The organism is Pseudomonas sp. NPDC087639 (assembly GCF_044743385.1).
GTDB lineage: Bacteria > Pseudomonadota > Gammaproteobacteria > Pseudomonadales > Pseudomonadaceae > Aquipseudomonas.
In genome coordinates this window covers 22,306-78,130 of record NZ_JBIUWI010000018.1, presented here as the reverse complement: position 1 = coordinate 78,130, position 55,825 = coordinate 22,306, and the positions used below count along the sequence as shown (strand labels likewise).

Below are 55,825 nucleotides of genomic sequence, written 5' to 3'. Positions count from 1 at the left end.
GGCCATGACCGAGAAACAGGGCGGCACCGACGTGCGCGCCAACACCACCAAGGCCTATCCGGTCGGCGCCAGCGGTCCGGGCCAGGCTTATGAACTGGTCGGGCACAAGTGGTTCTGTTCGGCGCCGATGTGCGATGCGTTTCTCACGCTGGCGCAGACCGACAAGGGCCTGACCTGTTTCCTGCTGCCTCGCCATCGCCCGGACGACACGCGCAATCAGTTCTACATCCAACGCCTGAAAAACAAACTCGGCAACCAGTCCAACGCCTCCAGCGAAGTGGAATTTCGCGGGGCGCTGGCGTGGATGGTCGGCGAAGAGGGGCGTGGCGTGCCGACCATCATCGAGATGGTGGCGATGACCCGTTTCGATTGCATGGTCGGCTCCAGTTCGCTGATGCGTCAGGCGCTGACCCAGGCCAGCCACCACTGCGCGCACCGCAAGGTCGGCGGCAAGTTGCTCAGCGAACAACCGTTGATGCAGAACGTGCTGGCCGATCTGGCGCTGGAAAGCGAAGCCGCGCTGGCCCTGAGCCTGCGCATGGGCAAGGCGCTGGATCATTTGGACGATCGCCACGAAGCGCAGTTCGCCCGGTTGGTGACGGCGGTAGGCAAATACTGGATCTGCAAACGCGCGCCGGCAATGATCAATGAAGCGGCTGAATGCATGGGCGGCGCCGGGTATGTCGAGGACAGTATCCTGCCGCGTCTGTACCGTGAGGCGCCGGTCAACTCGACGTGGGAAGGCTCGGGCAACGTGCAGTGCCTTGACGTGTTGCGCGCGTTGTCGAAAGAGCCGGGTGTACTGGACGTGCTGTTCAGTGAACTGGGTGACGGCCATGGCGATAAACGCTTGGCCGCGCATATCCAGCAGTTGCAGGCGCAGTTCAAGGACACCAGTGATATTCAGTATCGGGCACGGCAATTGACCGAGGACATTGCCCTTGGCTTGCAGGCCAAACTGTTGCTGGAGGCGGGGAATTCAGCGGTGAGCGATGCGTTTATTGCCAGTCGGTTGAGTGGTAGCGGTCGTGTGTATGGTGCGTTGCCGCGTGGGCTTGATGTCGAAGCCATCGTTGCCCGCTCGACCCCGCAAAGCTTCTGACCCCATACAAGTCCCCTGTAGGAGCTGCCGAAGGCTGCGATCTTTTGATCTTGCTGTTTATAAGATCAAAAGATCGCAGCCTTCGGCAGCTCCTACAGGGATTCGCTTTGTCTGAAAGATTGCGCCAGAGCCACAACGCCACTGTTCCCGTCGCGCCACGATGCAGGCAAGATGAAGCTCTGCAAGTCAGAACACAGGAAGCTGATCGTGACCGAAGCGTTTATTGTCGTTCAAACCGCCGAACAAGCCGTGGATCGTCTGGCCGAGCTGCATGAGCAGGCCACCACTGCACTGAATTCCGCGCTCAAGCGGTACCTCAAGGATCGCGTCGAGCCCGACGCCGGGCAGCGTGCCCTGTTTCGTTATCCCGAACTGCGTCTGACCTACCACTGCCAGGGCGAAGTCCCGCAGACCACCCGCGCCTACGCCAAGGTGCAACTGCCGGGTACTTACAGCGTCACCGTCACCCATCCGAAAGCATTCCGCAAATACCTGCTGGAACAGCTGGTGCCGTTGATGCACGACTTCACCGTGACTGTTGAAGTCGGCGTCAGTCAGCAAAATATTCCGTACCCGTACGTGGTCGAGCAGGGCGATGAACTGGCCGGTTCCGGCGTCACTGCCGCCGTGCTGGCGCGCGTCTTCCCGAGTACCGACCTGTCCGCCGCCACCGATGGCATTGCCGACGGCCTCTACGATTGGGAAAACACCGATCCGCTGCCACTGGCGCTGTTCGATGCCGCGCGGGTCGACTTCTCGCTGCGTCGTCTGGTGCACTACACCGGCAGCGACTGGCGCCATGTGCAGCCGTGGATTCTGCTGACCAACTATCACCGTTACGTCGACCAGTTCATCGTTCATGGTCTGGAGCAATTGCGCAGCGATCCCCGTTTCGTGCGCATGGTGCTGCCGGGCAACGTGATCATCGAGAAGGGCATGGATCACGGCGAAGCGTCGGCGATTGCCGCCGGTGTGGTCTGGCACCGTTATCAGATGCCGGCCTATCACCTGATCGCCAGCGATGGCCACGGTGTGACGCTGGTGAACATCGGCGTCGGCCCGTCCAACGCCAAGAACATCACCGACCACTTGGCGGTGCTGCGTCCGCATTGCTGGCTGATGATCGGTCACTGCGGCGGCCTGCGTCAGTCGCAAACCATCGGCGACTACGTGCTGGCCCACGCCTATATGCGTCGCGACGGGATTCTCGACCGCGTGGTGCCGCCGAACATTCCTATCCCGGCACTGGCCGAAGTGCAGATGGCGCTGCAACAAGCGGCCGCCAACATCACCGGCGAGAAGGGCGACGACCTCAAAAAACGCCTGCGCACCGGCACCGTGCTGACTTACGACGACCGTAACTGGGAGCTGCGCTGGGCTCAGGAACGTCCGTTGATCAACCTGTCCCGCGCGGTGGCGGTGGACATGGAAAGTGGCACCATTGCAGCGCAAGGTTATCGCCTACGGGTGCCATACGGCACGTTGCTGTGCGTTTCGGACAAGCCGCTGCACAGCGAAATCAAGCTGCCGGGTTCGGCCAACGCGTTCTACGAGCGTGCGGTCAGCCAGCATTTGAAGATCGGCATCGAAGCGGTGGATCTGCTGCGCACCGAGCTCAACTCGCTGCACTCGCGCAAACTGCGCAGCTTCGACGAACCGCCGTTCCGCTGATTTGTTGATGGTCATTTAACGGTCAGGCTACTAGCATTGGCAGCCCTGACCGTTAGATGTTCTTTTCGCCATGTCCCGTCCCCCGCGTCCACCTTCCCGCCGCCCCGGCGCGAAGCCTCAGTCTTCTGCCCCGCGCCGTGTTGCCAAGGCGCCGCCGGCTGAGCCGAAACTGATCCTGTTCAACAAACCGTTCGATGTGCTGACGCAATTCAGCGACGGCGAAGGGCGGGCGACGCTCAAGGATTACATCGACGTGCCCGGTATTTATCCGGCCGGACGCCTGGATCGCGACAGTGAGGGTTTGTTGCTGCTGACCAACGACGGGCAGTTGCAGGCGCGGATTGCCGACCCCAAGCACAAATTGGCCAAGACCTATTGGGTGCAAGTCGAAGGCGAGCCGACGGCCGAGCAGTTGCAGTGTTTGCGTGACGGCGTCGAACTGAATGATGGCATGACCTTGCCCGCCGAAGCTCGGCAACTGGAGGAGCCTGAGTTGTGGCCGCGTAATCCGCCGGTACGCTTTCGCATGACCATACCTACAAGCTGGCTGGAATTGGTGATACGCGAGGGGCGCAACCGTCAGGTGAGACGCATGACGGCTGCGGTAGGCCTGCCGACGTTGCGGCTGGTGCGGGTCAGGATTGGTGACTGGACGATCGAAGGTCTAGATCAGGGCCAGTGGAAAGAAGTGCCGGCACGCTTATAAAGCGCCGGACTCGATCAGGCCGATCACCACACTCTTGATGATGAACGCGGCCACACCCAGGCCCAGCACGAAGAACAGAATGAGCGAGCCAAAGCGCCCGGCCTTGGATTTTTTCGCCAGATCCCAGACGATGAAACCCATGAAAATGATCAGGATGCTGACCAGGCCAGTCATCATCCATTCTTCAAGTAGTGCAGGATCCATCGGGGTTCTCCGGCGCGCATGGGGCTAAAAGGGCGCGGCGAGTATACGCCAAGGTCGAACGGCGGGGCATTGACCTGCGTCGGTGTGCCGCAGTCAATCGTCTGGAACCCTGTGGCGAGGGGATTTATCCCCGACGGGTTGCGAAGCGACCCCAAAAATATCCGCCTCGCTGCAAAATCTTGCCAGTGCTGCGCACTGGATCGGGGATAAATCCCCTCGCCACGAAAGCAATCAGCTACGCAAATGGGTCAGCGGCAATTCGGTGCTGTTGAGCACCTGATTCAGCACAAAACTCGAGCGCACACTGGTCACCCCATCAATCCGGGTCAGATGCCCCAGCAGCAATTTCTGATAGTGATCCATGTCCGGCACCACCACCTTCAACTGATAATCAGCGTCCACGCCGGTTACCAGACTGCACTCCAACACCTGCGGCAACGTACGAATCGCTGCTTCGAAATTTTCAAAACGCTCCGGCGTGTGACGGTCCATGCCAATCAGCACGTACGCGGTCAGGCTCAGCCCGAGCATCTTGCGATCCAGCAACGCCACCTGACGCGAGATGTAGCCGTCGTCTTCCAGTTGCTTGACCCGGCGCGAGCACGGCGAGGGTGACAGACCGATGCGCTCGGCCAGTTCCTGGTTGGAGATGCGGGCGTCGCGCTGCAATTCCGCCAAAATGCTCAGGTCGTAACGGTCGAGTTTGCTCATCAATCAGTCCTTGGTTGTAACTATTGCGGCGGATTATCTATCCAGGGTTAAAAATTGCGCAAGTGGTGTTTATTTAAGCAATCTTCGCAATCCTCTGTCGCGGCCTCAGGCCTATTCTTATCACCAGAATCACTGCTCGGTAACACAGTCCACAGCGGCCCGCCTATCAGGCCCGCCGCGGTCGCCACCCCCACCGGGGATGTGCCGGCCCCCGAGCTGCACACTGTCCAGAAGACGGCGTGAGGTGAGCCGACGTCAAAAGCGTCGAGCCAGGACGAAGTTCTCTAGAAGGGAGGCCGACGGGTCTCCCTTTTTTCTTGCCTGCGATTTTTGTGCAGCCCTCAATAAATAAGTTTCGTGACTGATAACCTGTTGCAGAACCCGGTGTGTACATTCCCGGTCTTAGTGACAAGTCCCCTCTTAATTTCAGGCCCTGAGCCGCAGCGAGGAAAAGCATGAAGTCGCGCATCTGGCGTCTGGCCGGTGTTGGTTTGCTGTGTGTGAGTGTCAGTGCGCAAGCGCTTGCCGATGAGCCGCAGAATCGCGGGCCGGACAATAATGGTCGCAGTCCGGAGCATCAGGGCAACAATCAGGGCCATGGCGGTAACAATCAGCCTCGGCCGCAGAACAATGAAATCATTCGTGGCGACAACAGCCGCCAGTTCGAGCACAACGGCCAGCAGCGCAACGATAATGGCCAGTGGCAGAACCGCGACCAGAACCGTCCAGCCTACAATCCCAACCCGGTTCGCCAGCCGCCGCCACCGCCACAGTTACCGGCCAACAGTCTGCCGATCCAGCCGCGTCCCGACGCCGTGCGCCAGACCCAGGAACCGCGTCAGGGCTACTACCGCGACGAGCGTCCACAGAACGGCTACAACAACCAGCATTGGCAGACCGGCAACCGGCCTGACGACAATCGCTGGCCAGGTCGTCCGGACGGGCATGGCAACGGTTGGGGGCCGGGGCCGCAATATCGGCCGGGGCATGTGATCGACCGTTTCCCGGATCGTGACTATCGCGTGCCGTATCGCGGGCAGGATTACTTCTTCTCTGGCGGCTATTGGTATCGCCCGCAAGGCCCGCGCTACATCGTCGTGCAGCCACCGCGCGGGATTCGTACCCAATACTTGCCGGATTACGCCCGTGAAGTGTGGGTAGGTGGCGCGTTGCTGTTCCTTGCCGCCGGTTCCTATTACGCCTATCAGGAAGCGACTCAGGACTACGTGGTGGTCGAGCCGCCGGTGCAACAACAGCCGCAGCCGCAATCACAGGGCTACGATGTCGAGGCTTATCCGGCCAACGGTCAGTCGCCGGAGCAGGTGCAACAGGACGGTTACCAGTGCTATCAGTACGCGGTGCAACAAAGCGGTTTCGATCCGCGCACCGCGACTTACCAGCCGGCGCCCGAAGTGGTCCAGGCCTACCGTCAGGCCCAGGGCAATTGCCTGAGCAGTCGCGGTTATCAGGTAAGTTACTGAATCCGGGTTTGCGCCCGTTCAGCCTTGACCACTTCCTGCGGGTCGGCGTGCACCAGCACTTCGGCCCGTGGGTAGGCTTTGTGAATGGCATCCGCCGCCTGATCGCTGATGCCGTGCGCTACTGACAGGGTCAATTCCCCCGGCAATTCCAGATGCAACTGCACGAACCAGTGGTTGCCGGAAATCCGCGTGCGCAAGTCATGTGCGCCCAGCACACCCGGTACGCTGCACGCCAGTTCGAGCATGTGCTGACTGACGTCCGGTGGCAGCTCCTCATCCATCAGCACCGAAAAGCTTTCCCGGGCGATCTGGATCGCGCTCCACAAAATGTAGGCGGCAATCCCCAGGCCGAACCACGCGTCCAATTGTTGCCAGCCGAATCCGGCCAGCACCAGCGCCACCAGAATGCTGCCGTTAAGCAGCAGATCAGAGCGGTAATGCAGCGAGTCGGCGCGTACAGCGTTGGAGCCGGTCTGCTTGACTACCCGGTGCTGCAAGATCAGCAAGGCCACCGTCAGCAGCAGGGAGAAAATGATCACGCCAATGCTGATCCACGGCGCACCGAGCGGTTCAGGTTGCTTGATCCGCTCATAGGCCTGAAACGCGATCAACACCGCACTCCCGCCGATGAACAAGGCCTGCGCCATGCCGGCCAGGGATTCCGCTTTGCCGTGGCCATAACGATGATCGTCATCCGCCGGGCGCAGCGCGTAATGCACCGCCAGTAGATTGAGCAACGAAGCAATCCCATCAAGCGCCGAGTCGGTAAGGCCGGCGAGCATGCTCACCGAACCGCTCAGCCACCAGGCGATGGCTTTGGCGATGATCAGCGTACAGGCCACCGCCACCGAGGCGCGGGTCGCCAACCGCAGCAGGCGGGCGTGTTCGGGGCTGGAGGTCATGAAGTTTTTGATTCCTTATGCGGCAGGTTGCAGGCCGAACATTGCCAGTTGTTGGGTGCTGCCCTTGTGCTGGATCAGGCGTGGATCATCCAGCGGCAGATTGCGGCCCAGCTCAGATTCGAGAATAGCCTGCAACTTCAGGTTATCGACCTGACCGTCCGGGCCGATGGCTTGCTTGAGCTTGGCCGGATCGACTTGCGCGGTGTGCCCCGGTTCGAAATAGATCGCGCCGGTGGCGAAGTCGACTGCAAATGCGATCAGACCGGGAATGACATAGAACAGCAGACCCACGGCATCGAGCACGGCAATCGCCGGGTCGATCTTGCCGTCGATCTGGCCGCGACGATCCGGGTAGAAAATCGAACCGCACGCGGTGATTTGGGTGAGCAGGGTGGCGACCAGTACACCGCCGATCAGGCGAAAGGGTAAACGCATGGGAAATATCTCCTGAGTCATCTGATAACGAAGCTTCGTCTTGTGAAGTTAAGACCCTGACGAACGCTTGGCAGTTCGCCGTTATACTCGCCGCTCTGTTTGGGAGCCAGCATGATTTCTTTGCCGATCGACGAAGTTTTACCCGCCTTGCGTGAAGCGTTGGCGACACGCCACGAAGCCGTGCTTGAAGCACCGCCCGGCGCCGGTAAAACTACCCGCGTGCCTTTGGCCTTGCTCAACGAAGCGTGGCTGAACGGGCAAACCATTCTGATGCTGGAGCCGCGCCGCCTCGCCGCGCGTGCGGCGGCTGAGCGACTGGCCAGCGAACTGGGCGAAAAGGTCGGTGAAACCGTTGGCTATCGCATTCGCCTCGACAGCAAGGTCGGCCCCAACACCCGTATCGAAGTGGTCACCGAAGGCATTCTCACCCGCCGTTTGCAGGACGACCCGGCGCTGGAAGGCGTGGGCCTGCTGATCTTCGATGAGTTTCACGAACGCAGCCTCGACGCCGATCTGGCGCTGGCCCTGAGTTTGAACGGTCGCGAGCTGTTTCGAGCTGAACAGCCGCTGAAGATTTTGCTGATGTCGGCAACGCTGGAAGGCGAACGCCTGGCCGGTTTGCTCGACGACGCACCGATCCTGCGCAGCGAAGGACGCATGTATCCAGTGACCATGCGCTGGGGCCGGCCGTTTCAGCCCGGCGAGTACATCGATCAGCGCGTGACCGCCACCATCCTTGAAGCCCTGCACGATGAAACCGGCAGCCTGTTGGTGTTCCTGCCGGGGCAGGCGGAAATCCGTCGCGTCCATCAACAATTGGCCGACGCCATCGGCGAGCGCAGCGACGTGCTGCTCTGCCCGTTGCACGGTGAACTCGATCTCAACGCCCAACGCGCCGCTATCGACCCGGCACCGGCCGGCCAGCGCAAAGTGGTGCTGGCCACCAATATCGCCGAGACCAGTTTGACCATCAACGGCGTGCGCGTGGTGATCGATGCCGGGCTCGCGCGGGTGCCGCGTTTCGATCCGGGCAGCGGCATGACCCGCCTCGACACTCAACGCATTTCCAAGGCCAGCGCCACGCAGCGCGCGGGGCGGGCAGGGCGACTGGAGCCGGGTGTGTGTTATCGGTTGTGGTCGCAGGATCAGCACGAGCAACTGGCCGCTTATGGCAGTGCGGAAATTCTGTCGGCAGATCTGGCCAGCCTGGCGCTGCAATTGGGGCGCTGGGGGGTGACGCCGGGCGAGCTGGTCTGGCTCGATGTTCCGCCAACGGCAGCTTATGCTCAGGCGCAGGAATTGTTGCAGCGACTCGGCGCACTGGAAGGTGAAGCGCTGACCTCCCATGGCCAGGCCATGGCCGAATTGCCAGCGCATCCGCGTATCGGCCATTTGTTGCTGCGCGGGCAGGCGTTGGGCCTGGCCAACATGGCCTGCGATGTCGCCGCGTTGCTCGGCGAGCGCGACATCTTGCGCGGCGCCGGGGCGGATTTGCACAGTCGTCTGGTGCTGTTGTCTGGCGAAGAACGCGCGGCACGCGGCGCTCAGGGCAGCGTGCAACGTGCTCGACAACTGGCGCGGCAGTATCGCGGTTACTTACGCGGCAAGGCGAGCGAGCCAGTCAGCGATCCGGATCACCCGCGCTGGCTCGGCGCATTACTGGCGCTGGCCTACCCGGATCGCGTCGCCCAACAACGTCGTGCCGGAGGCGCCGAATACCGACTGGCCAACGGTCGCGCCGCGCTGTTCGCCGAGGCCGACAGCCTGATGAAAGAACCGTGGATCGTCATCGCCGACCTCGGCAGCCGACAGGGTCAGCGGGAAGAACGAATTTATCTGGCGGCGGATTTTGATCCGGCGCTGTTTGATTCGGTGCTCGCCGAGCAGGTGCGCAACGTCGATCAACTGGATTGGGACGAGCGCGAAGGCGTGTTGCGCGCTGAACGTCAGCGCAAGGTAGGCGAACTGATCCTGAGTCGTGAACCGTTGACTGGCCTCCATGAAGCCGCGCGCAGCCAGGCGCTGGTCAATCTGGTGCGGCGCAAAGGCCTGGAGCTGCTGCCGTGGACGCCGGAACTGCGTCAGTGGCAGGCGCGTGTCGCGTTGTTGCGGCAGTTGGAGCTCAATACTCAGGACGAAAGCCAGTGGCCGGATGTCAGCGACGCGACACTGCTGAACACCCTCGAAGACTGGCTGATGCCATATCTGGGCAAGGTCTCGCGGCTCAGTCACTTCGCCAATCTGGATCTGTCGAGCATCGTGCGCAATCTACTGCCATGGCCGCTGCCGCAACGCCTCGATGAACTGGCGCCGCATCATCTGAGCGTGCCGTCGGGGTCGTCGATTCGTCTGGATTACAGCGAGTTTCCACCGATTCTAGCGGTGCGTTTACAAGAGTTGTTCGGCCTGGCCGAGACGCCACGAATCGCTGGCGGCCGGCAAGTGGTCAAGTTGCACTTGCTGTCCCCGGCGCGGCGGCCGGTGCAGGTCACACAGGATCTGGCCAACTTCTGGCGCAGCACCTATGCCGAAGTGAAGAAGGATTTGAAGGGGCGGTATCCAAAGCATTACTGGCCGGATGATCCGTTGGTGGCCGAGGCCACTGCACGGATCAAACCGCGAAAACCCTGAGCGCGCAGCGTTTTATTGAAGCGAAAACACCGTCCTGGTCCAACCCAGCAACGTGTACTTTTCATAGATCTGCACAGGGACGTCCACATACGGGCTCGTGATGAAATGCTCCGGAATCAGCGGGTTGGCCTCATCAATGACCAGGATGTTAGCCGGGTTGTAGAAGTCATAATCGACAACGCTTTTGTTGGTGGTGATCACTTTTTTTCGCGATGCCATGGCTTCAAAGAATCGGAAGCTCAAACCGGCCTGGCCAGGCTTGGAAATGTCCAGAATGATCCTGGAGCGTTTGACTAACTCACCAACGGATTCCAGCGACATTCTCTGCTCGAAAAAAGTGATACCGGGATGAGCACCCGGAATCGGTTTGCACTGCACCAGAAACTTGTAATCGGTAACGCCGAGCCGATCAAATTCCCGCGCCAGGCCTTCGAGCGCCGGCACGCGGTCCTTGCCGGCCATCACTACGAAAGCCGAGTATTCGCCCGGTTCACCGTCTGCAACGTAGTCTTCATAGATAAAGTTGTAGAGCTTTTTCAGGCCGTAACTCTCGGCATTCTGCGGGTCGAATGAAAACACCTCGTCATAATCAGCCAGTTCTTCCCGGGTCATCGGCCAGCGACTGAAACTGTCGTAAAGGTAGGCGATCTTGCGATCGGAAGCCTTGAGTCCAGCCGCCAATTGCTGTGGGTCGATTTGCGCCGGATTAATGATAAGGGCAGCGTCAAACCGCCCTGCCGCCCGAAGGGTCTTTTTCACATGCCGCCATTGGGCCCAGCGTTTCAGCGGACGTCGAATGATCTTCGGGGCTCGATCAAACCTGTCCGACATCGACGAGGTATCGATGAAGCACACGTTGTTATCGATCATCAAATGCTCAGCCAGTTTGCGTGCGTAGCCGCCGATGTCCTTGCATACAATTAAGATTTTCATGGGTCTTCCGTGCGTTTGATTCGAATGCCCGAGCATCGTTCGTGGCGTAGAGTTGTTGCTACGGCGCAACCGGCAGCAGGAACCGCGCAATGACCGGCAGGTGATCGGAAATCCGAAGCGTATCGTCCTGGCGCACCATCGCTTCAACCCGTTTGATCTTCGGGCTGTAGAACAGATAGTCGACCGTGCGATCCGGACCATTGAGACCGGGGTCATTGGGGTAGTGGGTCAGCCACTGCGCGCGGTCGATGCCGCTGGCCTCGTTGTTGGTCGGGATCATCGGGTACTTGTCCCACAACAGATGCAATTCGCTGTCGGCGGAGTAGGCCGTGCGCTGCTCGGCTGGCAAACGGCGATATTGACCGAGGGGCAACAGGTTGAAGTCACCACCGATCAGCCAAGGCAGGCCTTGGCTTTCATACTTGTCGAGCACCCTGGCCACCGCCGTCACTTGCGCCTGCAACGTCTCATCCGGTTGGCTGGCGCGCTCCAGATGCGTGTTGAACACGGTCAGTTGCCCGCCATCGCTCAGCGGCAGCTTCGTCGCGAGCAGGGCGTCTTTGGGCTGGAACTGGCGGCTGATGAAGTTGCTCGAAGCGACCGGTAATTGCAGGCGCTCGGCGTGTTCGATGCGATAACGGCTCAGCGTCGCCAGTTGCCGGCCAACGCTGCCGAAGATGTGCGGTTCAGGGACGAAATCAGCTTTCCAGTCAAAGGCGCTGGCGCTACACGGGTACAGATCGGCGACTCGCTCCTGCAGCAATTTGAGTTGATCCTGATAATCGCTGGCCTTGGCGCCGTCATCCAGCTCCTGCAACAGCACCACGTCGGGCTGTTCATCGCGAATTACCCGCGCCACTTCATCGAGACTGAAGGCCATGTCTTCCAGCGTCGGCGCTTCATCGTCGCCCCCGGCCAGGTCATTCCAGAACACATAACGCTTGCCGGCCAGGTACTGCACGTTCCAGGTCATGACTTTCAGTGCCTGCCCGGGCACCAGCGTCGGCGCGGTTGCGGTGCAACTGACCGGCAGGGTTTCACGGGGTTCGGGACGCCAGGTCAAGCTGAACATCAGCCCGCCAATCACGGCGATGGCGAGCACAACGAGCAACAGGGTGTAGCGCAGTAGACGGGTCATGGCTCGGCTTTTAGCGTTACAGAAAGTGGCCCCGAGCATACCTGAGGGCGAGTCTTAAACCTAAGGCCAGAGCAGTCAGACCGCTCTGTCTCTTTTGTCAGGCAATTCGCTGATCAGCATGAACAGACGGAACAGCACCACGCTGGTGAACAGTTGCAGGAAGCCGTGAGCGCTGTCGATCAACACAGTGATGGCCGTGTTCTGCGGTTCTGGATAGACCGCCAGCGTTGCGCCTTTGAGCAACCACAACGGCGTCATCACGCAAAGAATGCACAGCAGAATCCGCCAGAAATGCCCGCGTGTCAGACGCAGGCTTTCTTTCATCGCATGCAGCGGATTGAGGCCGCGCAGCACCAGCAGATATTCGCCGAACGCCAGCATCACCATCAGCATCAGGCCCGGCAGAAAATACAACGACAGTCCCAGCAGGATCAGCAACGTGTTGAGCGCCGTGAGCAGGGCGAAACGCGGCCACAAGCGTGCGGCCATTGCCAGCAGGTCAAGATTGCGCGGGGCTTCGCCACGGGTGCGGGCGTCGAGAAACAGAATCAGTGCGGCGGTGTACAGCGGATAGACCAGCAGGCCGACAATGATGCTGGACGCCGAAAAACTGTCCGGGTCGCTGGCGTGATCCACCACTTGTTGCAACAGCGCTTCGACGATCACCAGCGGCAGGCACAACTGCACGATGCTGACCAAATGGCGTTTGAAAAAATACAGAGAGTCGCGCAGCACTTCGAAGGCATTCATCAGTCGGTATCGCAGGTCGAAAACAGTGGCTCACTTTAACCGATGATGTGCGGGCGGACGCAAACGTAAACATTCGGTAAAGGTCGTTGAAACATCCTGTCACTGTCTCCATTACGGGAGAGCACCTTGTCCAAAGTGGGCGAGGGCAATGTTATCCCCGGCAATCTACGAGGTCGCCATGAACAGCGAAGAGCAAACCCTGATCGATGGACTGTTTTCCCGGCTGCAACAGGCCGAAACGGAGGCAGCCCCGCGCGATGCCCAGGCCGAGACGCGGATCAAGGAACACCTGACACGCCAGCCGTCGGCAGGCTATTTCATGACCCAGGCGATTCTGGTGCAAGAGGCGGCGCTCAAAAGCCTCGACGAGCAGAACAAACAACTGACCCAGCAAGTCCAGCGTTTGCAGGCCGAGCTGCAATCGGCCAAGGCGCAGAGTGCTGCGCCGGCACCCAGCGGTGGCGGTGGGTTTCTGTCGAGCATCTTTGGCGGCGGCAGCTCGCGTCCTGCGCCAACACAGAGTGCCCCGGCATCGACGGGCGGCTGGCGCGAACCGGCACCGCAGCAGAACTTCAACGCTCCCGCGCCACAACAGAACTTCGGCGTACCGCCGCCCAACTACGCGCAACAGGCTGCTCCGGCGGCGGGCAGCAGCTTCCTCGGTGGCGCGCTGAAAACTGCCGCTGGTGTGGCGGGTGGCGTGATGCTGGCGCAGGGTATCAGCAGCCTGTTCCATCACAATCAGCAACCGGAAGAGATTGTTGAAGTGATCAAGGAAGAACCGGCGCAGGTTGCAGACCAAAGCAACAACGGCTGGGGCGATGACCAGCGCATGGCCGGCAACGACCAGAGCGGCTTTACTGATACCGACTACAGCGATGACAACTCATCGTTCTTCAATGACGACGATTCCTTCGTCTGACCCAAACCTTCCAGGTTGACATCGAACTGTGGTGAGGGGATTTATCCCCGATGGACTGCGCAGCAGGCCCAAAAAACCGGGGCCGCTACGCTGCCCAGCGGGGATAAATCCCCTCGCCACATTCACCACTCGTCAGTAGCACCCTTGCGCCTGCGGGCGATTATTCGCGGAACCTTCCTTCGGGCTGGCATACTGAGCGCCTTTTTCGGGCCTGGCGCCTGATCCCGCTTCGTGCGCTCGCGCGCTCACAGGAACTCCGGTGAAAAAAATCGCAGTGTTCGCCGACGTGCAGAACCTCTACTACACCGTGCGTCAGGCCTATGGTTGCCACTTCAACTACGCCGCGCTGTGGGCCGACATCAGCAAGGACGGGCAGATCGTCGAGGCCTACGCCTACGCCATCGACCGTGGTGACAGCAAACAGCAGCAGTTCCAGCAGATCCTGCGCAACCTCGGCTTCATCGTGAAGCTCAAACCCTACATCCAGCGCAGCGACGGCTCGGCCAAGGGCGACTGGGACGTGGGCATTACCCTCGACATCATGGACGCCGCCGATCACGTCGACGAAATCGTCCTGGCCTCCGGTGATGGCGATTTCGACATGCTGCTCGAACGCATCATCAACAAGCACGGCGTGCAAGCGGTGGCCTATGGCGTCCCGGGCCTGACCGCCAACTCGCTGATCCGCGCTGCCAGCCGCTACGTGCCGATCGAAGGCGCGCTGCTTCTGAAGAATTGAGCGGCTACTGAAGAATTGATTTGAACGGAGTTGAACCCGGTTTGGAACGCATTGCAGTCATCGACTTTGAAACCACCGGCCTCTCGCCGAACAGCAGCTGCCGCGCCACGGAAATCGCCGTGGTCATGCTGGAAAACGGCCGCATCGTCGAGCGTTACCAGAGCCTGATGAACGCCGGCGTGCGCGTCCCCGCGTTCATCGAACAACTGACCGGCATCAGCAACGCCATGCTGCGCACCGCGCCCTCGGCGGAACAGGTGATGAACGAGGTCAACGAGTTTGTCGGCTGCACGCCACTGGTCGCACACAACGCTTCGTTCGACCAGAAGTTCTGGGATTTTGAACTGGGGCGGATCAAACGCACCCGTCTCCAGAATTTTGCCTGCTCACTACTGCTGGCCCGCCGGTTGATGCCGGCCGCGCCGAATCACAAACTCGGCACCCTCACCACGTTCGCTCGCCTGCCGCACACCGGTCAGGCTCACCGCGCGATGGCGGATGCGGAGATGGCGGCCAATTTGATGGCGCATCTGGCCGGAGAGTTGCGCGACAAGCATGGCGTGCGCGAGTTGAACCATGACCTGCTGTGCAAATTGCAGAAAGTGCCGGCTGCGAAAGTTGGCGAGCATCTGCAGCGCTACCGCTGATCCCGAACTCAACAAGAACCCTTGCAGGCTCACTCCTACAGTGGATTTGTGCTGGCCCGAACTATTTGCCGTTGCTTTCAAAAACTCGCGAACCGTGTTGTTTAGTGGTGTGTAGAGTTCGACGAAGCATCCTACTGAAGTTTAGGGATTATCCGTCTTGAGCTCTGATAGCCCCACCGCTAACCTCTTTTCGTCGCTGCCAATTCAGCGATCGGGACTGCAAGCCTGCCGTTAGTTTGTTAGGAGACCACTGGCGAACCTATAATCGCGTCGCTTCAATTAGCGACCATCGATTTATGGTAGCTGTGTGCGGGAGACCCTAGGGTCTGCCGAGGTCTCCTACTCGGTCTTGCAGACCCGTGCACAGCTGCCACCCATCATCTGCAAGTGATGCTGGCAGCTCCGACGTTCAAAGGAGATTTGCCATGTTCAAAGCTACGCCCAACCCTCCAGAAGATTCTGGTTCAGCGTTCATCCGTGAACCTTTCGTAATACCACAAGCTTTTATTCGTCATCACATTCAACTGCGGGCAACTCTGCTGCATGCAGAAGCCTGGTTCTGTGCCCGTGATTTTGGTCGTCTCATGGGGTTGGAAATCAATGGGCGACAAGTTCTGAAGCTTGATGAAGATCAGCGGCTGATGATGTATCTGTCGGGAAGCGATGGTGTTCAAGAGACCTTGATGTTGAGCGAGTCCGGCGTTTACGCAATGCTGGTTTACCACTACTCCCCGGAGAACCGTCATTTGCGTCGTTGGCTGACCCATGAGGTCGTGCCGATGCTTCGTCAGGGCTCGGAGTCAGTTTCAGATCCGCATCTGCGTTTGATGATGTGCGCAGGGGAAACGTTGAGACTTCTGCATTGGCGCAATGAGCCATGGATGCGCATGCGAGATATGCCGCACTTGCTGACTCAGGAAAGTCGTAGCCAGGGTTGAAGGGTTCTCGCTAGCGGACTTACTCGCGAATGCGCTGTGTCATTCAGAAAGGTGTTGTCTGACACTCCCTCTTCGCGGGCAAGCCCGCTCCCACAGCGGACATCATTGCCTCAAGACTTGCCGTTGCCTTCGATATGCCCTAACGGCACGCGTTTTTCGATGGCGCTCGACAACACAATCGATGTCTTGCTGAACCCGAACTTCGCCACCCGATTGATCAACTCTTCCAGCTCCGGCATCGACCCCACTGCGGCCTTCATGATCACGCACGGATCGCCCGTCACCCGAAAGCACTCGGTCAGTTGCGGAATTTTGACCAATTCGTCGTACACCTTCTGGCTGCCGTTTTGATGCAGGCGCAGTTCGATCACACACTGGATCGGCAGACCGATTTTCGACAGGTCGATTTTCGCTTCATAGCCGGTGATCACGCCCGATGCCTCAAGCTTGGCCACGCGCTCGGCCACGGCGGGGGCGGAGAGGTTTACTTTGCGCGCCAGGTCGGCGTAGGACGCCCGGCCGTTTTCGAGCAGGGCGCTGAGCAGCATGCGGTCGTATTTATCCAAGGCTTAACTCCTGAAAGTGTCAGTCTTTCGAAATCGTGGTTTATTCCGCAGATCTCCGTGATTTCAAAAGTGTACTGGCCTGATAAACAGGTTTTGTAACTTATTTTTGCCCGCTGGCCTTTCTAGAATAACCAATCTCCTGACACAGACTGTCGAGCTGCCCATGCCTGCCTTGCGCCGTTTTTCCTTGCCGCTGATCGCCGCGTTTTTTGCGTTGTATGTGATTTGGGGTTCGACCTATCTGGTGATTCGCATCGGCGTTGAATATTGGCCACCGCTGATGCTCGGCGGAGTGCGCTTCATCATTGCTGGCACGTTGATGTACGCGTTCCTGCGCTGGCGCGGGGCGCCGGCGCCGACGTGGGCGCAGTGGAAAGCGGCGGGGATCATCGGGGTTTTGCTGCTGAGTTTTGGTAACGGTGCGGTGAGTGTGGCGGAGCACACGGGGGTGGCTTCTGGCGTGGCGGCATTGGCGGTGGCGACGGTGCCGCTGTTTACGTTGCTCTGCGGTTATTTCTGGGGCGCGCGTAATACTCGTCTCGAATGGGCCGGGGTGGCGCTGGGGATTGTCGGCATTGCCATGCTCAACATGGGTTCCAACCTGCAATCGAGCCCCTTGGGCGCTGCGTTGCTGATTTTCGCGGCGGCGACCTGGGCGTTCGGTTCGGTATGGAGCAGACACCTGCCGCTGCCGCAGGGCGCGATGGCCAGTGCCGTGGAAATGCTGGTCGGCGGTGTTGTCCTGCTGATCGGCAGTGCGGTGAGTGGTGAGCGCCTCCAAGCCGTGCCGCCGATGGAAGGCTGGTTGGCGCTGGCGTATCTGATCTTCTTTGGCTCGATCATCGCCTTCAATTCCTACATGTATCTGCTCAAGCATGTGCGTCCGGCGGCGGCCACCAGTTATGCCTACGTCAATCCGGCGGTGGCGGTGTTGCTGGGGATCGTGTTTGTCGGCGAGACCATCGGCATTGAAGAAGCGCTGGCGATGCTGGTGATCATCAGTGCCGTGGTGCTGATCGGTCTGCCGCAATGGCGTCGTCCGGCACAGCCGCCGGTAGACGTGCCGACGGCCGTTCCGACGGAACAGCGCGCGAATTAGGGTAAACTGCGCGCCATTGCACACTCGTGTCGCACAACTGCGCTGAATTTTCCTACGGTACTCCCATGACTTTCGCCTCCCTTGGCCTGATCGAACCCTTGCTGCGCTCCCTCGAGACGCTCGGCTACCAGACCCCGACGCCGGTGCAGGCGCAAGCCATCCCGGCCGTTCTGGCCGGTCGCGACCTGATGGCAGCGGCCCAGACCGGCACCGGCAAGACCGCCGGTTTCGCCTTGCCGTTGTTGCAGTTGCTGGCTATGGAAGGCCCAAAAGTCACCGCGAATTCGGCGCGTGCGCTGATTCTGGTGCCGACCCGCGAGCTGGCCGAGCAGGTTCATGAGTCCGTGCGCCAGTACGCCGAAAACCTGCCGCTGCGCACTTATGCGGTTTACGGCGGCGTCAGCATCAACCCGCAAATGATGAAGCTGCGCGGCGGCGTCGATGTGCTTGTCGCCACGCCTGGTCGCCTGATCGACCTGTTCCGCCAGAACGCGCTGAAACTCGATCAGTTGCAAACCCTGGTGCTGGATGAAGCCGATCGTATGCTCGACCTGGGCTTCTCCGAAGAACTGGCGAACATTTACCGCATGCTGCCGAAAAAGCGCCAGACCCTGCTGTTCTCCGCGACTTTCTCCGATGACATCCGCCTGCTGGCCGGGCAAATGCTCAACGACCCGCTGAGCATCGAAGTCAGCCCGCGCAACGTTGCCGCCAACACCGTCAAGCAGTGGATCGTGACGGTGGACAAGAAGCGCAAGGCCGAACTGTTCGTGCACCTGATGCGCAAAGGCAAGTGGAAGCAGGTGCTGGTATTCGCCAAGACCCGCAACGGCGTGGATGCGCTGGTGGAAAAACTCCAGGGTCTGGGCATCAACGCCGATGGCATCCATGGCGACAAGCCGCAAGCGACACGCCAGCGTGCGCTGGATCGTTTCAAACTCAGCGAAGTGCAGATTCTGGTGGCCACCGACGTGGCGGCCCGTGGTCTGGACATCGAAGATTTGCCGCTGGTGGTCAACTTCGACCTGCCGATCGTGGCCGAAGATTACATTCACCGGATCGGCCGTACTGGCCGTGCGGGTGCGACGGGCGAGGCGATCTCGCTGGTGTGTGCCGATGAGGTGAACATGCTCTCGGCGATCGAGATGCTCACGCGTCAGACGTTGAAGCGTCAGAACGAACCGGACTTCGAACCTGAACACCGTGTGCCGGATACCGATGCCAGCGGTCAGGTGATCAAGAAGCCGAAGAAACCGAAAAAGCCGAAATCGTCCGGCGGTGGTGGCAAGCGCAATCTCGGTAAGTGGGTCGACAGCGGCGAGACGCAGGCGCCGGAGCCTTCGATCAAGCCTGTGCGCAAGGTGCCGGTATTTAACACCGGACCGCGTAAGCGTAAGCCATAACCCTCTGCTGAAGGCGCGCTATCCAGGTAGGAGCTGCGGCACGCTGCGATCTTTTGATCTTGTTTTTAAAGGTCAAAAGATCGCAGCCTCGTTTCACTCGACAGCTCCTACAGGGTTTTGTGCTGAAGCCACTCCAGCATTCCGAACCCCGCCGCCCGGCCACTGGCAAAACACCCCGTCAGCAAATAGCCCCCCGTCGGCGCCTCCCAATCGAGCATCTCACCTGCGCAGAACACCCCCGGCAACGCCTTGAGCATCAGCCGCTCGTCCATCGCCTCGAACGTCACGCCCCCGGCACTGCTGATCGCTTCGTCCAGCGGGCGGGTTTTGATCAGTGTCAGCGGCAACGCTTTGATCGCCCGAGCGAGCAGCGCCGGATCGGCAAAGGTTGCAGCGTCAGTCAATTCACGCAACAACGCCGCTTTCACACCATCAATCCCGATCTGACTGTGCAGATGCTTGGCCATCGAGCGCGAGCCGCGCGGTTTGCTCAATGCTGCCTGCAATTTATCCACAGGTCGGCCCGGCAGCAGGTCGATATGAATGGTGGCTGAACCGTGCTGGTTGATCGCCTCACGAATCGGTGCCGACAGCGCGTAGATCAAACTGCCCTCAATCCCGGTCGCAGTGATCACGCATTCGCCCAAGCGCGGTACATCGTCGTTCAGGCCGATGGCGATATTTTTCAGCGGCGCGCCGGCGAATTTGCTGACGAGTAATTCGCTCCAGGCCTGCACTTCAAAGCCGCAATTACTGGGCTGCAACGGCGCCAGTCCTACACCGCGCTGCTCCAGCGGCAACATCCACGCGCCGTCCGAACCCAGCCGCGACCAACTGCCGCCGCCGAGGGCGAGCAGGGTGGCGTCGGGGTTGATGGATTTCTCGCCTTCCGGGCTGTCGATGCGCAACGCACCTTGTTCATCCCAACCGAGCCAGCGATGGCGGGTGTGGATAACTACGCCACTGTCGCGCAGACGCTTGAGCCAGGCGCGCAGCAAAGGGGCGGCTTTCATGTCGGTGGGGAACACGCGGCCAGAGCTGCCGATAAAGGTTTCGATGCCCAGCTCATGAATCCAGCGGCACAGCGCATCGGCATCAAAACCGCGCAGCAGCGGAGCGATGTGCGGCGCGCGTTCGGCGTAGCGCGAGAGGAACGCCGGGTAGGCTTCGGAGTGGGTGATGTTCATGCCGCCGACCCCGGCCAGCAGGAACTTGCGGCCTACCGAAGGCATGCCGTCGTAGAGATCGACGCGGACTCCGGCCTGGCTCAGCACTTCGGCGGCCATCAGGCCGGCGGGGCCACCGCCGATGATGGCGACGTGAGCGGAGGAGGGGGCGGAGTTCTGGGTCATGGCGTGCGCTGCGGTATGGCGGGATAAGGCGCGCATTCTAACAGTCGGGATCTTTGTAGCGGTTGGTTAAAAATTAACCGCCGCGCTGCGCACCATGTTCGGTATGGGCTGCAGCCCCTTTCACTCAGGTTATCCACAGGCCGTTCCACAGCCATTGTGGGTAACGCAGCACAGCTCAATGACAGCCGTGTGACTGCCAGACGCGCTGCGCGCTGTGGTGGAGAATGCCGTGGCGGCGGGCGAGGGCGTGGCGGTCCTTGCTGTAACCACCGCCGATCACGCCCATCACCGGGATGTCGCGGCCCAGGCAATGGCGCATCACGCTTTCGTCCCGGGCAGCGACGCCTTCATCGGTCAGTTGCAGATAACCGAGGGCGTCGTCCTTGTGCACATCGACGCCGGCGTCGTACAGCACCAGATCCGGTTGATACAGGGGCAGCAGATAATTGAGTGTGTCGTCCACGACCTTCAAATAATCGGCATCGCCCATGCCTTTGGGCAGCGGAATGTCCCAGTCACTTTCGGCTTTGCGTGCAGGAAAATTCTTCTCGCAGTGCAGGGAAACGGTAATCGCCTCCGGGGTGTTGTGCAGAATCCGCGCCGTGCCGTCGCCCTGATGCACGTCGCAATCAAAGATCAACACACGGTTCACCCGGCCGCTTTGCAGCAGATATTGGCTGATGATCGCCAGGTCATTGAAGATGCAGAACCCCGCCGGGTAGTCGTAGTGGGCGTGATGGGTGCCGCCGGCCAAGTGGCAAGCCAACCCATGTTCCAGGGCTTTTTCCGCCGCCAGTATCGAACCACCCACCGCGCGCACCGTGCGTCGGGCCAGTGCTTCGTTCCATGGCAGGCCAAGACGCCGCTGGTCTTCGCGGGACAACTCGCCGCTCATGTAGCGTTCGATATAGCTACGGTCATGGGCCAGGGCGAGGATGTCGTTGGGGCAGATTTCGGGGCGCAGCAGATCGGCGTCACGGGTCAAGCCGCTGTCGACCAGGTGATCGCGCAGAAGACGAAACTTGTCCATGGGAAAGCGGTGATCCGCAGGAAACTCCGGGCTGTAGTCGTCGTGGTAGATCAGCGGCAGTGGCATGGCGATTTCTGTCAGACGTGTAGGAAAGAGTGAAGGATCCTACCAGCGATGTAGACTTGCGGCATGGAAACGGAGGGGCACGATGGAGCCGATACTGGAACTGGAAAGCGCACGGCTGCTGATGCGTCAGTGGCAGGATGAGGATTTGCCGGAATTTGCGGCGATGTGTGCCGATCCTCAGGTGATGCGCTATTTTCCGGAGCCGTTGAGCCGGCTGGAAAGTGCCGCGTTGATCGGTCGCGTGCGCGGACATTTTGCCGAACACGGCTACGGCTTGTGGGCGCTGGAGCGCAAGGACAGCGGCGAATTCATCGGTTTCACCGGGCTTGGCGTGGTCGGTTTCGACGCGCCGTTCACCCCGGCGGTGGAGATTGGCTGGCGTCTGGCGAAGGAGCATTGGGGCCTGGGTTACGCCAGTGAAGCGGCTTGGACCGCTCTGCGTTGCGGGTTTGATCGATTGGCCCTGAAGGAAATCGTGTCGTTCACTGCGCAATCAAATCTGCCTTCGGAGAAAGTCATGCAGGCGATCGGCATGCATCACGCGCCGGCCGATGACTTTGATCACCCCAAGCTTGCCGTCGATCACCCGTTAAGAAGACATGTGCTGTATCGGATTACCCGGGAGCAGTGGCTGCAAACCTTGCATGGATAAGCTGACACGGACGTTTACAATGGCCGCCATATCATTGGCCCGTGCCAGTACCTGAATCGCCCGCCGCAGCCAAGACTGCGCGGCATTGCTTTGTGTGAGGAGAGTCTGAATGAGCCAAGTGTTGGAAGATCTGGTCGATTTGCTGACCCTGGAACCGATCGAAGAAAACCTGTTCCGTGGTCGCAGCCAGGACTTGGGTTTCCGTCAGTTGTTCGGCGGTCAGGTGCTCGGTCAGTCGCTGTCGGCGGCCAGTCAGACGGTTGAAGAAGCGCGCCATGTGCATTCGATGCACGGTTATTTCCTGCGTCCGGGCGACGCCAAGTTGCCGGTGGTGTACTCGGTTGACCGCGTGCGCGATGGCGGCAGCTTCAGCACCCGTCGCGTCACGGCAATCCAGAAGGGCCATCCGATCTTCACCTGCAGCGCTTCGTTTCAGTATGACGAAGAAGGCTTCGTGCATCAGACTCAGATGCCACAAGTGGTCGGCCCGGAAAACCTGCCGTCGGAACTGGAACTCTTCCAGCAACGCGCGCAACTGATCCCGGAACACATGCGCGAAAAACTGCTGTGCCCGAAGCCGATCGAAGTGCGCCCAGTCACCGAAAAAGACCCGTACAACCCGCAACCGGCGGATCCGATCAAGTACGTGTGGTTCCGCGCCGATGGCGCACTGGCCGACATTCCGGCGCTACACAAATACCTGCTGGCCTACGCCTCGGACTTCGGCCTGCTGACCACTTCGATGCTGCCCCACGGCAAGTCGGTCTGGCAGAAAGACATGCAGGTCGCCAGCCTCGATCACGCGCTGTGGTTCCACAACGATCTGCGCGCCGATGACTGGTTGCTTTACGCGATGGACAGTCCGTGGGCCGGCAATTCTCGCGGGTTTTCCCGTGGCAGCGTGTTCAACCGCGCCGGGCAACTGGTGGCGTCGGTGACCCAGGAAGGCTTGATCCGTCATCGCAAGGATTGGGCATGAGCCTGGCCGATGTGAAGCACTGGGTGTTCGACATGGATGGCACCCTGACGGTCGCCGTGCATGACTTCGCGGCGATTCGTGTGGCGTTGGCGATTCCGCCGGAGGACGACATCCTCACTCATCTCGCCGCGTTGCCGGCGGATGAATCAGCAGAGAAACATGCGTGGTTGCTGGAGCACGAGCGCGATCTGGCGCTCGGCTCGACGCCGGCCACCGGGGCGGTGGAACTGGTGCGTGATCTGCATTCGCGCGGTTATCGCCTCGGCATTCTTACCCGCAATGCGCGGGAATTGGCGCATGTGACGCTCGAAGCGATTGGCCTGGCCGACTGCTTTGCGGTGGAAGATGTGCTGGGCCGTGATGAAGCGCCGCCCAAGCCGCATCCGGGTGGGTTGCTCAAGTTGGCAGAAGCCTGGGCGGTACCGGCCAGCGAGATGGTGATGGTCGGCGATTACCGCTTTGATCTGGATTGCGGGCGAGCGGCGGGGGCGCGGACGGTGTTGGTGAATCTGCCGGATAACCCGTGGCCGGAGCTGACGGATTGGCATGCGCAGGATTGTGTCGAGTTGCGGCGGATGCTGTTGGCCTAAGATCAAAAGATCGCAGCCTTCTATTCGAACAACGCTTTCTGCCCCTCCGGCGACGTCAACATCCCATCGCCGTTATGCCCGACCCCGGGCACTTCCACCAGCCGCTGATTCACCCCTTCCGGGTGACGGCGCAGCAAATAGCCGAAAAACAGTTTGCCGCGTATCAAACGATAAGCCCCTTGCGCCTCAGCCTCACAGCCCTTGTCCAGCGCCGGGTGCTGCGGATCGATGTCTTGCTGCCCAAGCAGATAAATCACCTCGCGTTTGATGTAACTGCTTTCAAGCTGCAACGGCGTTTGCCCACCGGCGTACACCGGCATGTCTGACAGACCGTACTTCCAGCGATTGAAACCCATGCACTTGGCGTGATCGAACGCCACGGGCCGCTGCTCATTGAAATACGCGTAGGAAGAAGGATTGGCCACCACGTAACGCAGGCGGATGCCGTTGGCCTTCAGTGCCGGCTGATCCTTGGCGAGCAGGGCATAACGTTGCACCACTTGCCCGCCACCGGAGTGGCCGAAAATCACTATCTGCTTCACGTCCGGAAACTGCTTGCGATCGGTGACTCGGGCGACGATTTCGTCCAGTGCCGCGTAGGAGCTCAACGGATTCGGCCCTGTTGAAAAACCGCCACCCATCCACTCGTTGCCTTTCCAGCGCAACACCGTGGCGGGCAACGAGTACAGGGCCACATCACTTTCATTGAGAAACTGCGGCGCGATCACCAGTGTGTGTGCGGTTTGGCCGGCCATCTCGGCTGCGCTTTCGGCGCTCTTGCGATACGTCTCGGCGTTGCGCAGGCGACCGTGAATGACGATCAGCACGCGCTCGATTTTCTCTGGCGCAGGTCCTATGCCCACCGCCATTTCCCCGGCCTTCAGTTGCAGGCGCCCGGAGCTGATCGCGTCGACACCGGCCGCTTGCGCTGTGCTGCCAAAGATCAGTAAAGCCAAAAGCCATTTATGCATTTACAGGTTTTTCGCCGCGAAGGTGTCGCACTGGCCGACCTGGCCCTGCGCGAATCCGGTTTTGAACCAGCGCACCCTTTGCGCCGACGTACCGTGGGTAAACGAGTCCGGCACCACACGGCCCTGACCCTGTTGTTGCAGGCGATCATCACCGATGGCGTTGGCGGCGTTCAAGGCTTCTTCTATATCGCCGGGTTCCAGCCAGTTCAAACGCTTCTGTGCGCTGTAGGCCCAGACGCCGGCAAGGCAATCGGCCTGCAACTCCTGACGTACCAGCAAGCCACCGTCACCTTCCATCTGCCGACCTTGCTGGCGGGCTGTCTGAATTTTCGCCGAGACACCGAGAAGCGTCTGCACATGGTGTCCGACTTCGTGCGCGATCACGTAGGCCTGGGCGAAGTCGCCGGCCGCCTTGAAGCGTTGCGACATCTCCTGGAAGAACGCCATGTCCAGATAAACCTTCTGATCCGCCGGGCAGTAAAACGGCCCGGTGGCCGAGGTGGCCAGACCACACGCCGAGTTGACCCGATTGCTGAACAGCACCAGGGTCGGGTCCTTATATTGCCGGTCGGCCTGCTGGAAAATCGCGCCCCAGGTGTCTTCGGTGTCGCCAAGGATCGAGCGGACAAACTCTGCCTGCTCATCATTGGCCGGCGGCGCCTGGCGGGTTTGCGAGGTGGGTGCCGATTGCTCGGTCATCTGCCCGGTGAGTTGCCCGAGGATCTGCAATGGATCCTGGCCGGTGATCCAGCCAATGCCGACGATCAACAGGATGGCCCCGATGCTAAGCCCCTTGCCGCCACCAAAGCGCATGCCGCCGCCACCGCCAGCATCATCACCACGGGCATCGACGACGTTGTCACTGCGTCGGCCTTTTTTCCATAGCATGTGGGAATCCTCTCTCTAATCGTGGTGATGAGTGTTGCTGGTGTGTGAGTGTGGCGCCAGTCCGATCGTCCGTCTATTCGTACGCCGTCAGGCAGGTTGACGGGTAAGAACCTGTAGCGTTCGGTGAATTCCATTCCATAAAGGTTTTTGTGAAATTATCAGATGGTTCCAGATTTTGCGTTGTGCTGAATGTATTTTAGAATCTGCCAAATTTCAGTGGGATCTCATCATGGCCGGCAGTCAGATCGAAAGGGTTTTCAGCGTGCTGGAAAACCTCACCAGTGAGCCGCGCGGGTTAGCGCTGCAAACGCTCGCCGAGCAGATCGACATCCCGAAAAGTGCGACTCACCGCTTGCTCGCCGAGCTGACCCGACTGGGTTATGTAAGGCAGAACCCGGAGACCTTGCGGTATCACGTGTCGACCAAACTGGTGGCGATGGGTTTTCGTTACCTGTCGAGCAGCGGCGCCGATATCGTGCAACCGGTTCTTGACCGCTTGGCTCAGGAAACCGGCGAGCTAATTCGACTTGGGGTTATCGACGGCGAGCGCCAGACCTGGATCGCCAAGGCTCAGGGCGCGCGCAGCGGTTTGCGTTACGACCCGGACATGGGCCGCGATGCGCCGCTGTTCTACACCGCGTCGGGCCATGCGTGGCTGGCGTGCATGAGCGATGCTGAGGCGTTGTCGCTGGTTGAACGTCAGGGCGCCGAGGTGCCGGCGGATATCGGGCCGAATGCGCCGCGCTCCAATATCGAATTGCTCGAGCGTCTGCGGGTCGCCCGGGAGCAAGGGTATGCTTGCGTCGAAGAAAGTTCGGCGGTGGGGACTGCGGCAATTGCGGCGGTTGTGCGCCATCCCGCTGATGGACGGGTGATCGGTGTGCTGAGCATCGCCGGGCCGAGTGCGCGGATGCCGGGGGCGAGGCTGCACGAACTGGCACCGTTACTGTTGAAATTCACTGAAGAGTTGTCGGCGGCGAGTCTGGCTTCGGAGCTGTTCGTCTAACTTGTGTTCACTTGGGCCCTCTGCACCTGCTCGCTTGTAAAACTGTGCGCTGTTCGCACACTTTTATGGTTGTCGGGTGTCGTAATCTGGAACCAGGTTCTAGATTGTTGCTTGAGGCTTTTTCCTCAGCTTGTTTTCTTCAGAGATAGCCAATGACTGTCAGCACCCCACTTTCCGGAGTTAACCAACCCTTCAAGGGGATCTTGCTGATTGTCGTGGCGACCTTCCTGTTCTCCAGCCATGACGCACTGTCGAAGTATCTGTCGGGGTTCTATCCGATCGTGATGGTGGTGTGGGCGCGGTATGTCGTGCACACCTTGTTGATGGCGGGGATTTTTCTGCCGCGTTCCGGGTTGCGCGTCCTGCGCACCAAAAAGCCTTTATGGCAGTTGACCCGCGCACTGTGTCTGCTTGGCACAAGTCTGTTCTTCACCACGGCACTTTTGTACATCCCGCTGGCGGAAGCCACGGCGGTTAACTTTCTGGCGCCGGTTTTGGTGACGGCGTTGTCGGTACCACTGCTGAAGGAACGGGTGACGCGCGGCCAATGGATTGCGGTGATTTGCGGCTTTGTCGGTGTGCTGATCATCGTCCATCCGGGCGGTGAACTGTTCACGCCGGCGGTGTTGCTGCCCTTCTGCTCGGCACTGTTTTTCTGCTTCTATCAACTGCTGACTCGCAAGCTCGCCGAAGTCGACAGCCCGACCACCAGCAACTTCTTTGCCGGGTTGTGCAACACGTTGGTGATGAGTGCGCTGGTGCCGTTCTTCTGGCAGGTGCCGACGCTGACTCACGCCGGGCTGATGCTGGCACTGGGCAGTTGCGGGATGACCGCGCATTTGTTTCTGACTCAGGCGTTCCGCCATGCCGCGCCGGCGTTGCTGGCGCCGTTCGGTTATTGCCAGATTGTGTTTGCGGGGTTGTTGGGCTGGCTGCTGTTCAACCACACGCCGAGTCTGTTGACGATGATCGGGATTGCGGTGATCTGTTGCAGCGGGTTGGCGGCGGCGTGGCAGCAAAGTCGCCGCTGAAAAGACAGCCGGCCTGAAATCAGGCCGGTGTTTGTGGGCAGGTTACTCGGTAACGGTCGGAATCTTGCGCGGTGCCATGAAGTACATCCACGTCAGCGCAATGAAGTACATCGCCGGAATCAGGGTGAACAACACGGTGTAGTTGTTGTTGGTGACGGTGAGGATGTGGCCGACGATCTGAGTCATGAACATCCCGCCGATCGCCGCGCACATGCCGCCGAAACCGAACACCGTGCTCATCATGTGCTTGGGCGTGTAGTCCATCACCAGGCTCCAGATGTTCGCCGTCCATGCCTGGTGCGCACCGATCGCCAGGGAAATAGCAGCCACCGCAACCCACAGGTTCGCGGAGCCGGCAGCCATGACCACACCGATAATGCAGCAGGCGAACAGGAACATCGACAGCAACCGCGCCTTGATCGCGTTCATCCCGCGACCGATCAGGAACGAGGACAGAATGCCGCCACCCACGCTGCCAAAGTCGGCGGTGACGTAGATGATGATCAGCGGGATACCCATCTGGGTCACGTTGATGCCCAGGTTGTATTGCTGATTGAGAAACGGCGGCAGCCAGTACAGGTAGAACCAGAACACCGGTGCGGTCAGCGAGTAGGCGAGGGCGAAGGCCCAGGTCCCGCGCATCCGCAGGATTTTCGAGAACGGCACGCGGGCCTGCTCCGGTTCGACTTCCTGCTGGATGTAATCCAGCTCGGACTGTTTCACGCTCGGGTGATCTTCCGGGTTGTAATACTTCAGGCCCCAGAACAACAACCAGATCCCGCCCAGCGCCGCCATGCACAGGAACGCGGCCTGCCAGCCCCACACATGAAGAACCAGCGGCAGCAACATCGGCGTGAACATGGCACCGACGTTGGTGCCGGCGTTGAAGATGCCGGTGGCGACGGCGCGTTCACCCGCCGGGAACCACAGACGCGTGGTTTTCACACAAGCGGGATAGTTCGCCGCTTCGGTCAGGCCGAGGACGAAACGGCAGACCATGAAGCCGACCGCCGATGTCGCCAGGCCGTGGGCACCCGTGGCCAGGCTCCAGAGCAGCACGGCGCAGAAGAACACGCGCTTGACGCCGACCCGGTCGATCAGTCGCCCTTGCAGCACGAAACCAATGGCGTAGCCGACCTGAAACCAGAAGTTGATGTTGGCGTAATCCATCGCCGTCCAGCTCATTTCCTTGGCGAGGATGGGCTGCATGACGCCGAGGGCGGCGCGGTCGATGTAGTTCAGGGTGGTGGCGAAAAACACCAGCGCCAGCATGCCCCAACGGGTCTTGCCGACAGCCATGGCGCCGCGGATCTTGTCGCCGATGCCACCCGTGGCAGTGCTCATGGCCGGAGCCATGCGGGAAGTCTGTGAAGGAATCATGTGTTCCACCCGTTTTTGGATTTTTTATTTGGTGTGCTTTTTGGTTTGCACGCTGCGACCGGTGGTTCAGGCCCGGACTCAATGTGCGGTCGATGTTGGGCAGTGGACGAAAAATCGTCAATTCGTCAAAACGGCATTGTGTTCGATAATCGCACGCAAAACTAACCGGGTAGTACACTTTAAATTGCTGCGCGAAGTGATGCAGCCAATAATTTACCCCACGACAAAAATGGTCCCCCGCAACAAAGCGGCGCAGTCCGGGAGTTGAAACATGCAGCGTTCCATTGCCACCGTTTCCTTGAGCGGCACCCTGCCGGAAAAACTCGAAGCCATCGCCGCCGCCGGGTTCGACGGGGTGGAGATTTTCGAGAACGACCTTCTGTACTACGACGGCAGTCCACGTGAAATTAAACAGATGTGCGCCGATCTCGGGATTGCCATCACCCTGTTTCAGCCGTTCCGCGATTTTGAAGGCTGCCGCCGTGATCGGCTGGCGCGCAATCTGGAGCGGGCCGAGCGCAAGTTCGACCTGATGCAGGAACTGGGCACCGATCTGGTGCTGGTGTGCAGCAACGCTTCGGCGGACAGCGTCGGCGATCAGCAAATACTCATCGATGACCTGCGCTTGCTGGCTGAACATGCCGGCGCCCGTGGCTTGCGCATTGGCTATGAAGCACTGGCCTGGGGCCGTCACGTCAATACGTATCAACAGGTTTGGGACATCGTGCGTCAGGCCGATCACCCAAGCCTCGGCGTGCTGCTCGACAGCTTCCATACGCTATCGCTCAAGGGCGATCCGCGTGCCATTGCCGAGATTCCCGGCGACAAGATTTTCTTCGTGCAAATGGCCGATGCGCCGATTCTGGCGATGGATGTTCTGGAGTGGAGTCGGCATTTTCGCTGCTTCCCGGGGCAGGGCGAGTTTGATCTTGCGGGGTTCCTCGCGCCGATCATCAAGAGTGGCTACACCGGGCCGCTGTCGCTGGAGATCTTCAACGATGGCTTCCGCGCCGCACCGCCACGGGCCAATGCGGCAGACGGCTTGCGCTCGCTGCTCTATCTGGAAGAGAAAACCCGTCAGCGTCTGGAGCAGGAAGCGGCCCCCGTGGCCAACCGCGAAATCCTTTTCGAAACGCCGAAGGCCAGCGAGTACAACGGCATCGAGTTTCTCGAATTCGCTGTCGATGAAAGCCTCGGCGCCAAGTTGTCGAACTGGCTGGAACGCCTGGGGTTCGTCAAGGCCGGGCAACATCGCTCCAAGAGTGTGAGCCTGCTGCGCCAGGGTGATATCAACCTGATCCTCAACGCTGAACCCTATTCGTTTGCACACAGCTTTTTCGAAGCACATGGCCCGTCGCTGTGTGCCACCGCCGTGCGGGTCAAGGACAGCGCGAGTGCTCTGGCGCGTGCCGTTGCCTACAAGGGCCAGCCTTATCGCGGTCTGGTCGGTCCTAACGAATTGGAACTGGCGGCAGTGCGCGCGCCGGATGGCAGCCTGATTTATCTGGTGGATGAGGCGGCTGATGTGTATGGCACCGACTTCAATCTGCTGCCAGACGCGCAGGTGCGCGGTGGCCTCAAGCGTATCGATCACATGGCCATGGCGCTGCCGGCGGATAGCCTCGACAGTTGGGTGCTGTTCTACAAGAGCCTGCTGGATTTCGAGGCCGATGACGAAGTGGTGCTGCCCGACCCCTATGGTCTGGTGAAAAGCCGCGCGCTGCGCAGTCGTGACAGCTCGATCCGTTTGCCGCTGAACATTTCCGAGAACCGCAACACCGCGATTTCCCATGCGCTGTCGAGTTACCGCGGCTCCGGCGTGCATCACATCGCCTTCGATTGTGACGATATCTTCGCCGAAGTCAGCCGAGCCAAAGAGGCCGGCGTGCCGCTGCTGGATATTCCGCTCAACTATTACGACGACCTTGCCGCGCGTTTTGACTTCGACGACGAGTTCCTCAGTGAGCTGGCGTATTACAACGTGCTCTATGACCGTGACGCCCAGGGTGGTGAGTTGTTTCACGTTTACACCGAGCCGTTTGAGGGGCGGTTCTTCTTCGAGATCATCCAGCGTAAAAACGGCTATGCCGGATACGGCGCGGCGAACGTCGCGGTGCGGCTGGCGGCGATGGCCAAATCACGCAGTGGCGCCGTCCGTCAGGCGAAGTTGTAGGAAATTCGTAAGCGCGGGATTAAACACGGGTCGCGCGGCTTCCTTCACCGTGCCGCGCAGCCCATAATCGCCAGCCTGTGCAGTGATGGCCGTGAGCCCGCAATGACAATGACTTCAGAACTCCCCGCAGCCCCCGTCGAGCCCGCCGTTGAGCCGCGCAAGAGTCGCAAGAACAATCCGGAAAAGACCCGCGAGAACATCCTGCAGGAGGCGATCGTCGAGTTCGTCCAGCAAGGATTGTCCGGCGCGCGCGTCGACGCGATCGCCGAACGCATCCACACCTCCAAACGCATGATCTATTACTACTTCGGCAGTAAGGAGCAGCTGTACGTCGAGGTGCTGGAAAAGCTCTACGGCGATATTCGTAACACGGAAAGCCGTCTGCACCTTGCCGAGCTGTCGCCAGTGGTAGCGATCCGGCGGCTGGTGGAGTTCACTTTCGATCATCACGACCGCAACGTCGATTTCGTGCGCATTGTCTGCATCGAGAACATCCACAACGCCGAATTCGTGAAACGTTCCGATGCGATCAAGGCGATGAACAACACCATCCTCGATTCACTCGGCGAGATTTTGCGTCGGGGCGCCGAAGAAGGCGTTTTCCGCAGCGGGCTCAACGCGCTGGACGTGCATTTGCTGATCAGCTCGTTCAGCTTCTATCGCGTGTCGAACCGCCACACATTCGGTGAGATTTTTCAGATTGATCTGCCGGACGAGAGCATCAAGCAGCGTCATCGCGAGATGATCTGCGAGTCGGTGTTGCGTTACTTGCAGGCCTGACATGAGACGAGGGGGCAAGCCCCCTCATTTGGCTAGCCATTCATGCTTTGGAAGTGCGCAAGCATGCGCTGCGCATCCGGCACCACGCCACTGAACAACTCAAACGCCTTCACCGCCTGAAACACTGCCATGTTGCCCCCATCCAGCGTCCGGCAACCTATGGCGCGGGCGTTGCGCAGCAGTTCGGTTTCCAGTGGGAAGTACACGATCTCTGCCACCCACAATTCCTTGCGCAGCAACTCGACCGGCACCGGCATGCCCGGCAGTTTGGCCATGCCCATCGGTGTGGTGTTCACCAAGCCGTCTGCCTGATTCAGTGCGCTCGGCAAATCCTGCCCGGCCACTGCGCGGCCAAAGCCGAAATGCTCATTGAGGTTGTTCGCCAGATGCTCGGCGCGATCACTGTCCACGTCGAAAATGCTCAGCCTTTGTACGCCTTCGCTCAATAGCGCGTGGGCCACTGCCGCGCCTGCACCACCAGCGCCCATCTGGACTACACGCTCACGGGCCGCGTCCTTCAAGCCGCGACGAAAACCCTCGGCAAAACCCAGGCAGTCGGTGTTGTGGCCGACGCGTTTGCCGTCCTTGAGCACCACGGTATTGACCGCGCCGATGCCGCGGGCTTCGGGTGACAGTTCGTCGAGCAGCGGGATAATCGCCTGCTTGCAGGGGAAGGTGATGTTCAGCCCGGTGTAGTTCATGCGCTCGGCCGCCAGCAACAAGTCGGGCAGGGCATGGGTGTCCAGTTGCAGTTGATCCAGGTCGATCAGCCGATACAGATATCGCAAGCCCTGGGCGTCGCCTTCGTGCTCATGCAGCGCCGGCGTGCGGGAGGCCTGAATGCCGGCACCGATCAGCCCGGCCAGTATCACGTTTTTGCGGCTCATGCTGCTTGCCCCTTCAGCCGCTGGCTCAAGTGTTCCAGGGCCAGACGATAGCCATGGCTGCCAAACCCGCACATCACCGCCGTGGCGATGGCCGAGACAAACGAGTGATGACGGAACGGCTCGCGGGCGTGGACGTTGGACAGATGCACTTCGATCACCGGCAACTCACTGGCCACCAGCGCGTCGCGAATCGCCACCGAGGTGTGCGTCCAGGCTGCCGGGTTGATGACAATCCCGGCGCAACGACCGCGAGCGGCGTGAATCCAGTCGAGCAGTTCGCCTTCGTGGTTGGTCTGGCGAAATTCCACGGCCAGGCCGAATTCTTCGCCTGCGCGACCGCACAGGGCAGAGATATCCGCCAGGGTTTCATGGCCGTAAGTGGCGGGCTCACGGGTGCCAAGCAGGTTCAGGTTCGGGCCGTTGAGCACCAGAACGATAGGGGGCATGGGGGTAACTCCACTTCTTGTTTTTGGCTTGGGCCATGAGTTTCGGCCTGTGGAGATAAAATGTACTAGATGGTTACATCGGTCAATTGAACGGCGTCGGCCTTAGCGTTTTTTGTTCGGTGATCGCACAACCTGAAACAAGCGCCCACAAAAAAGCCGTCATTCACGACGGCTTCTTCGTATCTGGCAACAGCAATCAACGGCGGGTCAGCAACACGCCCGACTCCATGTGATGCGTCCACGGGAACTGGTCGAACAGCGCGCACTGGGTAATGCGGTGCGTGTCGTGCAACTGGGCGATGTTGGCCGCCAGGGTTTCCGGGTTGCAGGAGATGTAGAGGATGTTGTCAAAGCGCCGGGTCAGCTCGCAGGTGTCAGGGTCCATGCCGGCACGCGGCGGGTCGACGAACACGCTGCCGAACTCGTAGCTCTTGAGGTCGATGCCGTGCAGGCGACGGAATGGGCGCACTTCGTTGAGGGCTTCGGTCAGTTCTTCGGCGGACAAACGCACCAGCGTGACGTTATCCACAGCGTTTTCGCTGAGGTTGCTCAGTGCGGCGTTGACCGAAGTCTTGCTGATTTCGGTGGCCAGCACTTTGCGTACGCGGGTCGCGAGCGGCAGGGTGAAGTTGCCGTTGCCGCAGTACAGCTCCAGCAAATCGTCAGTGCGATCGCCCAATGCTTCGTAAGCCCAGTTCAACATCTTTTGGTTTACGGTGCCGTTGGGCTGGGTGAAGGCACCTTCCGGCTGGCGATAGCTGAACGTGCGGCCGCCGACTTCAAGCTTCTCCACTACATAGTCTTGGCCGAGCACTTCGCGTTTGCCCTTGGAGCGGCCGATGATGCTGACCCCGAGATCTGCCGACAGCTTGGTCGCTGCCGCATGCCAGTGCTCGTCCAGCGGACGGTGGTAGCACAGGGTGATCATCGCGTCGCCAGCCAGGGTGGTCAGAAACTCCACCTGAAACAGCTTGTGGCTCAACGCCGCGCTGGCCTGCCACGCCGCCTTGAGCTGCGGCATCAGTTGATTGATGCGCAGGCTGGCGATCGGGAACTCTTCGATCAGGATCGGCGTGCGTTTGTCGTCCTGAGAGAACATCGCGTAATGACGCTCACCGGCCTCGCGCCACAGGCGGAATTCGGCGCGCAGACGGAAGTTCTGCAGTGGCGAGTCGAATACGCTCGGCTCGGGCGCATCGAACGGGGCCAGCAGGTCACGCAGGCGCGTGACCTTGTCTTCGAGCTGTGCGGCGTAGGCTTGGGAATCGAAAGTCATGCGTTGAACCAACCCAACTTGATCACGAACAGAATCGACAGAATCACCAGCGCCGGGTTCAGCTCACGGGCGCGACCGGACAGCAGTTTGATCGCGGTCCAGGCGATGAAGCCGAACGCGATGCCGTTGGCGATCGAATACGTGAACGGCATGGCCAGCGCGGTCACCACGACCGGTGCGGCGACGGTGATGTCGTCCCATTCTATTTCTGCCAGGCCCGACATCATCAAGACGGCGACGAACAGCAGTGCCGGTGCGGTGGCAAAAGCCGGAACGCTGGCCGCCAGTGGCGAGAAGAACAACGCCAGCAGGAACAGAATCGCGACGACCACAGCTGTCAGACCGGTACGGCCGCCAGCACTCACGCCCGCAGCAGATTCGATGTAGCTGGTGGTGGTCGAGGTGCCCAGCAGCGAGCCGGCCATGGCGGCGGTGCTGTCGGCGATCAGCGCACGGCCCATTTTCGGCATGTGGCCGTCCTTGCCCATCAGGCCGGCGCGCTTGGCGACGCCGATCAGGGTGCCGGAGTTGTCGAACAGGTCGACGAACAGGAAGGCGAAGATCACGCTGACCAGACCGATGTCCAGTGCACCCATGATGTCCAGCTGCAGGAAGGTCGGGGCCAGCGAAGGTGGCATCGACGTCACGCCATTGAACGCGGTGAAGCCAAAGGCGATGGATACGATGGTCACCGCCAGAATGCCGATCAGGACCGCACCGCGTACTTTCAGCGCTTCGAGGGCAACGATCAGGGCGAAACCGAGGGTGGCGAGGATCGGTGCCGGAGCTCTCAGCTCACCGAGGCCGACCATGGTCGCCGAATTGCTGACCACAATGCCGGCGTTATGCAGGGCGATCAGCGCCAGGAACAGGCCGATACCGGCTGCAATCGCCGAACGCAGCGGCAGCGGGATGCTGCTGATGATCCATTCACGGATGCGGAAGATCGACAGCAGGAAGAAGCACACGGCCGAGATGAACACCGCGCCCAACGCCACTTGCCAGGTGTGGCCCATGTGCAGCACGACGGTGTAAGTGAAGAAGGCGTTCAGGCCCATGCCCGGTGCGAGGGCGATCGGGTAGTTGGCGATCAGGCCCATGACCGTGGAACCGATGGCGGCTGCCAGACAGGTAGCGACAAACACCGCGCCCTTGTCCATGCCGGTCTCGCCGAGGATGCTCGGGTTGACGAACAGAATGTAGGCCATGGCCAGGAAAGTCGTGATGCCCGCGAGAATCTCGGTCCGCACGTTGGTGTTGTGTGCCTTGAGTTGAAACAGCCTTTCCAGCATGTCTGCTCCCCGTGGCGCGCATGGCGCCGTGAATGTATCGACCTCAACAGCAAAGCACAGACCGTCGCAAGCGCCTGAGAAATTGTGGTGGGCCGGAAAAAGCCGCGCATCATACCAGCAGCGTGAGGAATATGGCGGTTGTAGGTGTCGATCGTCGTCGAAGTTTTGCGTTGGGGCCAACTGCGCCATACTGCGCGCTGATTTTTGGGGGATGGGTAACGCATGAGCAAGCGCTGGTTGAAGACATTCGGCTTACTGGCCGTTCTGATGGGCGGGGCGTCTGGCGCCTGGGCTGCGTCGGCCCCACCGTTAACTCAGTTAAAGGTGTTGAAAGTCGAGTCACCGAGCTGCGGCTTCGAAGACATCGCTGAAGGTCAGGAACAGACGCGTTGCGACCACAGCGGCCCGAATATCAAGGTTTACGTGCTGGAGGTCGGCTACGGTCGCGAGGCGCACGTAGCGTTGGACGGTTTTGAGGTGAACGGCACGCGAACCCCGGTCTGCGCTTTTGATAACGGCAATCTGACCGAGTGCACGGTCGGCAAGAAAACCGTGGGCTATCTGTATGTGCTCGACCTGGCTGGCAAGCAGGACGGTATCTTCACCTTTACCAACATGTCCATCAACGCGCCGGGCAACAGGATGTCGACGCAGCTTTACATCAAGTAACGGCGACGACCGAACGAGGCCGGGTAAAGCTGACTACGCTTTGAAGATCACTCAGCGGATAGCGCCCATGACCTTTAGAGCCCTGATTACCCTCGCCGAGGGCATCGATGATCTGCAAAGCGTGACCCTGATCGACGTATTGCGTCGCGCCGGCATCGAAGTGATGGCGGCCAGCATCGAAGGTCGGCGCATGCTGACCTGTGCCCGCGGCACCCGCCTGACCGCCGACGGCATGCTGATCGATGTGCTGGCACAGACGTTCGACCTGATCGTCCTGCCCGGCGGCGCTGTCGGTTCACAACACCTGGCGGCGCATCAGCCGCTGCAACAAGTGCTCAAGGATCAGGCCAGCGCCGGACGCCTGTTCGCCGCCATCGCCGAAGCCCCGGCAGTCGCCCTGCAAGCCTTCGGCGTTTTGCGCCAGCGGCGCATGACGTGTTTACCGAGCGCCAGTCATCAATTGTCGGGCTGTACGTTTGTCGATCAGCCGGTGGTGGTTGATGGCAACTGCATCACCGCCCAGGGTTCTGGTGCCGTGCTGGAATTTGCTCTGGCGCTGGTGGAACAACTTGGGGGCAAGGCATTAAGGGCGAAAGTGGGGGGGGAGTTGTTGGTCTGACGAGCGCTAAACCTTCGCCTCTTCCACCAACTCCGTCATCCGATCCCGTTTGGCCAATGTCGGGAACAGTTTGATCCACGTCCCCGTCACCACCAGCGTACCGACTCCGCCCATTACCACTGCCGGCACGGTGCCGAACCAGTGGGCGGTGAGGCCGGATTCGAATTCGCCCAACTGGTTCGAGGCGCCGATGAACAGGCCGTTCACCGCACTGACCCGGCCGCGCATTTCGTCCGGGGTTTCCAGTTGGACGAAGGAGGCGCGGATCACCATGCTGATCATGTCCGCCGCACCGAGCACCACCAGCACGGCCAGCGAGAACCAGAGCGAAGTCGACAGGCCGAAAGCGATGGTGGCGACGCCGAATATGCCCACCGCGGTGAACATCACCCGGCCGACATTGCGCTCCACGGCAAACCGCGCGAGGAACAGTGACATCCCCAGCGCGCCGACCGCTGGCGCCGAGCGCAGCAGGCCGAGGCCCCACGGCCCGGTCAGCAATATGTCTTTGGCGAATACCGGCAGCAACGCGGTGGCGCCACCAAGCAGCACCGCGAACAGATCCAGAGAGATCGCCCCGAGAATGTCCGGACGGCTGCGAATGAAACGAATCCCCGCCAGCAACGAATCCAGCGTGGCTTTTCCTTTATTCAACGGGGTCTGCCGAGCGGGCAGGTTGAGCATCAGCGAGCAGGCAATCACATAAAGCAGCACCGTCGGGCCATACACCCAGACGCTGCCGAACGCATAAAGCAAACCGCCGAGTGCCGGGGCGACGATGGTCGCCGACTGTTGCGCCGATTGCGCGGCCGCGACTGCGCGCGGGAACAGCGACGCGGGCACGATGCTCGGCAGCAGCGCCTGTGTGGTCGGCATTTCGAACGAGCGCGCCGCACCCAGCAGGAAGGCGAGGATGAAGATCATTTCCCGGGTGACGTGATCGGTGGCGCTGCCAATGGCCAGCGCCAGAGCGATCAAGGCCTGCAACGACTGACAGATCGCTGCGACCCTGCGCCGGTCATAGCGGTCGGCGACATGCCCGGTGTGCAGCATGAACAGCACGCGCGGTGCGAACTCGACAAGACCCACCAGGCCCAGGTCGAGCACGTTGCCGGTCAACTGATACAGGTTCCAGCCAATCGCCACAGTGAGCATCTGGAACCCGCTGGCGGTGAAAATCCGGGCCAGCCAGAACGCAAGAAACGGACGATGGTGACGTAACAGCAGGGGCTCTTGGCTGGGCATCTGGAGGCAGGTCTGGTTCGAGGGGGAACCGCGAGGTTATCACCAGTCTGTAACAGGAAGTTGCTATGAAAAAAAATTTAGTTAGCCAGACATCGATTATCCCCGCGCCCCCAACTCCCTGCGACAAGGGAGCACGCCGTTTCGCCACATGGCATGTACTTCAGAGCATTGCCGTAACCGTGAGGCAACTTGTCACGCGGCAAACGACCACGCGGTTCTTCGTCTGAAATGGGACTACTCTTTCAACGTTGCTTGATCCAGATCAAGGCCTCTAACGGAATTGATCCGGCGGCCCGATGGCCAGACTCCCTGCGTTGCGATGGTTGTTAAAAAAGAACGAATCAGAATTCGCCGCACTCCATATCCGTGGGGGCAGTAGGCGTAGGGGTCACAAGCCCCGCAGCCGGTATTACCTGACAGAGGAAGACTTATGTTCGGTTTAGAGGCACTCGATCTCGCCCGAATTCAGTTCGCGTTTACCGTCTCATTTCACATCCTGTTCCCGGCCATCACCATTGGCCTGGCGAGCTACCTGGCGGTGCTCGAAGGCTTGTGGCTGAAAACTCATAACGACACCTACCGTGACCTCTACCATTTCTGGTCGAAGATCTTTGCCGTCAACTTCGGCATGGGCGTGGTCTCCGGTCTGGTTATGTCCTACCAGTTCGGCACCAACTGGAGCCGCTTCTCGGACTTCGCCGGTGCCGTCACGGGGCCTTTGCTGACCTATGAGGTGCTCACGGCGTTCTTCCTCGAGGCGGGTTTCCTCGGGGTGATGCTGTTTGGCTGGAACAAGGTCGGACGCGGCCTGCACTTTTTCTCCACGGTGATGGTGGCGATCGGCACATTGATCTCGACGTTCTGGATTCTCGCTTCCAATAGTTGGATGCAAACCCCGCAGGGCTTCGAAATCGTTAACGGCCAAGTCATTCCCACCGACTGGCTGGCCATCATCTTTAACCCGTCGTTCCCGTACCGCCTGATGCACATGGCGACTGCCGCGTTCGTGGCCACGGCATTCTTCGTCGGCTCCTCGGCGGCCTGGCACCTGTTGCGCGGCAAGGACAACCCGGCGATACGCACCATGCTGTCGATGGCGATGTGGATGGCATTGATCGTCGCGCCGATCCAGGCCGTCATCGGCGACTTCCATGGCCTCAACACCCTCAAGCATCAACCGGCAAAAATCGCCGCCATCGAAGGCCACTGGGAAAACAAGGGTGACGAACCCACGCCGCTGATCCTGTTCGGCTGGCCGGACATGAAGGAAGAGAAAACCAAATTCGCCGTGGAGATCCCGTACCTCGGCAGCCTGATCCTGACCCACTCGCTGGACAAGCAAGTGCCGGCGCTCAAGGATTTTCCACCCGAAGACCGGCCGAACTCGACCATCGTGTTCTGGTCGTTCCGGATCATGGTCGGTCTGGGTTTCCTGATGATCTTCACCGGTCTGTGGAGCTTGTGGCTGCGTAAACGCGACACCCTCTACACCTCACGTCCGTTCCTGTATCTGGCGTTGTGGATGGGGCCGTCCGGGTTGATCGCGATTCTCGCCGGCTGGTTCACCACGGAAATCGGCCGTCAGCCGTGGGTGGTCTACGGGCTGATGCGCACGGCGGATGCGTCGTCCAATCACAGCTTCGTGCAGATGAGCATCACGCTGATCATGTTCGTCGTGGTGTATTTCGCCCTGTTCGGTGCAGGCCTGGGCTACATGATGCGTCTGGTGCGCAAAGGGCCGAAGATCAGCGAAGGCGCAGAAACGCCAGAAGGGGGGCCAGGCAAGCAACGCACGCCGGCCCGTCCGCTGTCCGCTGCGGACGATACGGCCGATGCCGATCACGATGCTCCCAGCCTGACCAAGGAGATTTGACTCATGGGTATTGATCTTCCGCTGATCTGGGCCGTGATTATCATCTTCGGCATCATGATGTACGTGGTCATGGACGGCTTCGACCTCGGGATCGGGATTCTCTTCCCGTTCATTCCGGGCAAGACCGACCGTGACGTGATGATGAACACCGTCGCCCCGGTCTGGGACGGTAATGAAACGTGGCTGGTGCTGGGCGGTGCGGCGTTGTTCGGCGCCTTTCCGCTGGCCTATTCGGTGGTGCTCTCGGCGCTGTACCTGCCGTTGATTTTCATGCTGATCGGTTTGATTTTTCGCGGCGTGGCATTCGAGTTTCGCTTCAAGGCCAAGGACGACAAGCGTCACCTGTGGGACAAGGCATTCATCGGCGGTTCGGTGGCGGCGACGTTCTTCCAGGGCGTGGCGCTCGGCGCATTCATCGATGGTTTGCCGGTGGTCAATCGACAGTTTGCCGGCGGATCACTGGACTGGCTGACACCGTTCACGATGTTCTGCGGCGCTGCGCTCGTGGTGGCTTATGCCTTGCTCGGTTGCACCTGGCTGATCATGAAGACCGAAGGCAAGCTTCAGGAACAGATGCATAACCTGGCAAGGCCGCTGGCATTCGTGCTGCTGGCCGTGATCGGTATCGTCAGTATCTGGACACCACTGGCGCACCCGGACATCGCGACACGCTGGTTCAGCATGCCGAATCTGTTCTGGTTCATGCCGGTACCGATTCTGGTGATGGTGACGATGTACGGTTTGATCCGTGCCGTGGCGCGCAATGCCAACTACATGCCGTTCCTGCTGACCCTGGTGCTGATTTTTCTCGGCTACAGCGGTCTGGGTATCAGCCTGTGGCCGAACATTGTGCCGCCGTCGATCTCGATCTGGGACGCCGCCGCACCGCCGCAAAGTCAGGGCTTCATGCTGGTAGGCACGCTGTTCATCATCCCGTTCATTCTGGGTTACACCTTCTGGAGCTACTACGTGTTCCGCGGCAAGGTCACCCATGAAGACGGTTATCACTAGGCGTGATCACGATGGCGCTGCCCGCAGCGCCATCTCCCTCAAACGGAGGATGAAGCAATGACCGGCAAACATTCCCTGAACGATATTGAAGAAGCTGAAAAAAAGCCGCTGTGGCAGCGGCTCGGCTGGTTAGCGATGATCTGGGTTGGTAGCGTCGGCGCGCTGTTTATCATCGCCAGCCTGATGCGCATGTTCATGAACGCCGCAGGCCTGACCACTCACTGAATCACTCCGTCCCGGCGCCTTCGGGTACGGATTTGTAACCCTCCTGATGGAGGGTTTTTTTTGCCTGGCGGTTTACTTGCGGGCCTTGAGGATCACGAATTTCGGTGTGGCGGCGACTTGCTCTACACCACGGAACAGCCGCGCCAGTTTGCTGTGATAACCCAGATGACGGTTGCCGACGATGTACAACGCGCCGCCCACCACCAGCGCCTCGCGGGCTTGCTGGAACATGCGCCAGGCGAGGAAATCACCCACGACCTGCTGCTGATGGAACGGCGGATTGCACAACACCACGTCCAGCGATTGCGGCTCCTGACCGGCCAAACCATCACCCGCACGCACGATCACGTCGCGATCACCGAGCGCGGCGCGCCAGTTTTCGGCAGCCGACTGCACGGCCATGAACGATTCATCGACCAGCGTGTACTGTGCGTCCGGGTTTTGCAGTGCGCTGGCAATGGCCAGTACACCGTTACCGCAACCCAGGTCGGCGACTCGTGCACTGCCAAGATTCTTCGGCAGATGCGGGAGAAACGCGCGGGTGCCGATGTCCAGGCCTTCGCGGCAGAACACGTTGGCGTGGTTAAGCAACTCAATGGCCGGATCGTCAAGGCGATAGCGAGACGGGTAGGGCGACACGGCTGGCGTTTTCGCCTCAGGTGTGGCGATCAGCAACCGAGCTTTTTTTAACGCCAGTGATGCCTGTACGGGGCCGACGTAGCGCTCCAGCAGGTCGCCCGCTGCGCGCGGCAGATGTTTGACCATCGCTGCTGCGACCACTTCAGCGCCGGGCGCCAGTTGTCCTTGCAGGCGAATCAGTTGTTCCTCCAGCAAGGCCAGGGTTTTCGGTACGCGGATCAATACCCGATCGAACGGCCCGAGCAAGGGCTCACTGGCCGGGATACCGCAAATCGCGTCGAACGCGTGGCCATTGCGCAGCAGGTTTTTTTCCAGCCCTTGAAAGCCCAGAAACGAATCACCGCTACTGCTGACCGTCACCTTGCCGAGCAGACTGGCGGCCAGCGCGCCGAAGCTGTCGTTGAGCACCAGAACCCGCGTGTCAGCCGTCGGTTGCTGCGCGGCCAGATGATTGAGCAAATATTCATCGGCGGCATCGAACGCCTGCAGCGGTTCGTTTTGCTGTTCGGGCTGGCGGATCAGGTCGAGTTGGGCGAAGGGCGTATCGAGCAAAGGCATGGGGCGGGGACTCAGGATAATCGACGGATGTCCCGCTGCCAGGGTGACGTACGGCGGAACCCGACCGAGTGAACTGCAACGCAAACGGCTGGCGTCATCACTCAGGAAGGGCACAAATGGTACGTTTTTTTCTGCGGGAACACCCGCACGTTTTAATCGGGGGCAAAGCAATGGGTCTAGATGATTCCGGCTCTGGCGGCCGCGATGACAGCGGAAATCTTGTTGCAGACGTTGAGCTTCCCGATAACGTTCTGCACGTGATAGTTCACGGTGCGTTCGCTCAAGCTGAGGATTTTCGAGATCTCATAAGCCGTTTTGCCACTGGCGGACAATTGCAGCACCTCCAGTTCTCGGGGTGAAAGATGCGGTTGGCGGGACTTGGCGGGCTGTGCGGGCAAGGCCCTGGCGAACAGTTCGCTCAAGCAACTGGTGGCGTAGAACATATAGCCAAAATGCTCATACAACTCGAGCGGACTGATCGGGCAGTGCTTTCGGGCAAGGCTGATAATGCTGCACAAGCCGCTTTCCTCGTTATGGAACGCCTGAGACCAGCCGTGTTGCAGTCTGTGTTCCTTCAGTGATTCCCATAACTGAGGCGTTTCGGCGAATACCGTTTCATTCCATACGATGGGTAACATTGAGTGGTTGCAGTGTGCTATTACCGGATCAATTTTCCGGAAGTTTTTTTGTGCATATTGTTGATTCCATTCTTCAGGGTAGTTGTTGATTTGCAAGGCATTAAGATGAATTTCCCGGTGCGGCGAAGTGACTGAAATTGCGCAGAAGTTAAATCCTAGATTCTCGGCAAATTTCAGCAAGATCGGATAAGCGGCATCTATTCCCTTGGCGAAAGTCAGTTGCTTTAGTTGCGACTCCTTCCACGTTTCCATTAAAAACTCTCCGTTGGTGTTGCGGGGGCGCCGAGTGGATCCAAAAGATCCGGCACGGGTCGAAGTGTAGGATGTTTCCTACGAAGAGTTTTAAATTTTTTCGCTCTTGAGAATGCGCGAGTGGTCATAAAGCGTTATTAGCAATAGCGAAGTTTTAGTATGCAACTTGTCATCCTAAATTTTAGTTTGCATAGCTTGCTTGCTTTAAATGCGGTTAATAGTTGTCGGTGGCGAGCGTTGATAAAGCCATTACCAATCATCGGTGTTTAAGCGCGCAGATTTGCGGGACACTGCTGGTCATCGTTCAACGGAGTGCCCCATGACCGCCAGTGCAGAGAAGTTTACCGCTCAGACCTTGCTCGACGTGCAGCCCTTGACCTCCAGCCTGTTCACTTTGCGCACCAGTCGTGATGCCGGTTTTCGTTTCCGGGCCGGGCAATTCGCCCGGCTCGGCGTGACCAAGGCCGATGGCAGCACTGTGTGGCGCGCCTATTCGATGGTGTCGTCACCCTTTGACGAGTTTCTTGAATTCTTCTCTATCGTAGTGCCGGGCGGCGAGTTCACCAGCGAACTGAGCCGACTGCAGATCGGCGATACCTTGCTGGTGGATCGCCAAGCATTCGGCTACCTGACCCTTGATCGCTTCGTTGACGGCCGTGATCTGTGGCTGTTATCCACCGGTACCGGGGTGGCGCCTTTTCTGTCGATCCTTCAGGACTTCGAGGTCTGGGAAAAATTCGAACGGATCATTCTGGTGTACAGCGTGCGCGAAGCGCGGGAGCTGGCGTATCAGCAGATGATTGCCGGGCTGGCGCAACGTGAATACTTGAGTGAACACGCACACAAGTTGCGTTTCATCCCGACAGTCACCCGTGAAGCCCATCCCGGAGCGTTGAACGGTCGCATTACTACACTGATCGAAAACGGTGAGCTGGAACGGGCGGCGGGCGTGGAGCTGTCGGCTGAACATTCGCGGGTCATGTTGTGCGGCAATCCGCAGATGATCGACGACACTCGTGCGTTGCTGAAAAAAAGGCACATGAGCCTCAGCCTCACCCGCCGGCCGGGACAGGTGGCCGTAGAAAACTACTGGTAAACAAACGGCGCCCTAAGGCGCCGTTTTTCAGGGTGCAGTCAAGTCAGGGCTGATTGTTCCGGGCCTTGAGCAGATCGCGGATCTCACCCAGCAATTCTTCTTCCTTGGTCGGCACCGGTGGCAGGGTAGGGGCCACGGCTTCTTCGCGTTTCAGGCGGTTGATGGCTTTGACGCCCATGAAGATTGCGAAAGCGACAATCACGAAGTCGAGCACGCTCTGGATGAATTTGCCGTAAGCCAGCATGACCGCAGGGGCCTCGCCTTGGGCAGCTTTGAGCGTAATGGCCAGGTCACTGAAATCCACTCCACCGATCAGCAGGCCGATCGGCGGCATGATCACGTCACCGACAAACGATGAAACGATTTTGCCGAAGGCGGCACCGATGATGATACCGACGGCCATGTCGACCACATTGCCTTTGACCGCGAAGGCCTTGAACTCACTTATCACGCCCATAGGTTATTTCCTTGTTACAGATGAGTTTGGTGTACGCAGTGTAAATCAGCAAAACGCGTCCTGCGCGAAACACCTTCTTACAATGCCCGTTTTAATCGACACATTAATCCACGATTAGTTTGCAAAGTGCCACTAATCGCGCGCGAAATACGCCGTAACTCCCTGATCGGGAAGCCAATTTTTTCAATCATGGCGTTACGTTCTTTCTATTTATGTTCAGCGGCACAGGCCTCTAGCCTTGGGTTGGCGCACCTGGATGCGCCCAAAAAAACCAGAGGAACCTGATATGAATGCCACTCTTGGACTGGGGGCTTTTCCCCATCGCCGCACACTTGGCGTAATCACCGCCAGCCTGTTGACCTTTTCCGTGCATGCCGCGCCCCTGACCCGGGATAACGGTGCGGCGGTGGGCGACAATCAGAACTCGCAAACCGCCGGCGCCAACGGCCCGGTGTTGCTGCAAGATGTGCAACTGATCCAGAAGCTGCAGCGTTTCGACCGCGAGCGCATTCCCGAGCGTGTGGTTCACGCACGCGGCACCGGCGCCCATGGCACTTTCACGGTGACCAACGACCTCAGCGACTTGAGCAAGGCCAAGGTATTTGCCGCCGGCCAGAGCACGCCGGTATTCGTGCGGTTCTCTGCCGTGGTTCACGGTAACCACTCCCCGGAAACCCTGCGTGACCCGCGTGGTTTCGCCACCAAGTTCTACACCGCCGACGGCAACTGGGATCTGGTGGGCAACAACTTCCCGACCTTCTTCATCCGTGACGCGATCAAATTTCCGGACATGGTGCATGCGTTCAAACCCGACCCGCGCACCAATCTTGATGATGACTCGCGCCGATTCGACTTCTTCTCCCATGTACCGGAAGCCACGCGTACGCTGACCGAGCTGTATTCCAACTCGGGAACACCAGCCAGTTATCGCGAAATGGACGGCAACGGAGTGCATGCCTATAAGTTGGTCAATGCCAAAGGCGAAGTGCACTACGTAAAGTTTCACTGGAAGAGCTTGCAGGGCATCAACAATCTCACCCCTAAACAAGTCACAAAAGTTCAGGGTCAGGATTACAGTCATATGACCAATGACTTGGTGACTAATATAAACAAAGGTAACTTCCCGAAATGGGACTTGTACATTCAGGTTCTGAAACCACAAGATTTGTCCAAGTTTGATTTCGATCCGCTGGATGCAACCAAGATCTGGCCGGGTATTCCAGAACGTAAAGTTGGACAAATGGTTCTAAACCGTAATCCGGCAAACGTATTCCAGGAAACCGAACAAGTTGCAATGGCTCCGGCCAATGTTGTGCCGGGTATCGAACCTTCCGAAGATCGATTGTTGCAAGGTCGCGTGTTCTCTTATGCCGACACGCAAATGTATCGTCTTGGCGCCAATGCCCTGCAATTGCCGATCAACGCGCCGAAAGTCGCGGTGAACAACGGCAATCAGGATGGCGCGATGAACTTCGGTGCCAGCCGGTCCGGTGTGAACTATCAGCCGAGCCGTTTGCAACCGCGTGAAGAAACGCCAGCGGCGCGTTACAGCCAGATGGCGCTGTCGGGCAGCACGCAGCAGGCGAAGATCCAGCGTGAGCAGAACTTCAAGCAGGCCGGCGATCTGTATCGCTCGTTCAGCAAAAAGGAACGCCGCGACCTGATCGACAGCTTCGGCGGCTCGCTGGCCACCACGGATGACGAGAGCAAGCACATCATCCTGTCCTTCCTTTATAAGGCCGATCCTGAGTACGGCACCGGCGTGACTGAAGTGGCCAAGGGTGACCTGAGCCGGGTCAAGGCACTGGCGGCCAAACTGGTCGACTGATCCAACGCTGATGCAAAACGGGGTCTGAATCAGGCCCCGTTTCGCCAAAGGAGACTGCTGATGCGTATCTGTCTTTTATTGTTTTGCGGTTGCCTGTCGTTCTCTGCGTGGGCGGCTTCGCCCGAGCAGGACCCTGAAGCCATCAGGGCGCAACTGCAGGACTACTATTTCGACGCGGCCCGGCGCGGTGATGTGCCGATGCTCGATACCTTTATCGAGTCCGGATATTCGCTCGACACCCGCGATGACAAGGGCTACACCGCGCTGATTCTGGCGGCGTATCACGGCCAGGCACCAGCGGTTGAAAGGCTACTCGCCGCCGGGGCGGATGCCTGTGCTCAGGATCAACGCGGCAACACGGCGCTGATGGGCGCGATTTTCAAGGGCGAGTTGCAGATTGCCCGGCGCTTGATGGCCACCGATTGCAGTCCCGACCAACGTAACGGTGCCGGTCAGACGGCCGCGATGTATGCGGGCTTGTTCAAGCGTCAGGAATTGCTCGACGCGCTGAAAGCCAAAGGCGCCGATCTGAATGCCGAAGATCCGCTGGGTAACAGCGCCGCACGTCTGGCCAGCGGGGAATTCCGTACCGCCGCGCCGCGCTGATCGGCAGCGCGTGCGTTATCATCGCGGTTTTTGTCGGGGGTTCTGATGGCCAAGGCCAAGCGCATGTACGGCTGCACCGAGTGCGGCGCAACCTTTCCCAAGTGGGCCGGCCAATGTGGCGAGTGCGGTGCCTGGAACACCTTGACCGAAACCATGATCGAGAGCGGCGGCGCGACGGCGCCCACCGGTCGCACCGGTTGGGCCGGGCAACAGGCGCAGATCAAGACGCTGGCCGAAGTCAGCATCGAAGAGATTCCACGGTTTTCTACTGCCTCCGGCGAACTGGACCGCGTGCTCGGTGGCGGGCTGGTCGATGGCTCGGTAGTGCTGATTGGTGGTGATCCGGGGATCGGCAAGTCAACGATTCTGTTGCAGACCCTTTGCAACCTCGCCAAGAGCATGCCAGCGCTGTACGTCACCGGCGAAGAATCCCAGCAGCAAGTAGCCATGCGCGCCCGGCGCCTCGGCTTGCCGCAGGATCAACTGCGGGTGATGACCGAAACCTGTATCGAAACCATCATCGCCACTGCCCGTCAGGAAAAACCCAAGGTGATGGTGATCGACTCGATCCAGACGATTTTCACCGAACAACTGCAATCGGCGCCCGGCGGTGTCTCTCAGGTGCGCGAAAGTGCGGCGCTGCTGGTGCGATACGCCAAACAAAGCGGCACTGCGATTTTCCTCGTCGGCCACGTCACCAAGGAAGGCGCGCTTGCCGGCCCGCGCGTGCTGGAACACATGGTCGACACCGTGCTGTATTTCGAAGGTGAATCCGATGGCCGTTTGCGTTTGCTGCGGGCGGTGAAAAACCGTTTTGGTGCGGTCAACGAACTCGGTGTGTTCGGCATGACCGACAAGGGACTTAAAGAAGTCTCCAACCCATCGGCGATTTTTCTCACCCGTGCTCAGGAAGAAGTCCCGGGCAGTGTGGTCATGGCAACGTGGGAGGGCACTCGGCCGATGCTGGTGGAAGTGCAGGCGCTGGTCGATGACAGTCATCTGGCCAACCCGCGCCGGGTGACGTTGGGTCTGGATCAGAACCGATTGGCGATGTTGCTCGCGGTTTTGCATCGACACGGCGGCATTCCGACCCACGATCAGGACGTGTTCCTTAACGTGGTCGGCGGGGTGAAGGTGCTGGAAACCGCATCCGATCTGGCGTTGATGGCGGCCGTGATGTCGAGCCTGCGTAATCGGCCGTTGCCCCATGATCTGTTGGTGTTTGGCGAAGTCGGTTTGTCCGGCGAAGTGCGTCCGGTGCCGAGTGGCCAGGAACGTTTGAAGGAAGCAGCCAAGCATGGCTTCAAGCGCGCGATCGTGCCCAAGGGCAACGCGCCGAAAGAGTCGCCGCCGGGGTTGCAGATCATCGCCGTGACGCGTCTCGAACAAGCTCTCGACGCGCTTTTCGAATAACCACGATCCCCTGTAGGAGCTGCCGAAGGCTGCGATCTTTTGATCTTGCTTTTAAAAGATCAGGATCAAAAGATCGCAGCCTTCGGCAGCTCCTACAGGGAGCCGGTTTTAATCAGAGTTCGATCAGAGCGCCCAATTCTCGCTCCAGCTCCTGCGGGTCACCCAGGTTGAACTCAATCAAGCGCCGCAGGCGTTCGATGGACTCCAGGCTGATGTGCTTGCAGACGAAGCCGAGTTGGCCATGGTCGTCGTGGGTCAATTGCACATCCATCTTGATGCCGACCTCATCGTTGAGATGAATATCGACCAGAAAATGCCGCTCCCGATCACCTAGCCACGGCTCGGGTTTTTCGATCAACAGACCCTTGAGCGACAGATCAATCAATTTGACCGGCCAGATGTACTCGCCCTGACTCAATTCAGTCTTGGCATCGAACGCGATACGTTTGAAGCGGCGACGCTCAGCTGGGTGCTGGCTCATGGCGCAATCCTCACGAAGGTTTGCTGACTATAGACCCGACCAGTCGGTCGCAGCCAATCGTTAAGGCGTCTAGACCAATGTCGGGGTATGGCCTTTGTCGCCGTAAGCGCTAAACTCGGGGTGGCTGTCTTTCTTGTCCACCCTGGCTGGAATAATAAAATGAAAAATAATAATAGCCTGCTACGCCACTTACCCTGGCTAGTGCTGGCAATCGTAGGAGCGTGCGCCCTGGGCGTAGTGGCATTGCGCCGAGGCGAGGCGATCAACGCCTTGTGGATTGTGGTCGCTGCCGTGGCCATTTATCTGGTTGCGTACCGTTACTACAGCCTGTTCATCGCTAACCATGTGATGCAACTCGATCCGCGTCGGGCCACCCCCGCCGTGCTCAACAATGACGGTCTGGACTATGTGCCGACCAACAAACACATTCTCTTCGGTCACCACTTCGCGGCCATCGCTGGCGCGGGGCCTCTGGTCGGTCCGGTACTGGCGGCGCAGATGGGGTATTTGCCCGGCACGCTGTGGCTGATCGCTGGTGTGGTGCTGGCGGGTGCGGTGCAGGACTTCATGGTTCTGTTCATGTCGACCCGTCGTAACGGCCGCTCCCTGGGCGACATGGTGCGTGAAGAAATGGGCCGCATTCCCGGCACCATCGCGCTGTTTGGCTGCTTCCTGATCATGATCATCATCCTCGCGGTGCTGGCGCTGATCGTCGTGAAAGCCCTGGCCGAGAGTCCATGGGGCATTTTCACGGTGATGGCGACCATCCCGATCGCGATGTTCATGGGCATTTACATGCGCTACATCCGTCCGGGTCGCATTGGTGAGATCTCGGTGGTCGGCGTGTTGCTGCTGCTGGGTTCGATCTGGCTCGGTGGGCAGATCGCCGCCGATCCGGTGTGGGCCAAGGCGTTCACCTTCACGGGTGTGCAGATTACCTGGATGCTGGTCGGTTACGGTTTTGTGGCCGCTTCGCTACCGGTCTGGTTGATTCTGGCGCCGCGTGACTACCTCTCCACTTTCCTCAAGATCGGTACCATCGTCGCTTTGGCGATCGGCATTCTGGTGACCATGCCTGAGCTGAAAATGCCCGCGCTGACCCAGTTCGTCGACGGCACTGGCCCGGTGTGGAAGGGCGGTCTGTTCCCGTTCCTGTTCATCACCATCGCTTGCGGTGCGGTCTCCGGTTTCCACGCGCTGATCTCGTCGGGCACCACGCCGAAGTTGCTGGATAACGAAACCAACGCCCGTTACATCGGTTACGGCGGCATGCTGATGGAATCGTTTGTAGCGATCATGGCCATGGTTGCTGCTTCGGTGATCGAGCCTGGCGTGTACTTCGCCATGAACAGCCCGGCAGCCGTCGTCGGCAGTGATGTGGTGTCTGTTGCGCAAGTGGTCACCAGTTGGGGCTTCGCGATTACGCCTGAGGCGCTGCAAGCCGTGGCGAATGACATTGGCGAAACCACGATCCTGGCCCGTGCCGGGGGGGCGCCGACCTTGGCGGTCGGTATCGCGCAGATCCTGCACAGTGTCCTGCCGGGTGAAAACACCATGGCGTTCTGGTACCACTTCGCAATTCTGTTCGAAGCACTGTTCATCCTCACCGCTGTAGACGCCGGCACCCGTGCCGGGCGTTTCATGCTGCAGGATTTGCTGGGCTCCTTCGTTCCGGCGTTGAAACGTACCGAGTCGTGGACCGCCAACCTGATCGCCACCGCCGGTTGTGTGGCGATGTGGGGCTGGTTGCTGTACCAGGGCGTGATCGATCCACTGGGCGGCATCAACACCCTGTGGCCGCTGTTCGGTATCTCTAACCAGATGCTGGCCGGTATCGCGTTGATGCTTGGTACCGTTGTGCTGATCAAAATGAAGCGCCAGCGCTACATCTGGGTCACTTTGCTTCCGGCTACCTGGCTGCTGATTTGCACCACCACAGCAGGCTTCATCAAGCTGTTCGACGCCAACCCGGCGATCGGCTTCCTGTCGCTGGCCAAGAAGTACAGCGATGCACTCGCCAATGGTCAGGTGCTCGCGCCGGCCAAAAGCGTGGAGCAAATGCAGCACGTGATCTTTAACGCCTACACCAACGCAACGCTGACAGTGCTGTTCCTGTTTGTGGTGTTCAGTATCCTGCTCTACGCGCTCAAGGTCGGCATCGCCGCCTGGGGTAAAAAAGAGCGTACGGATAAAGAATCGCCATTCCAGGCCCTGCCGGATGCGTAACCAGAGGATTGCACCATGTTCAATGACCTGAGTCGCCTCGGTAAATACCTCGGTCAGGCCGCGCGCCTGATGGTCGGCATGCCCGACTACGACACCTACGTCGAGCATATGCAAACCAAGCACCCGGACAAACCGGTGATGAGCTATGAGATGTTCTTTCGCGAACGTCAGGAAGCCCGTTACGGTGGCAAGGGTGGGCCGAAGTGCTGTTGATTAGAGCCTGAGGTCGAAGCTATCCCCTGTGGGAGCGAGCCTGCTCGCGAATACGGAGTGTCAGTTGATGAGTCCATTGGCTGACGCACCGCTTTCGCGAGCAGGCTCGCTCCCACATTTGTTTTTGTGTTCCTTTTAAGGAGATCGGGTTTTGTCTTCTCCCATACCTGTCACTGTACTCAGCGGTTTCCTCGGCGCCGGCAAGACCACTTTGTTGCGGCACCTGTTGAAAGCCGAGCACGGCCTGAAAATCGCCGTGATCGAAAACGAATTCAGCGACGCCGGCATCGACACTCAGTTGCTTGGCGACGAACCAGTGCAAGTCATGACCCTGGCCAACGGCTGTGTCTGCTGCACCATCCACACCGATCTGACCAAAGCCCTGTACTTGTTGCTTGAGCGGCTGGACAGCGGCGAAATCGCCTTCGACCGACTGGTGATCGAGTGCACCGGTCTGGCCGATCCGGCACCCGTGGCGCAGACCTTTTTCATCGATGAGGAATTGCGCGAGCGTTATTTGCTCGACGGCATCATCACCTTGGTTGACGCGGCTCATGCCGATGTACACCTGACTCAGACCATCGCCCAGGCACAGATCGGTTTCGCCGACCGCTTGCTGGTCAGCAAAACTGATCTGGTGGATGAAGCAGCGTTCACCGCATTGAGTGAGCGCCTGACGCGGATCAACCGTCGTGCGCCGATCCGTGTGGTCGAGCACGGCAACATCGATCTGGCTGAATTGCTCGACGTGCGCGGCTTCAACCTCAACGCCGATCTCGGCGGCGGGCTGAATCTGCGTCCGGTCAGCAAGGCGCCGTCGATCGATCGCATCTCCAGCCTCGTGCTGCGCACCGAGCAGCCGCTGGATATCGACCAGCTCAGCGAGTTCATGAATGAGTTGCTGGAAGAACACGGCAAACAATTGCTGCGTTACAAAGGCGTGCTGAACATTGCCGGGGAAGATCGGCGATTGGTGTTTCAGGGTGTGCTGAAACTCTATGGTTTCGACTGGGACACCGAATGGGCCGAAGGTGAGGCGCGCGAAAGTGTGATTGTGTTTATTGCTGATGACTTGCCGGAAGAGAAGATTCGGGCGGGGTTTGCCAAGGTTTCGGCAGCCTGATGGATCTTCGGTGTCAGGGATGACGCCATCGCGGGCTTGCCCGCGATGGCGATCTATCCGGCAGCGCAGTGCGCATTGACGGAATACAACAGGGTGCCTTCCAAATGATCCAGATGTTGATTCATCAACATCGCCGCTTTAGCTGCATCCCCACATTCCACCGCCTCGACAATCTCCAAATGCTCCTGCCACGCGCAACAACTGCGCGTCGTTCCATCACCCCGCGCAATCGCCAGTGACGTAATCGGCACAAGGCTGCCAAGAAAATGCGCCAACGGTGCATTCCCCGCCATCTGCGCCAATTGCAGATGAAACTCCCCCGACAATCGAATTGCCGCACCGCGCCGATCCTGCTCTACGGCCTGACGCTCGCGCTCGATCAAGGCGCGCAGGCGTTTCACGCCATCAACCTGTGGTCGCTGACAAGCCAAGCGCACCAGTGTGTTTTCGGTCAGGCGTCGTGCATGCAAGATCTGCCGGGTCTGCTCCATATCGGGCGTCGCAACACGCGGCCGATGATTGGCGCGCAGCACGACCACTTGTTCATGGGACAACTGCGTCAGCACCCGACGCACGTCCGCGCGGCTGACGCCGAACATCTGCTTGAGGCTCTCTTCGGTGAAGCGGCTGGCCGGGTCGATACGTTGTTCCAGAATCGCATCGAACAGCCGTGGATACAGGTCATCAATGCGGGAGAAGGGCAGGGCGGCCGACATGTGGCGAGTGCGCTGTGGTGAGGCAAGACTGTTCATGGCCGGTCTCCAGTGTGAAGAAATTCAGTTGTTCAAATTGTCGTCCGGAATGTTCAGCTCGATGCCCATCCGCTGGCCTTCGCGCAGGATGTGCCGGCGCATTTCGGCGCTGGCCTGGGCGCTGTTTTTGCTGCGGATCGCACGGACCACGGCTTCGTTTTCCTCCAACCTTTCGGCCAGATGCTCAGGGGAATTGCGCAGCACCTCGGCGCTTTGCTTGAGGGCATTGCTGGTCTGTTGCACCACGCTCTGGAAGATCGGATTCGACGTCAGGGTGAACAGCTCTTCGTGAAACGCGATGTAGGCGCTAACCCCGGCTTCGCTGTCACCCGCCTCGAGGGCTTCGCGCATGTCCATCAGAGTCAGGCGCAACTGGCCGACTTCCTTGCTGCTGATCGACTGTGCAACGAGGCCGACGATGAACGGCTCAAGGGTGTAGCGCAGTTGCAGCACGTCTTCGAGACTGGCGCTGGCCACTGCACTGTCGTGGCTTTGGCTGTCGCTGAGCTGTGCGTCGAGCACCACCACGCCTTTGCCCGGCATCGAACGCACGAGACCGAGGGTTTCCAGGACGATCACCGCTTCGCGCAGGCTCGGGCGGCTGATGCCCAGTTGTTCGGCCAGTTCGCGCTGGCCCGGCAGCATGTCGCCGGAGCGCCACTGACCTCGGGCCAGTGCGGCCCGGAGTTTTTCTACGACTGAGTTGACGACGGTTGAGGTGGTAATCACGTGTCTTGCTCCATGAGCCGTGCCTGCGGGTCAGCAGGCACGGCGATCAATCAGAATTCTTTGGCCGCCGCTTGAGCGACGGTTTTTCTCGGCTGAAAGGTATAGCCCTGCTCGCCGTTGAGCACCTTGTTCGCCCGTTGCACATCGATGTCCTTCTCCCAACGAGCGATGGCCACGGTGGCGACGCAGTTGCCGATCAGGTTAGTCAATGCGCGGCCGATGCCCATGAACCAGTCCACCGCCAGCACTAACACCAGACCGACCACCGGAATGGCCGGGATCGCCGTCAATGTCGCCGCCAGAATCACCAGTGCCGAACCGGGAATGCCATGGGCGCCTTTGGAGGTGATCAGCGACACCAGCAGAATCGTCAGCAAATCAGTCATGGCCAGCGGCGTACCGGTGGCGTTGGCGATGAACACGATGGCCAGGGTCAGATAGATCGAGAAACCGTCGAGGTTGAACGAGTAGCCGGTGGGAATCACCAGCCCGACCGTCGAGCTGCCGATCCCCAAGTGTTCAAGTTTGCGCATGATCTGTGGCAGCACGGCGTCAGACGACGCGGTGCCCATGACGATCAGCAGTTCTTCACGCAGGTATTTGAGCAGCGGCCACATGCGCAGGCCGGAGGCGCGCATCACCACACCGAGAATCACGCTGACGAAGGCGACGCAGGTCAGGTAGAACAGACCAACCAGACTGCCCAGGTGTTGCAGCGAGTCGAGGCCATATTTGCTGGTGGTGAACGCGATGGCGCCGAACACACCGATCGGCGCCAGACGCACGATCATGCCCATGATGCGGAAGATCACATGGCTCAGTTCGTTGATCAGGCGCGAGATCCCGGAAGCGGCTTCGCCGACCAGGTTCAATGCGCTGCCGAACAGCACCGAGAACAGCAGTACCTGCAGGATGTTGTTGTCGGCAAACGCGCCGATCACCGACGTCGGGATCAGGTCCATCAGGAACTGCGTGGTGGTGTGCATGTGCTGGCTGCGTTCGGCGAGGTCGCCCATGTCGGCGGCGGACAGTTGCTCCAGATGGATATTGGCGCCGCTGCCGATGCCGGTGCTGAAGGCGAACACCAGACCGATCACCAAGGCAATGGTGGTCAACACTTCAAAGTAGATAACGGATTTGAGGCCGATGCGCCCGACCTTCTTCAGATCGCCCGCGCCACTGATGCCGCTGACCACCACGCAGAATACGATCAGACCGATGAGCATCTTGATCAGTTTGATGAAGCCGTCACCGAGCGGTTTGAGCTGGGCCGAGTATTCAGGAAGGGTCAGTCCGCAGACGATGCCAAGCACCAGTCCGAGAACCACTTGGCGGAACATTGACCGCGAGCACCATCAGAGCATGGGAGGACTCCTGGGCGGGCTCCTGGCTGCC

The 55,825-nt window shown here is 59.7% G+C and carries 54 protein-coding genes and 1 pseudogene (1 of these 55 cut by a window edge); 30 read left to right on the top strand and 25 right to left on the bottom strand.

Features of this window, described 5'->3' with window-relative positions; genetic code table 11:
* The 3 genes from ACIOVB_RS10450 to ACIOVB_RS10440 form a co-directional block, all read left to right on the top strand.
* Positions 1–1,102 carry the 3' portion of an acyl-CoA dehydrogenase family protein gene (locus ACIOVB_RS10450; RefSeq protein WP_401267340.1) on the top strand. The gene continues 548 nt to the left of window position 1, outside the view, so the window shows 1,102 of its 1,650 coding nt (coding positions 549–1,650); its start codon lies beyond the left edge, outside the window; it ends in the stop codon at positions 1,100–1,102.
* Positions 1,103–1,273: 171 nt separating this feature from the next.
* Positions 1,274–2,773 (top strand): AMP nucleosidase, encoded by a 1,500-nt coding sequence (amn, locus tag ACIOVB_RS10445; protein ID WP_187680961.1) that lies wholly within the window; start codon positions 1,274–1,276, stop codon positions 2,771–2,773.
* Positions 2,774–2,843: 70 nt separating this feature from the next.
* Positions 2,844–3,479 carry a pseudouridine synthase gene (locus ACIOVB_RS10440; RefSeq protein WP_401267338.1) on the top strand — a complete coding sequence of 212 codons (636 nt, stop codon included), beginning with the start codon at positions 2,844–2,846 and terminating at the stop codon, positions 3,477–3,479.
* Here the strand turns inward: ACIOVB_RS10440 and ACIOVB_RS10435 are convergent.
* Entirely contained in the window at positions 3,474–3,683 is a 210-nt protein-coding gene (locus ACIOVB_RS10435; RefSeq protein WP_042561226.1) for a DUF2788 domain-containing protein, read from the bottom strand. The genes ACIOVB_RS10440 and ACIOVB_RS10435 overlap by 6 nt on opposite strands.
* Positions 3,684–3,914: 231 nt before the next feature.
* Complete coding sequence (locus ACIOVB_RS10430; protein WP_042561225.1) at positions 3,915–4,394, bottom strand: Lrp/AsnC family transcriptional regulator; 480 nt, start codon at positions 4,392–4,394, stop codon at positions 3,915–3,917.
* Between the two features lie 455 nt (positions 4,395–4,849).
* Between ACIOVB_RS10430 and ACIOVB_RS10425 the strand changes: the two genes are divergently transcribed.
* A complete protein-coding gene (locus ACIOVB_RS10425; protein WP_401267335.1) occupies positions 4,850–5,875 on the top strand; it encodes a DUF6515 family protein in 1,026 nt (341 codons plus the stop codon).
* Here the strand turns inward: ACIOVB_RS10425 and ACIOVB_RS10420 are convergent.
* Positions 5,869–6,777: a cation diffusion facilitator family transporter gene (locus tag ACIOVB_RS10420; RefSeq protein WP_187680959.1), complete on the bottom strand. Its 909-nt coding sequence runs from the start codon at positions 6,775–6,777 to the stop codon at positions 5,869–5,871. The two genes, ACIOVB_RS10425 and ACIOVB_RS10420, sit on opposite strands and share 7 nt — an antisense overlap.
* 15 nt (positions 6,778–6,792) lie before the next feature.
* Positions 6,793–7,212: a polyribonucleotide nucleotidyltransferase gene (locus ACIOVB_RS10415; RefSeq protein ID WP_401267333.1), complete on the bottom strand. Its 420-nt coding sequence runs from the start codon at positions 7,210–7,212 to the stop codon at positions 6,793–6,795.
* A gap of 111 nt (positions 7,213–7,323) precedes the next feature.
* On the opposite strand from ACIOVB_RS10415, the gene hrpB reads away from it, so the two are divergent.
* On the top strand, positions 7,324–9,843 hold the full coding sequence (hrpB, locus tag ACIOVB_RS10410; RefSeq protein WP_401267331.1) for an ATP-dependent helicase HrpB: 2,520 nt from the start codon (positions 7,324–7,326) through the stop codon (positions 9,841–9,843).
* A 12-nt stretch (positions 9,844–9,855) separates the two neighbouring features.
* Here the strand turns inward: hrpB and ACIOVB_RS10405 are convergent, their stop codons facing one another.
* The 3 genes from ACIOVB_RS10405 to ACIOVB_RS10395 form a co-directional block, all read right to left on the bottom strand.
* Positions 9,856–10,713 (bottom strand): hypothetical protein, encoded by an 858-nt coding sequence (locus ACIOVB_RS10405; RefSeq protein ID WP_401267328.1) that lies wholly within the window; start codon positions 10,711–10,713, stop codon positions 9,856–9,858.
* Between the two features lie 121 nt (positions 10,714–10,834).
* Positions 10,835–11,914: an endonuclease/exonuclease/phosphatase family protein gene (locus tag ACIOVB_RS10400; RefSeq protein ID WP_401267327.1), complete on the bottom strand. Its 1,080-nt coding sequence runs from the start codon at positions 11,912–11,914 to the stop codon at positions 10,835–10,837.
* A 75-nt stretch (positions 11,915–11,989) separates the two neighbouring features.
* On the bottom strand, positions 11,990–12,664 hold the full coding sequence (locus ACIOVB_RS10395; RefSeq protein WP_401267324.1) for a YciC family protein: 675 nt from the start codon (positions 12,662–12,664) through the stop codon (positions 11,990–11,992).
* Positions 12,665–12,842: 178 nt separating this feature from the next.
* On the opposite strand from ACIOVB_RS10395, the gene ACIOVB_RS10390 reads away from it, so the two are divergent.
* The 4 genes from ACIOVB_RS10390 to ACIOVB_RS10375 all read left to right on the top strand — a co-directional run bounded on the left by ACIOVB_RS10390 (position 12,843) and on the right by ACIOVB_RS10375 (position 15,910).
* Complete coding sequence (locus ACIOVB_RS10390; protein WP_401267322.1) at positions 12,843–13,586, top strand: DUF2076 domain-containing protein; 744 nt, start codon at positions 12,843–12,845, stop codon at positions 13,584–13,586.
* Between the two features lie 259 nt (positions 13,587–13,845).
* Positions 13,846–14,325, top strand: coding sequence for an NYN domain-containing protein (locus tag ACIOVB_RS10385; RefSeq protein ID WP_221730158.1), 480 nt, complete (start codon positions 13,846–13,848; stop codon positions 14,323–14,325).
* A 41-nt stretch (positions 14,326–14,366) separates the two neighbouring features.
* Entirely contained in the window at positions 14,367–14,972 is a 606-nt protein-coding gene (locus tag ACIOVB_RS10380) for a PolC-type DNA polymerase III (RefSeq protein ID WP_187680944.1), read from the top strand.
* Between the two features lie 425 nt (positions 14,973–15,397).
* Positions 15,398–15,910 carry a Bro-N domain-containing protein gene (locus ACIOVB_RS10375; RefSeq protein WP_401267321.1) on the top strand — a complete coding sequence of 171 codons (513 nt, stop codon included), beginning with the start codon at positions 15,398–15,400 and terminating at the stop codon, positions 15,908–15,910.
* 110 nt (positions 15,911–16,020) lie between these two features.
* On the opposite strand, the gene ACIOVB_RS10370 is transcribed toward ACIOVB_RS10375, so the two are convergent.
* On the bottom strand, positions 16,021–16,476 hold the full coding sequence (locus ACIOVB_RS10370; RefSeq protein WP_187680942.1) for an Lrp/AsnC family transcriptional regulator: 456 nt from the start codon (positions 16,474–16,476) through the stop codon (positions 16,021–16,023).
* A 163-nt stretch (positions 16,477–16,639) separates the two neighbouring features.
* Here ACIOVB_RS10370 and yedA point away from each other — a divergent pair, with 163 nt between their 5' ends.
* Both yedA and ACIOVB_RS10360 read left to right on the top strand, forming a co-directional pair.
* Entirely contained in the window at positions 16,640–17,575 is a 936-nt protein-coding gene (gene yedA, locus ACIOVB_RS10365) for a drug/metabolite exporter YedA (RefSeq protein ID WP_401267319.1), read from the top strand.
* Positions 17,576–17,640: 65 nt separating this feature from the next.
* Entirely contained in the window at positions 17,641–18,978 is a 1,338-nt protein-coding gene (locus tag ACIOVB_RS10360) for a DEAD/DEAH box helicase (RefSeq protein WP_401267318.1), read from the top strand.
* A 107-nt stretch (positions 18,979–19,085) separates the two neighbouring features.
* On the opposite strand, the gene ACIOVB_RS10355 is transcribed toward ACIOVB_RS10360, so the two are convergent.
* Both ACIOVB_RS10355 and ACIOVB_RS10350 read right to left on the bottom strand, forming a co-directional pair.
* Complete coding sequence (locus ACIOVB_RS10355; protein ID WP_401267315.1) at positions 19,086–20,330, bottom strand: TIGR03862 family flavoprotein; 1,245 nt, start codon at positions 20,328–20,330, stop codon at positions 19,086–19,088.
* 175 nt (positions 20,331–20,505) lie between these two features.
* Entirely contained in the window at positions 20,506–21,426 is a 921-nt protein-coding gene (locus ACIOVB_RS10350; RefSeq protein WP_401267313.1) for a histone deacetylase, read from the bottom strand.
* 82 nt (positions 21,427–21,508) lie between these two features.
* Here ACIOVB_RS10350 and ACIOVB_RS10345 point away from each other — a divergent pair, with 82 nt between their 5' ends.
* The 3 genes from ACIOVB_RS10345 (at position 21,509) to ACIOVB_RS10335 (ending at position 23,647) form a co-directional block, all read left to right on the top strand.
* Positions 21,509–22,078, top strand: a complete 570-nt coding sequence (locus ACIOVB_RS10345; protein WP_187680937.1) for a GNAT family N-acetyltransferase — start codon at positions 21,509–21,511, stop codon at positions 22,076–22,078.
* Positions 22,079–22,187: 109 nt separating this feature from the next.
* Positions 22,188–23,057 (top strand): acyl-CoA thioesterase II, encoded by an 870-nt coding sequence (gene tesB, locus ACIOVB_RS10340; protein ID WP_187680936.1) that lies wholly within the window; start codon positions 22,188–22,190, stop codon positions 23,055–23,057.
* Entirely contained in the window at positions 23,054–23,647 is a 594-nt protein-coding gene (locus tag ACIOVB_RS10335) for an HAD family hydrolase (RefSeq protein ID WP_401267309.1), read from the top strand. The genes tesB and ACIOVB_RS10335 overlap by 4 nt, the downstream gene beginning before the upstream one ends.
* 20 nt (positions 23,648–23,667) lie before the next feature.
* On the opposite strand, the gene ACIOVB_RS10330 is transcribed toward ACIOVB_RS10335, so the two are convergent.
* Both ACIOVB_RS10330 and ACIOVB_RS10325 read right to left on the bottom strand, forming a co-directional pair.
* Positions 23,668–24,618, bottom strand: a complete 951-nt coding sequence (locus tag ACIOVB_RS10330) for an alpha/beta hydrolase (RefSeq protein WP_401267307.1) — start codon at positions 24,616–24,618, stop codon at positions 23,668–23,670.
* Positions 24,619–25,506, bottom strand: a complete 888-nt coding sequence (locus ACIOVB_RS10325) for a neutral zinc metallopeptidase (RefSeq protein ID WP_187680933.1) — start codon at positions 25,504–25,506, stop codon at positions 24,619–24,621. It lies immediately after the preceding gene.
* A gap of 229 nt (positions 25,507–25,735) precedes the next feature.
* Here ACIOVB_RS10325 and ACIOVB_RS10320 point away from each other — a divergent pair, with 229 nt between their 5' ends.
* On the top strand, positions 25,736–26,512 hold the full coding sequence (locus ACIOVB_RS10320) for an IclR family transcriptional regulator (protein WP_401267303.1): 777 nt from the start codon (positions 25,736–25,738) through the stop codon (positions 26,510–26,512).
* Between the two features lie 152 nt (positions 26,513–26,664).
* Positions 26,665–27,543 carry a DMT family transporter gene (locus ACIOVB_RS10315; RefSeq protein WP_401267301.1) on the top strand — a complete coding sequence of 293 codons (879 nt, stop codon included), beginning with the start codon at positions 26,665–26,667 and terminating at the stop codon, positions 27,541–27,543.
* A gap of 42 nt (positions 27,544–27,585) precedes the next feature.
* On the opposite strand, the gene ACIOVB_RS10310 is transcribed toward ACIOVB_RS10315, so the two are convergent.
* Positions 27,586–28,923 (bottom strand): MFS transporter, encoded by a 1,338-nt coding sequence (locus ACIOVB_RS10310; protein WP_187681212.1) that lies wholly within the window; start codon positions 28,921–28,923, stop codon positions 27,586–27,588.
* Between the two features lie 271 nt (positions 28,924–29,194).
* Between ACIOVB_RS10310 and quiC the strand changes: the two genes are divergently transcribed.
* Together quiC and ACIOVB_RS10300 are read left to right on the top strand one after the other, a co-directional pair.
* Entirely contained in the window at positions 29,195–31,096 is a 1,902-nt protein-coding gene (gene quiC / locus ACIOVB_RS10305; protein WP_187681211.1) for a 3-dehydroshikimate dehydratase QuiC, read from the top strand.
* A 102-nt stretch (positions 31,097–31,198) separates the two neighbouring features.
* The gene (locus ACIOVB_RS10300; RefSeq protein ID WP_187681210.1) at positions 31,199–31,876 is read left to right on the top strand and encodes a TetR family transcriptional regulator; all 678 of its coding nucleotides are present in this window, start codon (positions 31,199–31,201) and stop codon (positions 31,874–31,876) included.
* A 32-nt stretch (positions 31,877–31,908) separates the two neighbouring features.
* On the opposite strand, the gene ACIOVB_RS10295 is transcribed toward ACIOVB_RS10300, so the two are convergent.
* The 4 genes from ACIOVB_RS10295 to ACIOVB_RS10280 form a co-directional block, all read right to left on the bottom strand.
* A complete protein-coding gene (locus ACIOVB_RS10295; protein ID WP_401267296.1) occupies positions 31,909–32,763 on the bottom strand; it encodes a shikimate dehydrogenase in 855 nt (284 codons plus the stop codon).
* Positions 32,760–33,209 carry a type II 3-dehydroquinate dehydratase gene (gene aroQ, locus ACIOVB_RS10290; protein ID WP_187681208.1) on the bottom strand — a complete coding sequence of 150 codons (450 nt, stop codon included), beginning with the start codon at positions 33,207–33,209 and terminating at the stop codon, positions 32,760–32,762. Before aroQ ends, ACIOVB_RS10295 begins: the two co-directional genes overlap by 4 nt.
* 196 nt (positions 33,210–33,405) lie before the next feature.
* The gene (gene trmA, locus ACIOVB_RS10285; RefSeq protein WP_187681207.1) at positions 33,406–34,485 is read right to left on the bottom strand and encodes a tRNA (uridine(54)-C5)-methyltransferase TrmA; all 1,080 of its coding nucleotides are present in this window, start codon (positions 34,483–34,485) and stop codon (positions 33,406–33,408) included.
* Complete coding sequence (locus ACIOVB_RS10280; protein ID WP_401267293.1) at positions 34,482–35,777, bottom strand: NCS2 family permease; 1,296 nt, start codon at positions 35,775–35,777, stop codon at positions 34,482–34,484. Before ACIOVB_RS10280 ends, trmA begins: the two co-directional genes overlap by 4 nt.
* A 222-nt stretch (positions 35,778–35,999) precedes the next feature.
* On the opposite strand from ACIOVB_RS10280, the gene ACIOVB_RS10275 reads away from it, so the two are divergent.
* Together ACIOVB_RS10275 and ACIOVB_RS10270 are read left to right on the top strand one after the other, a co-directional pair.
* Positions 36,000–36,446 (top strand): DUF4879 domain-containing protein, encoded by a 447-nt coding sequence (locus tag ACIOVB_RS10275; RefSeq protein ID WP_187681205.1) that lies wholly within the window; start codon positions 36,000–36,002, stop codon positions 36,444–36,446.
* Positions 36,447–36,513: 67 nt separating this feature from the next.
* Positions 36,514–37,065 carry a DJ-1 family glyoxalase III gene (locus tag ACIOVB_RS10270; RefSeq protein ID WP_401267290.1) on the top strand — a complete coding sequence of 184 codons (552 nt, stop codon included), beginning with the start codon at positions 36,514–36,516 and terminating at the stop codon, positions 37,063–37,065.
* A gap of 6 nt (positions 37,066–37,071) precedes the next feature.
* Here the strand turns inward: ACIOVB_RS10270 and ACIOVB_RS10265 are convergent, their stop codons facing one another.
* Positions 37,072–38,310, bottom strand: coding sequence for an MFS transporter (locus tag ACIOVB_RS10265; RefSeq protein ID WP_401267287.1), 1,239 nt, complete (start codon positions 38,308–38,310; stop codon positions 37,072–37,074).
* A 430-nt stretch (positions 38,311–38,740) separates the two neighbouring features.
* On the opposite strand from ACIOVB_RS10265, the gene ACIOVB_RS10260 reads away from it, so the two are divergent.
* From ACIOVB_RS10260 to ACIOVB_RS10250, 3 genes are read left to right on the top strand one after another with little or no spacing between them, the layout of a single operon-like run.
* Positions 38,741–40,183 carry a cytochrome ubiquinol oxidase subunit I gene (locus ACIOVB_RS10260; RefSeq protein WP_401267284.1) on the top strand — a complete coding sequence of 481 codons (1,443 nt, stop codon included), beginning with the start codon at positions 38,741–38,743 and terminating at the stop codon, positions 40,181–40,183.
* A 3-nt stretch (positions 40,184–40,186) separates the two neighbouring features.
* Positions 40,187–41,194 (top strand): cytochrome d ubiquinol oxidase subunit II, encoded by a 1,008-nt coding sequence (gene cydB / locus ACIOVB_RS10255; RefSeq protein WP_401267283.1) that lies wholly within the window; start codon positions 40,187–40,189, stop codon positions 41,192–41,194.
* A gap of 57 nt (positions 41,195–41,251) precedes the next feature.
* The gene (locus ACIOVB_RS10250) at positions 41,252–41,419 is read left to right on the top strand and encodes a DUF2474 domain-containing protein (RefSeq protein ID WP_187681201.1); all 168 of its coding nucleotides are present in this window, start codon (positions 41,252–41,254) and stop codon (positions 41,417–41,419) included.
* A gap of 72 nt (positions 41,420–41,491) precedes the next feature.
* Here the strand turns inward: ACIOVB_RS10250 and ACIOVB_RS10245 are convergent, their stop codons facing one another.
* Positions 41,492–42,616, bottom strand: coding sequence for a methyltransferase (locus tag ACIOVB_RS10245; protein ID WP_401267281.1), 1,125 nt, complete (start codon positions 42,614–42,616; stop codon positions 41,492–41,494).
* 176 nt (positions 42,617–42,792) lie between these two features.
* Positions 42,793–43,506 carry an autoinducer binding domain-containing protein gene (locus tag ACIOVB_RS10240; RefSeq protein ID WP_401267278.1) on the bottom strand — a complete coding sequence of 238 codons (714 nt, stop codon included), beginning with the start codon at positions 43,504–43,506 and terminating at the stop codon, positions 42,793–42,795.
* Between the two features lie 319 nt (positions 43,507–43,825).
* On the opposite strand from ACIOVB_RS10240, the gene ACIOVB_RS10235 reads away from it, so the two are divergent.
* A complete protein-coding gene (locus tag ACIOVB_RS10235) occupies positions 43,826–44,602 on the top strand; it encodes a ferredoxin--NADP reductase (RefSeq protein ID WP_401267276.1) in 777 nt (258 codons plus the stop codon).
* Between the two features lie 43 nt (positions 44,603–44,645).
* On the opposite strand, the gene mscL is transcribed toward ACIOVB_RS10235, so the two are convergent.
* Positions 44,646–45,059 (bottom strand): large-conductance mechanosensitive channel protein MscL, encoded by a 414-nt coding sequence (mscL, locus tag ACIOVB_RS10230; protein ID WP_187681198.1) that lies wholly within the window; start codon positions 45,057–45,059, stop codon positions 44,646–44,648.
* Positions 45,060–45,345: 286 nt separating this feature from the next.
* On the opposite strand from mscL, the gene ACIOVB_RS10225 reads away from it, so the two are divergent.
* Genes ACIOVB_RS10225 through radA form a run of 3 tightly spaced genes read left to right on the top strand, consistent with a single transcriptional unit; the run spans position 45,346 to position 48,906 of the window.
* The gene (locus tag ACIOVB_RS10225) at positions 45,346–46,887 is read left to right on the top strand and encodes a catalase (RefSeq protein ID WP_401267273.1); all 1,542 of its coding nucleotides are present in this window, start codon (positions 45,346–45,348) and stop codon (positions 46,885–46,887) included.
* A 60-nt stretch (positions 46,888–46,947) separates the two neighbouring features.
* Positions 46,948–47,493: an ankyrin repeat domain-containing protein gene (locus ACIOVB_RS10220; RefSeq protein ID WP_401267271.1), complete on the top strand. Its 546-nt coding sequence runs from the start codon at positions 46,948–46,950 to the stop codon at positions 47,491–47,493.
* 45 nt (positions 47,494–47,538) lie between these two features.
* On the top strand, positions 47,539–48,906 hold the full coding sequence (gene radA, locus ACIOVB_RS10215) for a DNA repair protein RadA (protein ID WP_007909773.1): 1,368 nt from the start codon (positions 47,539–47,541) through the stop codon (positions 48,904–48,906).
* A gap of 112 nt (positions 48,907–49,018) precedes the next feature.
* Here radA and ACIOVB_RS10210 read toward each other — a convergent pair whose 3' ends face one another.
* Positions 49,019–49,387, bottom strand: a complete 369-nt coding sequence (locus ACIOVB_RS10210) for a PilZ domain-containing protein (protein WP_401267268.1) — start codon at positions 49,385–49,387, stop codon at positions 49,019–49,021.
* A 159-nt stretch (positions 49,388–49,546) separates the two neighbouring features.
* On the opposite strand from ACIOVB_RS10210, the gene ACIOVB_RS10205 reads away from it, so the two are divergent.
* From ACIOVB_RS10205 to yjiA, 3 genes are all read left to right on the top strand, one after another.
* Complete coding sequence (locus ACIOVB_RS10205; RefSeq protein ID WP_401267265.1) at positions 49,547–51,613, top strand: carbon starvation CstA family protein; 2,067 nt, start codon at positions 49,547–49,549, stop codon at positions 51,611–51,613.
* Positions 51,614–51,628: 15 nt separating this feature from the next.
* A complete protein-coding gene (locus ACIOVB_RS10200; RefSeq protein WP_003228401.1) occupies positions 51,629–51,826 on the top strand; it encodes a YbdD/YjiX family protein in 198 nt (65 codons plus the stop codon).
* Positions 51,827–51,977: 151 nt separating this feature from the next.
* Entirely contained in the window at positions 51,978–52,949 is a 972-nt protein-coding gene (gene yjiA, locus ACIOVB_RS10195; RefSeq protein ID WP_401267263.1) for a GTPase, read from the top strand.
* Between the two features lie 53 nt (positions 52,950–53,002).
* Here the strand turns inward: yjiA and ACIOVB_RS10190 are convergent, their stop codons facing one another.
* The 3 genes and pseudogenes from ACIOVB_RS10190 to ACIOVB_RS10180 form a co-directional block, all read right to left on the bottom strand.
* On the bottom strand, positions 53,003–53,701 hold the full coding sequence (locus tag ACIOVB_RS10190; protein WP_401267261.1) for a GntR family transcriptional regulator: 699 nt from the start codon (positions 53,699–53,701) through the stop codon (positions 53,003–53,005).
* A 24-nt stretch (positions 53,702–53,725) separates the two neighbouring features.
* Complete coding sequence (locus tag ACIOVB_RS10185) at positions 53,726–54,430, bottom strand: FadR/GntR family transcriptional regulator (protein WP_187679186.1); 705 nt, start codon at positions 54,428–54,430, stop codon at positions 53,726–53,728.
* Between the two features lie 50 nt (positions 54,431–54,480).
* Positions 54,481–55,782, bottom strand: a pseudogene (locus tag ACIOVB_RS10180) (C4-dicarboxylate transporter DctA); the annotation flags it as partial.
* Positions 55,783–55,825 lie beyond the last annotated feature (43 nt).

Coding starts and splice junctions, on each gene's coding strand:
- amn (WP_187680961.1), top strand. CDS start 1,274: ATGAAGCTCTGCAAGTCAGAACACAGGAAGCTGATCGTGACCGAAGCG.
- ACIOVB_RS10440 (WP_401267338.1), top strand. CDS start 2,844: ATGTCCCGTCCCCCGCGTCCACCTTCCCGCCGCCCCGGCGCGAAGCCT.
- ACIOVB_RS10435 (WP_042561226.1), bottom strand. CDS start 3,683: ATGGATCCTGCACTACTTGAAGAATGGATGATGACTGGCCTGGTCAGC.
- ACIOVB_RS10430 (WP_042561225.1), bottom strand. CDS start 4,394: ATGAGCAAACTCGACCGTTACGACCTGAGCATTTTGGCGGAATTGCAG.
- ACIOVB_RS10425 (WP_401267335.1), top strand. CDS start 4,850: ATGAAGTCGCGCATCTGGCGTCTGGCCGGTGTTGGTTTGCTGTGTGTG.
- ACIOVB_RS10420 (WP_187680959.1), bottom strand. CDS start 6,777: ATGACCTCCAGCCCCGAACACGCCCGCCTGCTGCGGTTGGCGACCCGC.
- ACIOVB_RS10415 (WP_401267333.1), bottom strand. CDS start 7,212: ATGCGTTTACCCTTTCGCCTGATCGGCGGTGTACTGGTCGCCACCCTG.
- hrpB (WP_401267331.1), top strand. CDS start 7,324: ATGATTTCTTTGCCGATCGACGAAGTTTTACCCGCCTTGCGTGAAGCG.
- ACIOVB_RS10405 (WP_401267328.1), bottom strand. CDS start 10,713: ATGATCGATAACAACGTGTGCTTCATCGATACCTCGTCGATGTCGGAC.
- ACIOVB_RS10400 (WP_401267327.1), bottom strand. CDS start 11,914: ATGACCCGTCTACTGCGCTACACCCTGTTGCTCGTTGTGCTCGCCATC.
- ACIOVB_RS10395 (WP_401267324.1), bottom strand. CDS start 12,664: ATGAATGCCTTCGAAGTGCTGCGCGACTCTCTGTATTTTTTCAAACGC.
- ACIOVB_RS10390 (WP_401267322.1), top strand. CDS start 12,843: ATGAACAGCGAAGAGCAAACCCTGATCGATGGACTGTTTTCCCGGCTG.
- ACIOVB_RS10375 (WP_401267321.1), top strand. CDS start 15,398: ATGTTCAAAGCTACGCCCAACCCTCCAGAAGATTCTGGTTCAGCGTTC.
- yedA (WP_401267319.1), top strand. CDS start 16,640: ATGCCTGCCTTGCGCCGTTTTTCCTTGCCGCTGATCGCCGCGTTTTTT.
- ACIOVB_RS10360 (WP_401267318.1), top strand. CDS start 17,641: ATGACTTTCGCCTCCCTTGGCCTGATCGAACCCTTGCTGCGCTCCCTC.
- ACIOVB_RS10355 (WP_401267315.1), bottom strand. CDS start 20,330: ATGACCCAGAACTCCGCCCCCTCCTCCGCTCACGTCGCCATCATCGGC.
- ACIOVB_RS10350 (WP_401267313.1), bottom strand. CDS start 21,426: ATGCCACTGCCGCTGATCTACCACGACGACTACAGCCCGGAGTTTCCT.
- ACIOVB_RS10345 (WP_187680937.1), top strand. CDS start 21,509: ATGGAGCCGATACTGGAACTGGAAAGCGCACGGCTGCTGATGCGTCAG.
- tesB (WP_187680936.1), top strand. CDS start 22,188: ATGAGCCAAGTGTTGGAAGATCTGGTCGATTTGCTGACCCTGGAACCG.
- ACIOVB_RS10335 (WP_401267309.1), top strand. CDS start 23,054: ATGAGCCTGGCCGATGTGAAGCACTGGGTGTTCGACATGGATGGCACC.
- ACIOVB_RS10330 (WP_401267307.1), bottom strand. CDS start 24,618: ATGCATAAATGGCTTTTGGCTTTACTGATCTTTGGCAGCACAGCGCAA.
- ACIOVB_RS10325 (WP_187680933.1), bottom strand. CDS start 25,506: ATGCTATGGAAAAAAGGCCGACGCAGTGACAACGTCGTCGATGCCCGT.
- ACIOVB_RS10320 (WP_401267303.1), top strand. CDS start 25,736: ATGGCCGGCAGTCAGATCGAAAGGGTTTTCAGCGTGCTGGAAAACCTC.
- ACIOVB_RS10315 (WP_401267301.1), top strand. CDS start 26,665: ATGACTGTCAGCACCCCACTTTCCGGAGTTAACCAACCCTTCAAGGGG.
- ACIOVB_RS10310 (WP_187681212.1), bottom strand. CDS start 28,923: ATGATTCCTTCACAGACTTCCCGCATGGCTCCGGCCATGAGCACTGCC.
- quiC (WP_187681211.1), top strand. CDS start 29,195: ATGCAGCGTTCCATTGCCACCGTTTCCTTGAGCGGCACCCTGCCGGAA.
- ACIOVB_RS10300 (WP_187681210.1), top strand. CDS start 31,199: ATGACAATGACTTCAGAACTCCCCGCAGCCCCCGTCGAGCCCGCCGTT.
- ACIOVB_RS10295 (WP_401267296.1), bottom strand. CDS start 32,763: ATGAGCCGCAAAAACGTGATACTGGCCGGGCTGATCGGTGCCGGCATT.
- aroQ (WP_187681208.1), bottom strand. CDS start 33,209: ATGCCCCCTATCGTTCTGGTGCTCAACGGCCCGAACCTGAACCTGCTT.
- trmA (WP_187681207.1), bottom strand. CDS start 34,485: ATGACTTTCGATTCCCAAGCCTACGCCGCACAGCTCGAAGACAAGGTC.
- ACIOVB_RS10280 (WP_401267293.1), bottom strand. CDS start 35,777: ATGCTGGAAAGGCTGTTTCAACTCAAGGCACACAACACCAACGTGCGG.
- ACIOVB_RS10275 (WP_187681205.1), top strand. CDS start 36,000: ATGAGCAAGCGCTGGTTGAAGACATTCGGCTTACTGGCCGTTCTGATG.
- ACIOVB_RS10270 (WP_401267290.1), top strand. CDS start 36,514: ATGACCTTTAGAGCCCTGATTACCCTCGCCGAGGGCATCGATGATCTG.
- ACIOVB_RS10265 (WP_401267287.1), bottom strand. CDS start 38,310: ATGCCCAGCCAAGAGCCCCTGCTGTTACGTCACCATCGTCCGTTTCTT.
- ACIOVB_RS10260 (WP_401267284.1), top strand. CDS start 38,741: ATGTTCGGTTTAGAGGCACTCGATCTCGCCCGAATTCAGTTCGCGTTT.
- cydB (WP_401267283.1), top strand. CDS start 40,187: ATGGGTATTGATCTTCCGCTGATCTGGGCCGTGATTATCATCTTCGGC.
- ACIOVB_RS10250 (WP_187681201.1), top strand. CDS start 41,252: ATGACCGGCAAACATTCCCTGAACGATATTGAAGAAGCTGAAAAAAAG.
- ACIOVB_RS10245 (WP_401267281.1), bottom strand. CDS start 42,616: ATGCCTTTGCTCGATACGCCCTTCGCCCAACTCGACCTGATCCGCCAG.
- ACIOVB_RS10240 (WP_401267278.1), bottom strand. CDS start 43,506: ATGGAAACGTGGAAGGAGTCGCAACTAAAGCAACTGACTTTCGCCAAG.
- ACIOVB_RS10235 (WP_401267276.1), top strand. CDS start 43,826: ATGACCGCCAGTGCAGAGAAGTTTACCGCTCAGACCTTGCTCGACGTG.
- mscL (WP_187681198.1), bottom strand. CDS start 45,059: ATGGGCGTGATAAGTGAGTTCAAGGCCTTCGCGGTCAAAGGCAATGTG.
- ACIOVB_RS10225 (WP_401267273.1), top strand. CDS start 45,346: ATGAATGCCACTCTTGGACTGGGGGCTTTTCCCCATCGCCGCACACTT.
- ACIOVB_RS10220 (WP_401267271.1), top strand. CDS start 46,948: ATGCGTATCTGTCTTTTATTGTTTTGCGGTTGCCTGTCGTTCTCTGCG.
- radA (WP_007909773.1), top strand. CDS start 47,539: ATGGCCAAGGCCAAGCGCATGTACGGCTGCACCGAGTGCGGCGCAACC.
- ACIOVB_RS10210 (WP_401267268.1), bottom strand. CDS start 49,387: ATGAGCCAGCACCCAGCTGAGCGTCGCCGCTTCAAACGTATCGCGTTC.
- ACIOVB_RS10205 (WP_401267265.1), top strand. CDS start 49,547: ATGAAAAATAATAATAGCCTGCTACGCCACTTACCCTGGCTAGTGCTG.
- ACIOVB_RS10200 (WP_003228401.1), top strand. CDS start 51,629: ATGTTCAATGACCTGAGTCGCCTCGGTAAATACCTCGGTCAGGCCGCG.
- ACIOVB_RS10190 (WP_401267261.1), bottom strand. CDS start 53,701: ATGAACAGTCTTGCCTCACCACAGCGCACTCGCCACATGTCGGCCGCC.